Genomic DNA, 45,396 nt, shown 5'->3' with positions numbered 1-45,396 from the left:
GGCAGGAGCCCAGCCCCAGCATCTAGTGAGGTGACCATGGAAGCCCAAAAGTCCCCCCTCGAGCCCCAGGCGGTGATGGAGGCCGCCGCGAAGCTGCGCACCCTAATTTTGGAGGTCAAGAAGGTCATTGTAGGGCAGGACCTGATGCTGGAGAGGATGCTGGTGGCCCTCCTGGCCCGGGGGCATATCCTCATTGAAGGGGTGCCTGGTCTGGCCAAGACCCTGGCCATCAAGACCCTGGCCGAGGCCATTGGGGCCAGCTTCAAGCGCATCCAGTTCACCCCTGACCTGGTGCCCGCCGACCTGGTGGGCACCCGCATCTACAACCCCAAGGAGGCCAGCTTTGAGGTGGAGTTGGGGCCCATCTTCGCCAACCTGATTCTGGCCGACGAGATTAACCGCGCCCCGGCCAAAATTCAGTCTGCCCTACTGGAGGCCATGCAGGAGCGCCAGGTGACCATCGGCCACCAGACCTATAAGCTGCCCGACCCTTTCTTGGTGCTGGCCACGCAGAACCCCATTGAGTCGGAAGGCACCTACTTCCTGCCTGAGGCCCAGGTGGACCGCTTCATGTTCAAGGTCTGGCTGGACTACCCAGCCTTCTACGAGGAGATGACCGTGGTGGAGCGGGTCTCCTCCAAGTTTGAGCCGGTTGAGGTGGTGCTGAGCGGCGACGAGCTGCGGGCGCTTCAGGCCATGGCCGACCGGGTGCACGTTCATCCGGCGGTTACGGAGTACGCCGTGCGCCTGACCCGGGCCACCCGGGACCCTGGAGAGGTGGGGCTGGCCCAGCTCAAGAAGTACATCAGCTACGGAGGCAGCCCCAGGGCCAGCGTCAACCTGATTCTGGGGGCCAAGGCCCTGGCCATCGTGCGGGGCCGGGAGTACGCCCTGCCCGAGGATGTGCGCGACCTGGCCCCGGAGGTGCTGCGCCACCGGGTCATCCTCTCCTACGAGGCCCTGGCCGACGAGGTGCGGCTGGAGGAGGTGGTGCAGAAAATCATCGCCGCTACCCCTCTTCCCAAGGTGCACCTGGGCGACCCCTACCGCGATGCCCGCCCGTCCGCAGAGAACCCCTCGGCTTGAGCCTGGAACACCATGCTTTGGCGCCGCAAGAGCAAGATTGAGGTTGCCCTGCCCCCGGAGCCCGCGGGGCTGAGGCCGAAGGAGCTGCCCGCGGAGCTGCTCAGGCGGCTCGAGTTTCGTGTGCTCAAGCGGCTGGATGGTTTCCTGTTTGGCGATTATACGGGCTTCTTCTACGGCCCCAGCCTGGATTTGGCCGAGGTGCGGGAGTACCAGCCGGGCGATGAGGTGCGGCGGATTGACTGGAATGTGACCGCCCGCACCGGCCGGATTCACATCCGCCAGTACCGCGAGGAGAAAGAGGTTACGGTTTGGTTGCTCCTTGACCTATCGGCCTCCATGCGCTTTGGGACGCGGCGGGTGCTCAAGGTGGAGGAGGCCTTGGAGTTCGCCGGGGTTGCCGCGGCCATCGCGGCCCGGCACGGCGATAAGGTGGGGGCCATCGGTTTTTCGGAGGCCGGGCTGAGGGTGGTGCCGCCCGGAACCGGGCGCAAGCAGGCCTTGCGGGTGTTGCACGAGATGCAGCGGCACCTGGAGCGGCCAGGCCGGGGAGGAGGGGGGCTCGAGCCGGCCCTGGAGTACGCGGCGCGGACCCTGAAGCGCCGGGGGCTTTTGTTCGTGGTCTCGGATTTTCCCTTGGCCTCGGAGGAGCCGGCGTGGGTGCCTTTGCTGAGGCGGCTTTCCTACCGGCATGACGTGGTGGCGGTGCGGGTCTTGGACCCAGCCGAGCTCGAGCTGCCCAACGCGGGGGAGCTGCGCTTGCGCGACCCTGAGACTGGGGAGGAGGTCTGGGTGGATACCAGCGACCCCAGGGTGCGCCGGGCCCACGCTGCTTTCGTAAAGGCTCGGGAGGCCCGGCTCGAGCGGGCCCTGCGGGCGTCCCGGGTGGATGCCCTCACCCTTCTGACCGCCCAGGAGATCGTAGAACCCCTGCTTAAGTTCACCCTGCGCCGAAGGGGGCAAAGATGAGCTTCACCTGGCCCGGATTCCTTTGGTTTCTCCTCTTGATACCGCTGTTCTTGGGCTTCTTGCTCTGGACACGCCAGAGGCGCCAGCGCACCGCCGAGACCTTTGCCGAGGCGCGCCTGCGGGCTTTGGTGGTGCAAAAGCCGCCCCGGGCCCACGTGCGCTGGCCCTTGGGGCTGCAGCTTCTGGCCCTGTTGCTCCTGCTCCTCGCTGCGGCCCGTCCGGTGGCCAGCCCTCCTTTACCCACCAACAAGGCCGCGGTGGTGCTGGCCATAGACGTTTCCCGCTCCATGCTGGCCTCTGACCTGAACCCGAGCCGCCTCGAGGCGGCCAAGGCTACCGCCCGGAAGTTCGTGGAGCTGGCCCCGCCCACCACCCAGATTGGCCTAGTGAGCTTCTCCGATGCTACGGCGGCCCTGGTGCCCCCCACCACCGACCGGCAGCGGCTCTTGGAGGCCATTGACCGGCTCAAGCCGGCCCAGAACACCTCGCTGGAAAACGCCATTGTGACCAGCGTGAGGCTGCTTCCTGGAAGGCGCGACCTTAAGCCTCCGGCCGAGCTGGCCCCTTCGGGGCCGAATTCTCCCGACCCGCTGCAGGGGGTTCCGGAGCTGCCGGCCTCCCCGTCCTCCTCCCCCCAGGACCTTCCCCCGGGCAGCGTGGTGATCCTCTCCGATGGGGTTTCCAACGTGCGCAGCGACTTCAGCCTGTCTACCCGGGCCAGCCTGGAGGCCGCGGCCCGTTTTGCCAAGGAGAGCAATGTTCGGCTTTACACCTTCCCCATGGGCCAGCCGGGGGGGACGGTCATGCAGCTCGAGGGGCGGAACTACTACGTGCCCTTTGAGCCGCGCAACCTCGAGCTGTTGGCCCAGCTTAGTGGGGGTAAGAACACCTACCCGCCCACCGAGGAGGCCTTGCGCCAGGTGGTCCAGGAGCTGGGTGTCCTTATCCGCTGGGAGGCTACTAGGACCGAGGTTGGCTTCTTGTTCTCGGGGCTGGCGGCTCTGCTGATGGTGCTGGGGGCGGGGTTAAGCCTGCGCTGGCAGCGGCGCGTTCCATAGGGGGTAGGGATGGCGTTTTTGTGGCCCTGGGCCCTGGGGTTGTTGCTGCTGCTGCCGCTGTTGGTGGCCCTGTACCGGTGGGCTCGGCGTTTTCCGGGAGGGGCGGCGGTGCTCTACCCCGATGCGACCCGCGCCCTTCGGGGGCCTGCCGAGCAGCCCAACCTGGGGCAGCGCCTGCCCCCTTTGCTGTACCTTTTGGCCCTGGCCCTGGCTCTTTTGGCCCTGGCCCGGCCTGTCCTGCCCGCGCCACGGGCTGACCCCAAGGCGGCGGTGGTGCTGGCGGTGGACGTGAGCCTCTCTATGGGGGCCACCGATGTGGCGCCCAACCGGTTTGAAGCCGCTCGGGAGGCCTTGCGGGCCTTTATAAGGGGACTGCCCGAGGGGCTGCGGGTGGGGTTGGTGGCCTTTGCCCGGGATGCCCACCTGCTGGTTCCGCCCACCGTTCGCCGAGAGCAGCTTTTAGAGGCGGTGGACCACCTGCAGCTCACCTTTGGCACCGCCATAGGGGAGGCGATTCTGGAGAGCCTCTCGGCCTTGCCCCCTCTTTCCGAGCGGGCCTCGGCCAAGGACCCTTGGAGCCTGGCCACCATCGTTCTCCTCACCGATGGCCGCAGCCTGAGCGGGGTAGACCCTGTTGAGGCCGCCTTGGAGGCGGCCCGCCAGAAGGTGCGGGTGCACACCATCGGGATTGGTCGGCCTAGCAAGGGGCCGGTGCCGGGGCTGCCCGACGAGTACGCGCTGGCTGCCCGTTTTGACGAGGAAACCTTGCGTGAGGTGGCCCGCCTGACCGGTGGGGAGTACCGTTTTGTGGACTCGGCAAAGGAACTCGAGGAGGCCTACCGCGCTTTGGAGCTGGGGGTGGAGGTTCGGCTGGAACGGGCGGAGGCGACCGGCTGGTTGGCCCTGCTGGCAGGAGTTTTTCTGCTCTTGAGCCTGGCCTTGGCAGAGTTCAGGCGGCGTGTGGTCTAGGCCTCAGCGGGGTGGCCAGCGAACGAGCCTTGGCGCATGAGGGCCTGGGCCAGCTCGAGCCGCGCCAGCAGGGAAGGCGCTTCCAGCAGGGCCTGCTTGTCCAGCGCAGGGACCCGCAGGTTGACGCACAGGAAGGAGGCTTGGTAGAGGGGGTCATCGGGCAGGTTGGCGATGGCCTCCTCCAACGCCTTAGGGTCGGCCACCCCGGCCATATAGCTGCGGAAGGTCTCCAGAGCGTCCCAGGCCGCCACAATCTCCTCGCTGCGGGTGGCGCGCTCGAGCGGATAGGGGAGGTCTAGGGTGGTCTGGTAGAGGGTGTTCTCCAGCGTCCCCACCCCCCCTACCCGGCAGCGCTCTCCCCCGCGGCAGACGATGTTGAAAGTACCGTCGGGATTCTCCGAGGCGGCCAGCAGGTCTACGTAGCCCCCCACCTCCCGGAGGCCTGCGGGGGTGGTCAGGGCGATTACAAAGCGCCTGGGGCCCTCGCTTTGGGCCAGTAGATGGCGAACCATCTGCTTGTAGCGCTCCTCAAAGATGTAAAGCGGGATGAGCAGCCCTGGGAAGACCACCGTCTCGGGCAGCGGGAAGAGGGGCAGTCGCCTCACGCCCTTAGGTTAAGGAGGCGGCCTCCGGTTTGCCAACCTTCTGAGGCCCCAAGCCCGTTTTGGGTTTCTAAACCAGCTTTTGCCAGGCTCTTATCTTTGTTCTCCAAGGCCTGCCTATACTGCTGGTATGAGACGCCTTTTGGGCCTAACCGTGCTGGTGGGGCTGGTCCTGGCCCAAAGCGGGGCCCAGCTTTACCAGCAGAACTGCGGCTTCTGCCACGGAGAGGCCGGGCAAGGGCGGGCGGGGGCCTACCCTCCTTTGGCCCAGCACACCCCGGAGCTGGTCAAGACCCCAGAGGGCCGGGCCCACCTCCTGAGGGTCATGCTCTACGGGATGCAAGGTCCGGTGCGGGTGCGGGGCCAGGTCTACGATGGGGTGATGCCGGCCTTTCCCCAGCTCAGCGATGAGCAGATTGCCTCAGTGCTCAACTATATTCTCACGGCCTGGGGCAACGACCGGCTGCTCCCCCGTGACCACCGTCCCTTCACCGCAGCCGAAGTGGCCGCCTTGCGGGCCTCGGGGAACCGGCTGTCCCCCCAGCAGGTAGGGGAGGCCCGGGCGCGCCTCCAGGTGCCCTAGGTTCTTCAGCCTCGAGGGGTCCGTGGCCTACCGGCTTTCCACTACCGACTGGGCGGTGTTGGTGGCCCTTTTAGAAGGGGTTTCTCACGGCTTCCGGCTTGCGGCTTTGTTCTCCCCAGCCGGGGAACTCGGGGATATATGGCGCATTCAGCGGCCCCAGGTCTATCGGGCCCTGGAGCACCTGCGCGCGCGGGGGCTGGTGCGGCAGGTGGGGCAGGAAGAGGGGGAAGCGGGGCCGCCCAGGACGCTCTTTGACCTCACCGAGGAGGGGCGGCGGGCGGCTTTGAAGTGGCTTTACACCCCAGTGGAGCGGCTGCGCTACGGCCGCTCCGACCTTCGGCTGAAGCTCGCTTTTCTCCTACGGCTCTCCTTGGACCCCGGGCCCCTTTTGCAAGCCCAGCGGGAGGTTTTCGCCCAGATTCTGACCGGGCTCGAGGTCCGCCTTCCAAAGGCCCAGGGCCTCGAGCGGGTCTCCACCCTTTGGCGCCTGCAGATGGCTCGAGCCAGCCTGGAATTCATCCAGCAGATGATGGCCGAGGAGACCCGCTCCCCCTTGCGGCAATAGCCCCTTGGGCCTATAATGCTCCCATGTAGTTACACTGTAACTAAATGGGAGGAAGCGATGGGGCGTTGGTGGATGGTGCTGGGCTGGGTGGGCCTCTTCTGGGCCCAGGCCCAAAGCGTGCGGGTGGTGGCGGCTTCCGACCTGCAGTATGCGCTGCCTGAGATTGTTCAGGCCTTTGAGCGGCAGAACCCTGGGGTGCGGGTGGAGCTCAGCTTCGGTTCCTCCGGCAAGTTCTACACCCAGATTATGCAGGGCTTACCGGCGGACATTTTCTTCTCCGCCGATGCGGCCTTCCCTAAGCGGCTCGAGGAGGCCGGGCGCACTACCCCAGGAGCCTTGCGGCTTTACGCGGTGGGGCGGGTGGTGGTCTGGGTGGCCAACGCCTGGGCGCAGCAGGGCCTTGACCCTCGCCGGATGGGGCCCCGGGTCCTGCTGGATGGCCGGGTGACCCGGGTGGCCATCGCCAATCCGGTGCACGCACCCTATGGCCGGGCCGCGGTCAGCCTGCTGGAGCGCTTTGGCCTCATCCGGCCAGTTCGCGAGGTGGCCTGGGAGGAGATGACCGAGGGCGTGGCGGCTTACTACAACCTCTCCGTGCTGCGACAGGGTAAGCCTGGCTTTGAGTTTGTCTACGGGGAGAATATCTCCCAGGCCGCCCAGCTTGCCCTCTCCAGCACCAATGTGGGCATCCTGGCCTTCTCCATCGCCCGCAGCGAAGCCATGCAGCGGGCCGGGGTTTACTGGCTGGCCCCCCTGAGCAGCCACCTGCGCCTCGAGCAGACCTACACCATCCTGCGGGGGCAGGACCGGCCCGAGGTGCGGCGCTTCTACGAGTACATCGCCACCCCCGAGGCCCACCGTGTGCTGCGCAAATACGGCTTCCTTTTGCCCGGGGAAAAGCCGGAGGAATGAGCGACCCAGTCTTCTGGGAAACCCTAGCCCTCACCCTGCGGGTGAGCCTGGTCAGCACCCTTATCCTTTTGCTGATGGGCCTTCCCTTGGCATGGGTGCTGGCCCACAAGCGCTTTTGGGGGAAGCGGGTGGTGGAGTCGGTGGTGCTGCTGCCCCTTACCCTGCCCCCTACGGTGCTGGGCTTTTACCTGCTTTTGCTCCTGGGCCAAAACGGGCCCATAGCCCAGACGCTGGGCTTTAGCTGGGCCTTTCGCTTTGAGGGCCTGGTGGTGGGTTCGGTGCTGTTCAGCCTGCCCCTTGCCCTAAACGGCTACCGCGAGGCCTTCCGTGGCCTGGATTTGGACCTCATCCAGACTGCCCGCACCCTAGGGGCGGGCTGGCGGCGGGTGTGGCTCGAGGTCATCCTTCCCCTTACCTGGCCTGGCATTCTTTCTGGCTCCATCCTGGCCTTTGCCCATACCCTTGGGGAGTTTGGGGTGGTGCTGATGGTGGGGGGCAGCATTCCTGGCAAGACCCAGATGGTGAGCATCTACATCTACGATCAGGTGCAGGCCCTGCGCTTTGATCGGGCCAACCAGGCGGCCGGCGTGCTGCTTTTGGTGAGCTTTGCCCTGGTCTATCTGGTGCGCAGCTTGGAGGAGAGGTGGAGATCGCGTACGCCCTCAAGCGTCCGGTGAGGCTTAGCCTTCGGCTTTACATCCGGGGGTTCACGGTGCTGTTGGGGGAGAGCGGGGTGGGGAAGACCAGCCTGCTCAAGGCGGTGGCCGGGCTGCTGCCGGCCGAAGGGGAGCCCTTTGGCGGCTTGCCCGCGGAGCGGCGGCCGGTGGGCTACCTGCCCCAGCACTTCGCGCTCTTTCCCCATCTGAGGGCCTGGCAGAACGTGGCCTTTCCGCTGGTCCACTGGCCCCGGGCCCAGCGGAAGGAGCGGGCCTTGGGGTACCTGGCCCAGATGGGCATTGCTGAGCTGGCGGAGCGCTTTCCCCGCGAGCTGTCCGGCGGACAGCAGCAACGGGTGGCCCTGGCCCGGGCGCTGGCCCGTGAGCCGGTTCTGCTTTTGCTGGACGAGCCCACCAGCGCCTTGGATATAGGCACCCGGGAGGAGGTTTTCTCAGGGGTGTTGGAGCGCTTGAGGGCCTTGGGCATCCCAACCCTGGCCGCTTCGCACGACCCCTGGCTGGCCCAGCGGGCCGACTGGGTGGGGGTGCTGACCCGAGAGGGGCTGGCCCAGCAGGGCCCCCCGGAGGAGGTCTTCGCCCGTCCGGCCAGCCTTGAGGTGGCCCGGCTGGTGGGGTTCCGCAACCTTTTCCAGGCCAGCGTGGGGGCCGTGGAGGAGGGATGGGTTTGGGTGGAATCCCCCTTGGGCCGGTTGAAAGCGCTGCGCCCAGCTTGGGCCCGGCTGGGCCAGCGGGTCTGGCTGGGGATGCGCTCCGAGGAGGTTTTTACCCTAGAAGGAGAAGAAAACCGGCTGCGAGGAAGGTTGCTGGCCTTTTGGCCACAAGGGTTGCGGTGGCGGGGACGGCTTAGAGTAGGCCAAGCGGAGCTGGAATTCCTGCTCCCCCGCTACCGACTGGAAGAGCTGGGGCTAAAGGAGGGAGAAGAGGTAGGGGTGCGGCTCGAGCCTCGCTTCCTACACCTGATGCCACACTAGGACTGCTTCTGCTCGGGCTTGGCCTCCTCGGGTTTTTTCTCCTCCTCGCTGATGGCCCTGCGGAACTCGCGGGCCGATTGGCCCAGTCCCCGGGCCAGCTCGGGCAGCTTGCGCGCCCCAAAAAGGAGCACTACGATGAGCAGGATGATCAAGAGTTCAGTTGGGCCTAAAGGCATGGCTTCCTCCTTGGCTTAGAGTATACATTTTTCAAGCTAGCTTTTCTTTGGGCAAGGCTGCCTGGTTGATTGCTGGGGCGGGGTGAGGTTTTGTTGGCTCCTACTTCCAGACCCCAGACTGAAGTCGTCTTAGCTTAGGCAGGTTATAATCGGCCTGGCTCGAGGCGTTCCATGGCCCTGACCTTTTCCCAAGCCCATTCCCTGCCACGTAACCCTGGCATGCCCCTTGACCTAGGCATGGTGGAGGAGGCTCGGGTCAACCGCAGCGCGGTTGAGCGTCGGGCAGCCACTTTGCCCGCACGCCGGACGGTGAAAAAGGCATGGCAGGCAGCCTGGCTCTTGCACGCGGTGAAGACCCTGGATCTCACCACCCTCTCTGGTGATGATACCCCGGGTACGGTGCGCCGTCTTTGCGCCAAAGCCCGCCGACCGGTTCAGCCTGACCTCTTGGCGGCTTTGGGGGTAGAGGGGCTTCGGCTCACGGTTGGCGCGGTGTGCGTCTACCACGAGATGGTGCCCACGGCGGTAGAAGCCCTGGCCGGCACGGACATCCCGGTTGCTGCGGTTTCCGCGGGCTTTCCTGCCGGGCTCAACCCCCACCGGCTCAAGCTGCAGGAAATTGAAGCCTCGGTGGCGGCTGGGGCCCGCGAGATTGACGTGGTAATTTCGCGCCGCCACGTGCTGACCGGCAACTGGCCGGCCCTTTACCAGGAGGTGCGGGAGTTTCGCGAGGCCTGCGGGGAGGCCCACATGAAGGTCATCCTGGCGGTGGGCGAGCTGGGCACCCTCAAGAACGTTTACAAGGCCAGCGTGGTGGCTATGCAGGCCGGGGCCGACTTCATCAAGACCTCCACCGGCAAAGAGGCGCTCAACGCCACTTTGGAGAGCAGCCTGGTCATGCTGCGGGCCATCCGGGCCTACCACCAGGCTACCGGCTACCAGGTGGGCTTCAAGCCGGCCGGGGGTATCCGCAGCGCCAAGCAGGCCCTGGACTGGCTGATTCTGGTGAGGGAGGAGCTGGGGGTGGACTGGATGCAGCCGCGTCTTTTCCGCATAGGGGCCAGCGCCCTCCTGAACGATATTGAGCGGCAGCTGACCCACCTGGCCTACGGCCGTTACGCCTCCATGCAGTACCAGCCCCTGGGGTGAGAATGACCGTTGCTGAGATTATGCAGACCCTGGAGTACGGCCCCGCGCCCGAGGCCGCCGAGCCTGCTTTGGACTGGCTTAGGTCGCACCGCAACCGCTTTGGCCTCTTCATAGGGGGTAGGTGGCGTGCACCCAAGAGCGGCACCTGGTTTGCCACCCTGAACCCTGCCGATGGTCGGGAGCTGGCCCAGGTAGCCCAAGCAGGCCGCGAGGATGTGGAGCTGGCTGTACGGGCGGCCCGCCGGGCCTTTGCAGCTTGGGGAAAGACCCCTGGGCACTTGCGGGCCCGCTACCTTTACGCGTTGGCGCGGCAGATACAAAAGCACGCCCGGCTCTTCGCGGTTTTGGAGACCCTGGACAACGGCAAGCCCATCCGTGAGACCCGCGACATTGACATCCCTTTGGTGGTGCGGCACTTCTACTACCACGCGGGCTGGGCCCAGCTCATGGACTCGGAGCTTTCAGGGTATGAACCCCTGGGCGTGGTGGGGCAGATCATTCCGTGGAACTTTCCCCTGCTCATGCTGGCCTGGAAGGTCGCCCCGGCTTTGGCCATGGGCAACACGGTGGTCCTAAAGCCCGCCGAGTTTACGCCGCTTACTGCCCTGCTGTTCGCGGAAATCTGTGTTCGGGTGGGGCTGCCGGCTGGGGTGGTGAACATCCTCACCGGGGATGGCCGCACCGGGGCGGCCCTGGTTGAGCACCCCGGCGTAGACAAAATCGCCTTTACTGGCTCCACCGAGGTGGGCCGTCTCATCCGCCGGGCCACCGCGGGAAGCGGGAAGCGGCTTTCCCTGGAGCTGGGGGGTAAATCCCCGTTCATTGTTTTTGAAGATGCCGACCTGGACAGCGCGGTAGAGGGGGTGGTGGACGCCATCTGGTTCAACCAAGGCCAGGTCTGCTGCGCCGGCTCGAGGCTCCTGGTCCAGGAGGGGATCGCCGATGGGTTCTACCAGAAGCTCAAGGCCCGCATGGAGAAGCTGCGCGTGGGCAATCCCCTGGACAAGGCGGTGGACATCGGGGCCATCATTGCCCCGGTGCAGCTAGAAAAGATAAAGCGACTGGTTCAGAGAGGCTTGGAGGAAGGCGCTGAGCTCTGGCAACCTTCCTGGGCGGTGCCCAAGGAGGGGTGTTTCTATCCCCCCACGCTTTTTACCAACGTGGCTCCCAGCGCCACCATCGCCCAGGAGGAGATATTTGGTCCGGTGCTTGCCGCCCTTACCTTCCGCACCCCCGAGGAGGCGGTGCGCCTGGCCAACAACACCCGCTATGGCCTTGCGGCCAGCGTCTGGAGCGAGGACATCAACCTGGCCCTGGATGTGGCCACCCAGATTAAGGCCGGCACCGTCTGGATAAACAGCACCAACCTGTTTGATGCGGCCAGCGGTTTTGGGGGGTACCGGGAGAGCGGCTTTGGCCGAGAGGGAGGGAAGGAGGGGCTTTGGGAGTACGTGAGGAGGGTGCGGCCTAGAACGCCTTTGGCCAGGAAAAAGGCCTCGCCGGCCCGGCCTCAGCGCCCAGAGGCCCTCCCCCCGATAGACCGCACCGCCAAGCTCTTTATTGGGGGCAGACAGGTTCGCCCCGACTCCGGCTATAGCCGGTTGGTCTATGGGCCGGACGGCGGCCTTCTGGGCGAGGTGGCCCTGGGCAACCGCAAGGACATCCGCAACGCGGTGGAGGCAGCCCGCGGGGGCTTTGAAGCTTGGCGTAGGGCTTCTGCTCATCATCGCGCCCAAATCCTCTACTTTTTGGCCGAGAACCTTTCCGAGAGGGCCGCCGAGTTCGCCTATCGCATCGCTCAGCAAACCGGCCAGGAGGGGCGTGAGGAGGTTGAAGCGGCCATAGAAGCTCTCTTTTCTGCCGCTGCTTGGGCCGACAAGTACGAAGGGGTGGTGCACCCCACCCCGTACCGGAACGTGACCCTGGCCATCCCTGAGCCGGTGGGCGTGCTGGGTATCCTCTGCCCCGACGACTGGCCCCTTTTGGCCCTAGCCCGGCTGGCGGGGACGGCCCTTGCCCTGGGCAATGCCTTGGTGGTAGTGCCCTCCCCGCAGGCCCCCCTCACCGCCACCGACTTCTATCAGGTCCTGGAGACCTCCGATGTGCCCGCGGGGGTGTTCAACCTCATCACCGGGGAGCGCGATGAGCTGGCCCAGACCCTGGCTGAACACGACGATGTGGATGCGGTCTGGTATGCCGGGCCCCAGGAGGGTCAGGCCATGGTGGAGCGGTCCAGCGCCGGGAACATGAAGCGCACCTGGACCCTGCCCCAGACTGGCCCGCTGCCCGAGGTGGAGGAGGTGCTGCGCCAGGCCACCCAGGTCAAGAACATCTGGGTGCCCTATGGGGCCTGAGCTTTAGGCGTATACTTGAGGGGTGCGTCTACTCGCTGTTTTCTCCCATCCAGACGACGAAATCGGGGTAGCCGGTACCTTGGCGAAGCACGTGCGGCGGGGAGATGCGGCCATGCTCCTGTGGCTCACCCGGGGCGAGCTGGCCAGCCAGTTTGGCGATACCCCTCCTGAGGAAGTGGGCCGCGTTCGGGAGGGACACGGACGGCAGGTTGCGGAGATGATCGGAGCCGAGTATGGCTTTCTCGGCTTTCCCGACAGCGGGCTCACCGGTGGAAGGGAGGAGGCGTTGGCCATTGCCCGGGTGGTAGCGGATTGGAAGCCTGATGTGGTCATCACCTGGAACCCCCACGACGTTCACCCGGACCACCGCGCGACCTACTGGGCCACCCTTTCGGCTCTTAAGTTCTGCCGCATCCCCAAGCTGGTGGGCCGACCCCACCGCGAGCCCGTTCGGCTGCTGCACTACTACCGCAGCGACATTCCCCGGCCCGCGGTATACGTGGACATCGGCGAGGAGGGCCAGGCCGTGGCCGAGCAGGTGTTCGGCTTTTACCAAGGCTTCTACCGCTGGGACTACAGCCTGGAGGCCTTCAGGGCGAGCCGCTTGAGGTGGGGGGCGGAGGCTTCTGTAAAGTTTGCCGAGCGCTTTCAGGCAGAGGCTCCGCTGCCCCATTCCTATCTGGGTTAGCGCCTTCTAGCTCGAGGCTGCCCTTGGGGCTGGTGAAGGTGTAGGCGGCGAAGGCCGCTGTAAGGCTCAGGGGCAAGAGGCCGTACCCCCCTATCTCCCCAGCCAGTACGACCGCGGCGAAGGGGGCTCGAGCCAACCCGGCCAGCAGCGCGGTGATGCCCACTAGGGCCGCGGTGGGGGAGGAGGGAACGATGGAGGGAGCGGCCTGCCCCAAAAGCTCGGCCAGCACCAGCCCGCTCAGCCCCCCCAGGGCCAAGGCTGGGGTGAGCTGGCCGCCGTAGGCCCGCACCCCTCCGGCCAGGATGAGGAGGGCAAGCTGGACCAGAAGGAGCGCCCCCAGGAAGGGGAGGGTCAGGATGGGCGAGGTGCCGAGCTGAACCCAGGGCAGCCCGTTGCCTAGAGCCTCGGGCAGCAGCAGCAGGGCCAGGGCCAGCATGGCCCCAAAGAGGGCGTGCCGCATCCCGAAGCTCAGCCGCCTTAGAAGGCGCTGCAGTAGACGCTCGCTTTCCAGCCACAGGGTGCCCACCCCGGCGCAGACCAAGCCGGTGATGAGGCCGAAGAGTAGCTGGGGCCAGGTGAAGGGGCCTGGGGTCAGCTCCAGCAGGGGGCTGTAGCCGTGGAAGAGGCCGTATAGGGTGAACCCGGATAGGGCCCCGATGAGGGCCGGGGCCAGTGCGCCTACCTCGAGGGCCAGCCCGCGGTAGACGATTTCGCTGGCCAGCAGGGCCCCGGCCATCGGGGCGTGGAAGGCCGAGGCGAAGCCTGCGGCCATCCCAGCGAAGGGGAGAAAGCGGCTTGACTCTCCCAAAGGGATGCGTCGGCCCAGGGCACTCCCTACCCAAAGACCCAGCGCGGCCATGGGTCCCTCTCGCCCCATAGGGGAGCCTGCCCCGAGCTGCACCAGGGCCCCCAGGATGCCCCGCAGGTATTCCATCGCCCGCACCGGCTGGCTCGAGCGGTAGGCGGCCAAGAGCCAGCCCAGCCCCCGGCCCGAGCCTAGGTAGCTCGAGGCGGCGAAAACCAGCGGGAGGAGCAGGGCCAGCCAGGCGGGGCTGGGCCCCCGGAAAACCTGGGTCAGCCCCCCTTCCCCGGGCAGGCCTGGGGGCAGGTACCCTAGGGTTTCGCCCAGCAGATAGCGCTCTATGAGCCTCAGCAAGAATACAAACCCCGCAGCGAAAGCTCCGGTGAGGGCACCCACAAAAGCGCTGTACAGGATGAGCGCGCCAATCTGCATAAAGGGGCCGGAGGTCTTCCGGCTACCAGGATTGTACCTGGGAGACTGGGGTGCCGCGCGTGATGCGAGGGGTTTCCAGGCCCAGCACCCGGTAGCCGCCGCGGGTGGCGGCCCGCACCAGCGCCCTGGGGTCCACCCGGCCCCAAAGCCACAGGGCCTCGTTGCGCACGTCCAGGTCGGGGCTGCTGGCCAGGGAGTCGGTGCCCAGGGCCACCTCTAGGCCGTGTTTCAGGTAAAGCCCCCAGGGAAACACACCGCAGCCCAGGTTGGCGTTGCTGCGCGGGCAGGATACCACGCGGCTGCCGCTTTGGGCGAGGATGCGCACCTCTTCCTCGTCCACCTGCACCCCGTGCACCAGGGTCAGGTGGGGCCCCAGCACCCCCAGCTCCGCCAGGTAGCGCACCGGGGTAAGCCCAGGGAGGTCCTGGTAGGGGGGAAGGCCCAGGCTTTGGGGAATGGCCTGGAGGGCCCCTGTACCCTGGGTCATCAGCTCGGTTTCCTCGGGGCTCTCCGCCACGTGCATCTGAAGGGGGAACCCCTCCTTTTGGGCCAGCTCGGATAGCCTTTTGAGCAGGGGGGGGCTCACGTTGAAGGGGGTATGGGGCGAGAGGCCCACCCGCAGCCTGGGGCTCCTCTCCTGGAGTTGGGCGACCAGGCGGGCCAGGCGGCTGGCCATCGCTTCGGCCTCCTGGGGGTTGCGGTGGATTACCTCCAGGTAGACCACCCCCGGCAAGGGGCTGTGTTCCACAAGCCAGGCGGCTCCCTCGAGGCTGTGGGCGATGTCGCCAAAAGCTCCCACCCCATGCCTTTGGAGCTCAGCGAGGCCTTTTTGCACCGCCTCTGGGGTGCGCCTGGAGCGATGCGCAATGACATGGCGGATGAAGCCGGGGTAGGGGCCTTGGAAGCGGGGGGTACTGGAGAGGTCCAGGTGGGTGTGAGCGTTGACCACCGGGGGGGTGAGGGCCTTTCCCTTGTGGACCACCTCGGCTTGGGGGTAACCCTGCCGTAGCTCATCCAGCGGCCCTGTCGCCACCACGTAGTCCCCTTGGACTAGAAGCCCTCCACGGCGCATGGGGGTTCCAAACCCGGTGTAGACCACTTCGGCGGTCCATATCTGCGGCGGGCTCAAGGTACTCTTCTCCTTGCTTAGGGGGTGGGCCGGCGCTCCAGGACGTAACGGTTGGGCCCCCTCGCGAACCCTACGGCCCGGTAGCCCCGGCCCAGGTAGTGCCCGAAGACCAGCCGGCTGTGCTCCCGCCAGGCCAGGGCCAGTCCGGGGTCGGTTCGCAGGATGGCCCCCCAGTCCTCGGGAATCTGGACCAGAATGCGGGGCTCGGAAAGGTCCAGCCGGGCCCCTATAGGCACCTCCCCCTCCACCCGGTTGGCCAGGGGCAACCCGGCGGTCTCCGGGGGAGGCGGGGGAGCGTACAGCCGCTGCAACACCTGAGGGCTTCTCAGCTCCCAGGTGGCGTAGACCCGGTCCGAAGGTGCCCCGGCGTTGATGCCCCCCATAGGGCCATAGCAGTTGGGGATGTAGCGGTCAAAGGTGGCCCCCAGTTTCTGTAGGTTGAAGTGGGCGTTTGCCCCCCGCAGCGGGTCAAAGGTCCAGACCACCCGCTCGTAGCCCCGGGCCAGCGCCCAGTCGCGCTGGTAGCGCTTGAGCAAAAACCCGACGCCCTTGTCTTGGTAAGCGGGCAGGACCCCGGCCATGTGCGAGTGGTGGTCGGTGGGTCGGTTGGTGGGGAAGCTGAAGATGAAGCCCACCAGCTTTTCTCCGCTTCCCTCTTCCCGGGCATAGGCCCCGGCCAGCAGGGCCCCTTCGTGCACCAGGGCGATGAGGGTGCCTGGGCGGATGCCCTCGTCGGGGTCGTTCCAGATGGCCCGCTCGAGCCTGGGGATTTCCAAAGCCTCCTCGGGCAGTCTTACCTCGCGGATAAGAATCTCTAGCATGGCGGTTTTCGCCTCAGCGGGCGGTGAGGTAGGCGGTTTTCTCGGTGATTTTCTCCACGAAGTCCCGCTTCAGGGTGATGCCCAGACCGGGCCCTTGGGGCACCGGCATCATCCCTTCGCGGGCCTCTAGGGCCTCCTCAATGATGTCCTCCTGCCAGTAGCGGCTGGCGCTGGAGGTATCCCCCGGCTTGACGAACATGGGCAGGGTGGCCACGTGGATGTTCGCCGCGCGGCCGATGCCCGCTTCCAGCATCCCCCCCATCCAGACCGGCAAGCCGTAGCTTTGGACGATGTCGTGGACCTTCCGGCTTTGCAGGATGCCGCCTACCCGGGCGGGCTTCAGGTTGATGACCCGTCCCGCCCCGATTTCCAGGGCTTTGCGGGCGTCCTCAGGGGAGGTGATGGACTCGTCCAGGCAGATGGAGGTGGCGATGGCCGACTGCAGCTTGGCGTGGTCCAGGAGGTCGTCGTAGGCCAGGGGCTGCTCAATGTAGTCAAGCCGTGCGGCGTCTAAAGCCCGGAAGGTGGCGATGTCGTTTAGGCTGTAGGCCGAATTGGCGTCCACCGTAAGGTTGGCCTCGGGGAATGCCTCGCGAACCGCCAAGGCTAATTTTACATCCCAGCCCGGTTTAATCTTGAGCTTGATTCGCTTGTACCCATCGGAAAGCCCTTTGGCCACCTTATCCAAGGTGGCCTCGAGGCTGGGCTCTATTCCCAGGCTTATGCCCACCGGTATCTCCTGGCGCACCCCACCCAGCACCTTCCAAAGGGGCTGCCCCAGGCCTTTGCACCACAGGTCCCAGAAGGCCATCTCCAGGGCCGCTTTGGTCATCCTGTTGCCGCGGTAGCCGGCTATCTCGCTCCAGAGCAGCTCGGGGTTGGCGAACTCCCTGCCCAGCACCCTAGGCAGCAGGAGCCCTTCCAGAAGGGCCCAAGCCCCCGGAAGGGTCTCCTCGCGGTAGTGCGGGGTGTACTCCATCACCGTTTCGGCGTAGCCCTCTAAGCCCTCGCCGTAGAGGGTGAGCACGATGATGTGCCGCTCGGTCTGCACCCCAAACGAGGTCTCAAAGCGGAACTTAAGGGGCAAGGAGATGAGCCGGAGCTCGGCGGCTTCTATTCTCATGCCCGTATGCTAAGCGACCCCCAGGACGGCTTGTCAAACCGGCCTTGGGGTATACTCCTGGCCATGGTGCGGATTCTTTTGGTAATTTCGCTGGTTTTTGGCTTTGGCCTGGCCTCTGCTCAGGAGGTCTACAAGCTGCGGGTCAGGAGCTGGAGCTGCACCTACGCCGGGGGGGCCATGGTCGCCCAGGGGGTGGTGGAGAACATCTCCAAAAGCCGCATTCAGGGGCTCCGGGTCCATTTCCGGCTGGTGGAGAAGGGGCTTCAGGGGGTGGAAGGGGTTCCCAGCAGCCGGACGCACGGCACCAATTCGGCCCCCGTCGCCAGGTCCAGCCTGGCCCCGGGGGAGACCAGCCCCTTCTCGGTCCGGGTACCCACCAGCCGCCGTGACCTAGCCTGTCAGCTCTGGTTCCGCAACCCGAGCGTGGTACAGATTCCCACCCAGGTGCCCAGGCTCTAGATGCTGCGGATTTTAGGCGGTACTGCCCGGGGGGTACCCCTCAAGGTGCCGGCCTCGGCTCGGCCCAGCCCGGTCCGTCTCCGCAAGGCCCTTTTTGACTACCTGCGCTACCGCTACCCGAACCGAGGCCGCTTTTTGGACCTCTACGCAGGCAGCGGGGCGGTGGGGCTCGAGGCGGCCTCGGAGGGCTTTGAGGTGGTGCTGGTGGAGAAGGACCCCGAGGCCATCCGTTGTCTGCGGGAGAATGCGCGTAGGGCTAGGCTTTCCGTGCGCATAGAGGGCAAGCCGGTGGAGCGCTACCTGCTAGAAGCCCAGCAGAGGGGCTTACGCTTCACGGTGGCCTTTATGGCCCCCCCTTACCCCCACGACCTGGTGCAGGACTTTGAGCGCCTGCGCCAGGCCTCGGTGGTTGAGCCTGGGGGGCTTTGCATCCTTCAGCACCCTGCCGAGCTTGCGCTGCTGTTGGGTGAGCGCCGGGTGTACGGCCACAACGCTCTAACCATCGTGGAGGTCGGTGAGTGAGACGCCCGGTGTTTTGGCGTGGTAAGCTACTGGCAAGATGGGGGAAAAAACCTTTGAAGAGCGGGAACTGATTCTGGAGCTGTTCCCTGGAACCTCCCCGGAGCTTCTGCCTCCGGGGGAGGTGCTTTACTACCGCGATGGGGAAGGGCGGGTGCACATCCAGGAAAACCCGCTCCACCTGGTGCTGGAGCCTTTGGACGCTGCCCCAAGCATTACCCCCTTGGTTTGTGAGGCCTGCTTGCGGCATATTTCCCGCTCTTCGGGGCAGTTTTTCCGCTTTGGGGTAGGGAGCAGCGGCCGCCACTTCCGCTACGTGGCCCTCTGCCGGGATACCGAGCGCTGCTCGGGCTCGGCCCGGCCTGGACGTTTGAGGGAAATCCTTCTCAGGGGTATACTACCCTGAGCGCGCTGTGAACCGGGCTCGGCGGGGGAAGGCCGGGCCTCTTCGTTGGGCCAAGGGGGCTCTCATGCAATTTTCAGCCGATTGACGCAGCATCGTGAGCGTCTTACCAGGAGGCCGGATGGCACGTGAAGTAAAACTCACCAAGTCGGGGTATGAGCGGTTGGTGGCCGAGCTCGAGCAGGAGCGGGCTCGTTTGCAAGAGGCCACCCGGATACTGCAGGAGCTAATGGAGTCCTCCGATGACTACGACGACTCGGGCTTGGAGGACGCCAAGCGGGAAAAGGCCCGCATAGAGGCCCGGATAGAGTCCCTTACCGACACCCTTTCCCGTGCCCAAATTATTGAGGAGGAGGGGCATGAGGTAAGCGTGGTGACCCTGGGGGCGGTGGTCCAGCTCAAGTCCAAGGAGGGGGACCTGATGGAGGTGCAGGTAGTTTCTCCGGCCGAGGCCAGCGTTTTGGAGCGCCCCATGAAAATCTCCGATGAAAGCCCCTTGGGCAAGGCCCTCTTGGGCCAGAAGGTGGGGGCTAAGGTGATGCTGGAGACCCCTAAGGGGAAGAGGGAGTTCCGGATAGAGTCCATCCAGCACTGAGGCATTACCGGGCCGGGCACCGAAAGGGGGGTGGTTCCGGCAGGGTGGCGGCCACCTCGAGCCGGTAATGGTCGGGCGCCGCCAGGGGGCGCAGGAGCAGCCCCACCCCCTCGCCGCCCCGGGCCATGCGGAGTACCCAGTAGGCCTCGCCCAGCAAGGAGAGGCTCTCCCGGGCACAGCGGAAGGTGAAACCCTGGGCCTGAAGCTGGCCTTGGAGCAGCTCGCCTATCTGCTGCAGCTCGTCCAGGGTCCTGGGCCGGTATCCGTTTTGGGGCTCGTAGTAGAACTCGGTAATTTCCACCGGTCCTTCCTGAATTCGGGCCAAAAGACGGGCGTCCGGCACCACCAGGCCGTAGCGCTCGGAGACCGATAGGGTCTGGCTGCCCGGGAAAAGGGGAGCGCACCCTGCCAAAAAAGCGCCAGAAACCCCCGGTGCACAGTCAAATTATATTGGCCTCTGGGGTGGCATAGGCCGGGCTGCACTATAATCAAGCAGCTTTGGAGGGGTATGCCAGAGTACAGCGAACAGACCCAGCAGCGTTTGGCCAACCTCGAGGCCCTGGTAGAGGCGGGCTTTGAGCGCTTCCCCTACCGCTTCCCAAAGACCCACGACGCCGCCCAGATTCTTTCCGCCCACGCGGGGGCTGGTCCCCAGGAGGAGTGGCCCGAGGAAGAGGTGCGCCTGGCCGGTCGCCTGATGACCTTTCGCCACATGGGCAAGGCCAGCTTTGCCCACCTGCAAGACCAAAGCGGCCGGATTCAGATCTACCTGGCCCGCGATGTTACAGAGCGCTACGACCTTATCAAGAAGCTTGATATTGGCGACATCATCGGTGTGGAAGGAACGGTCTTCACCACCAAGACCGGTGAGATTACCGTAAAAGTGCGCAGGTTCACCCCCTTGGTGAAGTCGCTCCACCCTTTGCCCGATAAGTGGCACGGCATCCGCGATTTGGAAACCCGCTATCGGCAGCGCTATTTGGACCTTATCCAGAACCCAGAGGTGCGGGAGGTCTTCCGGATTCGCAGCCGGATGGTGCGCTACATCCGTAATTTCTTTGAAGAGCGGGGCTTCTTGGAGGTGGAGGGCCCCACCCTGCAGGCCATCGCCGGAGGCACCGAGGCCAGGCCCTTCAAGACCTTCCACAACGCGCTGGGGCACGAGTTCAACCTGCGGATTGCCCTGGAACTGCACCTCAAGCGCCTGCTGGTAGGGGGGTTTGAGAAGGTTTTTGAGATTGGCCGCAACTACCGCAACGAGGGCATCTCTCCCAAGCACAACCCCGAGTTCACCATGCTCGAGGCCTACTGGGCCTATGCGGACTACCAGGACATGATGGGCCTGGTGGAAGACCTGCTTTCGGGCCTGGTGCAGCACCTTTTTGGCACCACCCAGATTCACTACGGCGGGCACCAGATTGACTTTGCTAAGCCCTTCCGGCGCCTTGACTTTGTGTCCACTCTCAAAGAAAAATCCGGCCTGGACTTTGACCCTACCGACCTGGAGCGCCTGCGTGCTTGGACCGACCAGAAGCACCCTGAGCTGAGGGGTGTGCCAAGCTACAAGCTTTTGGACAAGCTCTTCAGCCACTACGTGGAGCCCAGCCTCATACAGCCTACCTTCGTGGTGGACGTTCCTCTGGCCATCAGCCCCCTGGTCAAGCGGCACCGCGACCCTGCCAAGCCCAACCTCACCGAGCGGGCCGACCTGTTCGTGGCGGGCTTTGAGATTGCTCCTATCTACTCTGAGCTCAACGATGCCTTGGACCAGCGGGCCCGTTTTGAGGAGCAGGCCCGGCGGCGCGAGGCCGGTGACGACGAGGAGCCTGAGATTGACGAGGACTTTCTCCTGGCTCTGGAGTACGGGATGCCGCCCGCGGCGGGGATGGGGTTGGGCATTGACCGCCTGGCGATGGTCCTCACGGGCCAGGAGAGCATCCGGGACGTGATTCTCTTTCCCCTGCTCAAGCCCCGTAAGGAAGGACAGCCGGAGGAAAGCTAGGCCTAGGTCTCAGGTGAGCCGGCCGCCGTCGGGCGGCTTTTTTGTTGAGGAGCGCCGAAGTTGCGCGTAGGAGACTAAAGTTTATGAATATGTCCGTTTGGAATGTGCAGATTTGGATGACCTGTAGACCTGGGACTGCTAAAGTAAACACGAACGATTATGCGAAGGGAGCTTCCAAACTATGTGGTTCATGCGCGGCTGCGCTTTGCTCCCGAGGTGGCAAGGCACCGTCTGGAAAACGCCTATCCCAACCTGCGCCTGTTGGAGCAGCTCGAGGGTGGCCACACTCTCGTTGAAATTGAACTAGACCCCGGCAACCATCCCTTCGGATTCCCCCTCGAGCTGCTCTCCTGGATACTGAGCTGGGGCGCGCGGGTGGAGGTGCTGGAGCCTTTGGCTTTGCGGCGGGCCTGGTTGGAAGAGGCCAGGACGATAGTTGAGCGCTACGCCTCAACGTCCGTGATACCCAGCCCCTTTACATTCTGGGGCCACTCTCACCCCGACCCTTCCCGCTGGCAGCCTTTGAGGGCGCACCTGGCCCAGGTGGCCGCCCTTGCCGCGGCCAAGGCCCAGCCCTTCGGCGAGGAGGGAAGCGCCCACCTGGCCGGTCTGCTGCATGATCTGGGTAAGTACGGCGACCGGTTCCAGCTCCGGCTGCAGGGTAAGCTTTCCGGCCTGGACCACTGGTCGGCAGGGGCGCATGTGGCGCTCTTTGAGTATCGCGCCCCGGCGGTGGCTTTGGCCGTGCAGGGCCACCACCTGGGGTTGCAAAGCGGGGCTAAGGAGAGCCTCAAGGGCATGTGGCTGCGTTCGGATGGACGGGGTTTTCCAGAGGAGCTGCGGCTTAGCGAACTAGACTTAGACCTGCTCAAGCGCCGCCTTCAGGAAGACGGCCTCGAGCTGCCCCCCCCCAGCGAGGCCCCTATAGAGGCCCCCAGCAGTGCCGCAGCCATGCTGGATACCCGGATGCTCTTCTCAGCCCTGGTGGATGCCGACTTTTTGGACACCGAGGCCCACCTGCGGGGTCAGGACCACCGCCCCACCCCACCTTTGCTGCAGGTGGGCCAGGCTTTGGCCCGCCTGGAGGCGTACCTGGAGGCCTTGGGCCAGGACGAGCGGATTCCCGCCAAGACCCGGGCCCTGCGCAAGGCCCTGTCCGACGCAGCCGCAGAGGCCTCCAAGCACTCCGGACGACTCTTTACCCTCACCGCCCCTACGGGCCTGGGCAAGACCCTGGCCATGCTCCGCTTCGCCCTGCGCCGGGCCCTGCGCGACCCCCGCATTCGGCGCATCGTGGTGGTGCTCCCGTACCTTTCCATCCTTGACCAGACCGCTAAAATCTACCGCTCGCTGTTCTCAGACTTTGGCCCCCACTACATCCTGGAGGACCACAGCCTGGCCTACCGACCCCTGGGTCAGGAGCCCTCCGACGAGCAAGACCTGCAAGAGCGTGAGCGCCGCCTCCTAAGCGAGAACTGGGAGGCCCCCATCGTTCTCACCACCCATGTGCAGCTTCTGGAAAGCCTGCACGCGAGCCGCCCCGGGGCCTGCCGCAAGCTGCACAACCTGGCCGGGAGCGTGCTTTTGTTCGATGAGGTGCAGACCCTGCCCACCCACCTGGCCGTGCCCACCCTCAAGACCCTCTCTCACCTGGCCAGCGAGAAGTACGGCGCGGTGGTGGTCTTCGCCACCGCCACCCAGCCCGCCTTTGAGGTGCTGGACGAGAAGGTGCGTCAGGGTGAGCCTCAGGGTTGGCGGCCGGTGGAGATGGCCCCCGAGCCCGAGGTGCTCTTCCAGCAGAGCCGGCGGGTGGGGGTGGACTGGTGGCTCAAAAGCCCGTTGCCCTGGTCGCACCTGGCGGCCCTGTTGGCAGCCGACCCCCAGGCCCTGGTGGTGCTCAACCTCAAGCGGCAGGCCCACACCCTCTTCCGCCTGGCCGAGGCGCGGAGCTTAGAGGGGCTTTACCACCTCTCCACCGCGCTGTGCCCGGCCCACCGGCTACAGGTGCTGGGGGAGGTGCAGGCCCGGCTTGACGCGGGGGCACCCTGCCGCCTGATTGCCACCCAGGTGGTGGAGGCCGGGGTGGAGCTGGACTTTCCCCTGGGCTACCGGGCCTTGGGGCCCCTGGAGGCCATCGCCCAGACCGCAGGCCGGGTCAACCGGCATGGCCTGCACAAGGAGGGGCGGCTGGTGGTCTTCCTGCCCGAAGACGAGGGGTACCCCGATAAAGCCTACGAAAAGGCCGCCAAGCTCACCCGGGCCTTGCAGGCCGAGGGGCCGCTCGAGCTCACCCCCGCCACCTTCCGCCGCTACTACCAAAGCCTCTACAGCCTGCAGGCCGTGAGCGACCCGGAGATTGAACGCTGCATCCTGACCCAAAACTACGCCGAGCTCGCCCGCCGCTACCGCATCATCGAGTCGCCCGCGGTGAACGTGGTGGTGCCCTACAACGACGAGGCCAAAGCGCTCATGCAGGAGGCGCGCGACCGGGGCATCGCCGCCGACTGGGTTCACCGCGCTAGGCCCTACACCGTGCCCTTCTTCCTGCCCAAAGGAGGACCCCCTGCTTTCCTCGAGAGCGTCTTTCTGCGCTACGGGCGGGGTGAGGCCCCGGACTGGTACCTGTGTCCGGACGAGGCTCTCTACGATTCAAGACTGGGCTTCACGCCGGAGGAAGGGGGTGGCTCAGGACTGGTCCTATAAGCCAGCGGTTCTTCGGCGATTGGATTTGCTGAGGCCAGAAAAGGAGGTGCCATGCGACGTTTTCGCCTGGAAGTTTGGGGCGAGCTGGCCTGCTTTACCCGGCCCGAGTTCAAGGTGGAGCGCTTCAGCTACCCCATCATCACCCCCAGCGCCGCCCGGGGCATCTTCGACGCCATCTACCTAGACTTTGACCCCCAAAGCAAAAAACCCCTCATGTACTGGCAGATTGAGCGCATTGAGGTGCTGCGTCCGGTGCGCTACATCGCCCTGATGCGCAACGAGGTGAAGGAAAAGGTGAGTGTGCGCAGCGTCCAGAGCTGGATGAGGGACCCCAGCACCTTTGAGCCCCTTTTTGCCGATGCCACCAAGGACGACACCGGCCAGGACACTAAGGGCCGCACCCAACGCCAGACCATGGCCCTCAAGGACGTGCGCTACCGCCTGACCGCCCACGCGGTGCTCTACCGCGAAGATTATGCCCTGCGCCAGAAGATCGAACACAGCTTTGAGCGCCGGGCTCGATCCGGGCAGTGCATCTACCAGCCCTATTTGGGCTGCCGCGAGTTTAGCGGGTATTTCCGGCTGGTGGAGCCGGGCGAGGAGGCCAAGCCCGTGCCCTACAGCGAAAAAATCGGCTGGATGCTCTACGACGTCTTTGACCTTTCTAGGCCGGGGGCCCCGTTGCGCCCCGACAAGGGCGAGAAGCCCAGCGTGAGCCTCTTTGAGGCCGAGGTGGTGGAGGGGGTGCTCGAGGTGCCCCCCTACGAAAGCGAGCGGGTGCGGAAGGGGGTGGGCTGATGCTTACGCCGCTGGTGGAGTACGCCCGGCAGAAGGGCCTGGGCACGGAGCCCGGCTTTACCCAAAAGGAAATTCGCTGGCTGGTGGGGGTGAGCGCGGGCGGGCAGTTTACCGAGTTGATTCCCCTAGGTCAGGCCAGACCGGCCCCCGACCTCTCCCAGCCCGAGATGATCGCCATGCCCGGCTACCTACGGGCCCAGGGGTACCCCGCCGAGCAGGCCGCCCACTTCCTGGCCGATACCTGTGCAGTGGTGTTTGGGATGGCCGAGCGGGATAGGGAAGGAAACATCAAAAACCCCAAGGAGCATGCCAAGAACCTGCAAAAGCAGCAGACCTTCCGGTTGCTGGTTGAGCTTGCCGCAAAAGAGGTGCCTTTGCTCTCGCCCATCGCCCAGGCCCTCTCCGACCCGGCGCAGATGGCAGGGTTTGCCAAGAAGCTCGAGGCCCAGACTCAGCAAAAGGGCTCGGACAAACTCAAGCCCACCGACAAAATCTCCTTTTTCGTGCAGGAGAAGTGCGTGCTGGACTTCCCCGACTGGCACGACTGGTGGCGGCAGTTTCGCGCCCAAGCTTTCCCGACCTCGAGCGCCAGCGGCAGGATGCGCTCGTTTGCCACCGGGAAGCTGGTTTCCCCCGCTTCCACCCACCCCAAGGTGACCAAGCTGGGCGGCGGTGCCTTCGGGCACGCCCTGGTCACCTACGACAAGGAAGCCTTTGAGTCTTATGGCCTTTCCCAGGGTGAAAACGCCGCGGTGGAGGAGGAAGCCGCCACCGCCTACCGGGCCGGGCTAGACGCCCTTTTGGAAGGGGCCCAGACCCTGGGCGAGATGAAGGTGGTGGTCTGGTACGACCGGGCCATCCCCGAGGAGGACGACTTCTTCCGCGACCTCTTCGCCCCCAGCAGCGGTGAGGTTGAGGAACTGCAGGCCTTGGAGCGCGCCCGCAAGGTGCTCCAGGCCCTCAAAACCGGCGAGGCCCCCCCCAGCCTGCAGGGCGCCCGCTTTTTCGCCGCAGCCCTGAGCCCGGCCTCAGGGCGGGTGATGGTGCGCGACTGGCAGACGGGTTCGCTGGAAGAGTTCATTAACGCCGTGAAGACCTGGTTTGAGCACCTGGCCATCGTGCGCAAAAGCGGCGACCGGGCCGCTGGCCTGCCGGGCCTGAACCGCCTTTTCCTGAGCCTTCAACGCCCCAAGACCCCCGAGCAAAACTTCGACGACTACCTCAAACCCATCAAGACCCTGCAAGTCCCCCTCTGGCGCGCGGCCTTGAACCCCAGCCTACCCATTCCCTATGGGGCCCTTGCCCGCATCATGGAGTCCCACATCGCCGAGGTGATGACCGGGGCCTTTAGCGAGGCCCTCAGCGCACAAAAAGCCGACGCCGCCGCCCTGGGGCGCATCTACGCCCGCATGGGGCTTCTGAAGGCTTACCACATCCGCAAAGGAGGAACGATAGGGATGGCGCTAGACCCCAACCACCCCAGCCCGGCCTACCACTGTGGCCGCTTGATGTGCCTGCTGGCCCAGATTCAGGAGGCCTCCGCCGAATCCGATATCAACGCCGGCGTGGTGCAGCGCTACTACGGCGCGGCCAGCAGCACCCCGGCCATGGTGCTGAGCCGCCTCACGCGGCTCTCTCAGCACCACCTGAGCAAGCTGGTCAAGGACTCCCCCGGCCTGGCCTACTGGTTCCACACCCAGCTCGCTGAGGTCTGGAAGGTCCTGGGCCCCACCCTGCCCCGCACCCTGAGCCTGGAGGAGCAGAGCCTTTTTGCCCTGGGCTACTACCAGCAGCTCGCGGCCAGCCGCGTTAAGAAGGACGACAAACCATCCGGCCCCGAAACCGCCTAAGGCCCGAAAGGAGATACCCCATGTCCCAGCCCATCCAAAACCGCTACGAGTTCCTGCTTTTCTTTGATGTTCAAGATGGCAACCCCAACGGCGACCCCGACTCGGGCAACGCCCCGCGCATTGACCCCGAGGACGGCCACGGCCTGGTGAGCGATGTGGCCTTAAAGCGCCGTATTCGCAACTATGTTCAGGCGGCCCGCCAGGGGGTGCCTGGCTTCGCCATCTTTGTGCAGCACGGCATCAACCTCAACCGGCCCATCTTCGAGGCCCACGAGCGCACCGGGGGCTTTACCGGCACCAAGACCAAGGACAAGGTGGAAGCCGCCCGCCGTTGGATGTGCCAGAACTTCTTCGATGTGCGCACCTTTGGCGCGGTGATGAGCACCGGGGCCAACGCCGGCCAGGTGCGGGGGCCGGTGCAGCTTACCTTTGCCAGAAGCCTAGACCCCATCTTCCCCGCCGAGTTCAGCATCACCCGGGGGGCGGTGGCCGAGGACGTCAAGAACGCCAAGACCCTGGAAGACTACCTGAAGTGGGAAAAAGAACAGCCCGAGGACAAGCTCCGCACCATGGGCCGCAAGAGCCAGGTGCCCTACGGCCTCTACTTAGCCAAGGGCTTCATCAGCGCCCACCTGGCCCAGGGCACCGGCTTCAGCGAGGCCGACCTGAAGCTATTGGTGGAGGCCCTTTTGAACATGTTTGAGCACGACCGCAGCGCCAGCAAGGGGCATATGGCCACCCGAAGGCTCTACCTCTTCCAGCACGTGGGCACCGACCCCAATAACGCTGAACAGAACAAGCGCCAGGCCATGCTGGGCTGCGCCCCCGCGCACCGCCTGCTGGACCTTGGCGAGGTGGTCTCGGCGCGGCTCCTGGACGAGAGGAAGCCCCCCCGCCGCTTTGCCGACTACGAGGTAAAGGCCGACCCGGCCCGGCTACCCAAAGGGGTGCGGATGCTGGAAATGGACACCTGGGACGAGGCCCGGTTTGACGCCTGGATGGGAGGGGCCCATGCCTAGGACGGTTCCTCACCCGCCGCCGGAGCTAAAAAAGCCCGAGCTGACCACCTGGACGCTGAAGCTCAAAACCATTACCCCCATGTTCGGCGGCAGCGCCACCCCCCGCGAGGTAGACCCCGCCAACCCGGTGCGGGCGGCGAGCGTGCGGGGGCATCTGCGGTTTTGGTGGCGGGCTACGGCGGGGGCGCAGTACACATCTGCGGAAGAGCTTTTCAAGGCGGAGGAGGCGATTTGGGGGAGCGATAACGTGCCTGGCAAGGTTTGCATAAGGATACTGGAAGTAGCTGCTTCAGACCCAATCCCGTGCTGCACTTACTACCACCGACGCAAAGATGGAGGAACAGAACTAAAGACGTACCCATATTTCAGTGATTACCCCGGGTATGCGTTGTTCCCATTTCAAGGAAAGGCGAAAAGGGATAAGAAAACTCGCCAGGTTGCGGGAAAGCTGAGAAAGGGCCAAGACAGATTTCAAGGAAAGGCGAAAAGGGATAAGAAAACTCGGGAGATCACCATTATTGAACCGCCATCCAACTGTTTCAAGGAAGGGAGCGTAAGGTTTACCCTCTGCCTCTTATTTCCGAACGAGGTTAAGCACGATGTTGAACTAGCTGTAGCGATGTGGGTGCGATTTGGAGGAATAGGTGCGCGCACCAGGAGGGGCTGCGGGAGCCTCGAGCTAATAGAAGGGTCTTTGCATATTGAGGATGTAGTGGCCCAGCGTGAAAATAGCCTTCTTACAAAGGCACCAATAGTGTGCCTTGTAGGCAAACCAAAAGGTAAGGCCGTCAAGGCGTGGAAAGATGCGGTGGAAACGTATAAGGAGTTCCGACAAGGCAAGGCTTTTGCTAGAAACCCGGGCTCGGATCCAAAGAACCCTGCAAAACTCGGTCGGTCGAGGTGGCCAGAGCCGGATACTATTCGCGAATGGTTTCCGGATATGGGCTGGAAGCATAAGCCAGAGCACCCAGCAAGGGGCTTTCCTAGGGCCGATCTGGGACTGCCCATTGTTTTTCACTTTCAGGAAGAGGGCCCTGAAGATGAGAACTTTGTTCTGGAGTCCAACTACACACCTTCCTCAGAGTCAGAACATGAGTTGGGTTCTCGGTTTGCCTCTCCAGTTATCACAAAAGCAATAAAAACCGAGGAAGGCTATCTGCCTGCAATAGTTCTTCTTGATTCTCCTCATGTTTGGCAAGCGGGCAAGCTGACGCTGAGGTTTGAAGAGCATGGGCAGCGGGTAACAGAGGAACTCGTCAATCTTTCTCCTCAAGAGAGGGAGAAGGTACTCCCACTCAAACAGTTTGGCTCTAAGTCCATCCGAGAAGCTTTAGTGGAGTTTGTGAAATCAAAAGGTTACAGGCAGGTGTAACCATGACCCACCTCCTCTCCATCTCCATCGGCCCGGTGCAGGACTTCATCGCCGCCGCCCGCCGCACCGCCGACCTGTATGCGGGTTCGCAGATTTTGCAGGAGCTTAGCAAGGAAGCCGCGCGGTATCTGCACTCTAATGACGCCAAGCTCATTTTTCCCGCAGACCAGGACGCCGACGGGGCCAACAAGATTCTGGCCCAGGTAGAGGGCGACCCCAAGGGGTTGGCCGAAGGCGCGAAAAAGGCGGTTCAAAAGAAGCTCGAGCAGCTCTGGAAAGACACCATCGGCAAGCTTCCCCAGGCGTACCAGAACCAGATAGACCAAGACCGGGCCAAAGAGCAGCTAGACCACTTTCTCGAGTTCTATGCCGCCTGGGTTCCCCTAAGGGGCAGCTACCCCGAGGCCCGCCTGGCGGTGGAGCGCCTGTTGGCCGGGCGCAAGGCGCTACGCGACTTTGGCCCCACAAATCAGGGGGACGAGGGCGTGCCCAAGTCGCCCCTAGACCCCGCTCGAGCTGCCGTCATAGACCCGCGCGACTGGGGCGAGGCCAACATCCGGCTGGAGGATGGTACGTATCGGCCCTTGCGCATCAAGCCCACCGAATACCTGGACGCCATCTCGCTGCTCAAGCGCTGCTACGGCGCGCTGAAGTCGGCCAAGGTGGTGGACACCCGTACCATGGCCAGGCGCTCCTGGAAACCGGAAGCGGAGCCTGATGAGCGCTATGAGGAAGAAGACCGCATCCCAGAGCCCCAGCCCTACTTGGCCATCCTGGTAGCCGATGGCGACCGCATGGGTGAGCTAATCAGCCGCCAGGACGACCCCGAGGCCCACCGCCGGCTTTCCAAAAGCCTAGACGAGTTTGCCCAAGAGGCCCGGAAAATTGTCCCCAAGTACCGCGGCTTTATGGTCTACTCCGGCGGCGATGATGTATTGGCCTTTTTGCCGGTGAACCAGGCGGTGGCGTGCGCCAAAGAGCTTTCCGAAGCGTTCCGGCACCAGGTGAAGGGAACCCTCTCTGCGGGAATAGCCATTGTGCACTATCGGGAACCGCTTTCTATCTCCTTGGAAAATGCGCGGGAAGCTGAAAAAGCCGCCAAGAACGGGGGCCGGAATGCCCTGGCCGTAGCCCTGCATACCCGGGGCGGCGCACCTATCGTCACCGTGCAGCGCTGGGACAAGCTATCTTGGAACGAACTCCTCGAGGCCTACCAAAACCGCAAGATTACCCGCGGCCTAGCCCACGAGCTACACAAGCTGGTGCAGGAGTGGCAAGACGACATGCGGGCCGACTACCTCTACAAGGAGGCCCAACGGGTCTTGGCCCGCAAGGAAGCCCGCGACCTGAAAATCCCCGCCCCCACCAGCGACACGCCTACCTACCGCAAACAACTGCTGACCTTTGTGGAGCAGCTCATCATCGCCCGCTTCCTGAGCGGCATAAAGGAGGAAGCCCATGCCGGAACGGGTGCTTGAAATCCACGCCCTGAGCCCCCTGCTCTTCCGCGATGGCCGGCCCTTCAGCGCCGCCGACGGCAGCGAGACCGCTGCCCGCAGCCTGCCCTTGCCCCTGCCCAGCACCCTGGCCGGCTTTGTGCGTACCCAGATTGGCCTGGCCACGGGCAAGGGTTTTGGCCACGAGCAGCTTAAGAACCTTCATGGGCTACAGATTTGTGGGCCTCTTTTAGCCAGAGGAAACGAGGTTCTGCTGCCGGCCCCGCGGGACGCGGTGATTTACAAGGATGGCGATAAGCTACGGGTGATGAAGCTCCAGCCCTGCACCCCGCCCGAGGGCGCGGGCTGCGACCTACCGGAAGGAATATTGCCCCTCGAGGTCACCCAAGACATCAAGCCTGAGAGCGGCTACAACTTTTGGACGACGCGGGACATGGAGCGCTGGCTTTTGGGAGAGACCCTCGAGCCCGAAAAAATCCAGGGCCTCCCCACCGAGACCCGGGTGCACGTGGCCATGGACCCGCAAAAGGGCAAGGCCCGGGAAGGGCAACTCTTTAGCGTGGCCTATCGGCCCTTGGAGATGGGCAAAAGCCCCGAGGACTACCGGCCTGCCAGCCTGCGGGTGCGCCTTTCGTTGCCCAACGGTGAAACACCGGCCCCCATTGGCCACCTGGGGGGCGAGCGGCGTCCGGTGGCGGTGGAGGTGAAGGAGAGCCTATCGGATTACTGGTTCGACTGCCCAGAATCCATCAAGAAGCGATTTGCCAGTTTAGGCAAGGGCGCCAGGGTGCGGCTGGTGCTGGCTACTCCGGCCCTGTTCGAAGGCGGCTGGAAACCCGGCTGGATTGAGAAGTCGGGCTCGGGCGAGCTTCACCTGCCCCGCGGCCTGAGCAAGGTGAAGCTAAAGCTGGTGTCCGCAGCCGTGGGGCGGCGCGAGCCGGTGAGCGGCTGGAATCTGCGGGAAAACCGGCCCAAGGCGGTGCGCTGGATGGTGCCGGCGGGCAGCGTGTACTTTTTCGAGGTAGAGGACGGCAACCCCGCCGACCTTTTGAAAAGCTGGCTTAGGCCCGTAAGCGACAACGAACAAGACCGCAAGGACGGCTTTGGCCTTGCACTGTGGGGGGTGTGGCAACCATGCAAGCAAAACTGATTTTCTGGCAGGCCCTTACACCCGTGCACCCGGGCACGGGGCAGGACTCTAGCAGCGTGATTGACCTTCCGGTAGCCCGCGAGGCGGCTACGGGCTTCCCGGTGATTCCGGCCAGCAGCCTGAAGGGGGTGCTACGCGATGGGCGCGAGGATCAAGAAGCCAACAAGGTCTTTGGCTCGCTGGAAAACGCTGCCGAGCTTACCCTCACCGATGCCCGGGTGCTCTTCCTGCCGGTGCGCTCGTATGCGGGCACCTTTGCCTTTATTACGTGTCCGCTGGTGCTGGAACGCCTTAATCGCGACCTAAAGGCCCTGGGGCTCTTTGGCTTGCAATCGCCCTTTCCCACGCCAGAGCAGAACACTGCCCTACTTCCGCAGAACTCCCAGATTGTCCACAACAATCAGGTCATCCTCGAGGATATCGACCTCACCGCCAAGCCGGATGCGGCCAACAACCTGGCCGAAGAGCTGGGCCGCCTGGTCTTTGGGGACGAGGTCAGCTACTTCCAGTCCCGCTTCGCTCTGGTTTCCAACGATGTGTTCAGCTATTTCTGCGAGATGGGCATGGAGATTATTGCCCGGGTCAAGCTGGATTCGGATTCCAAAACCGTGGTTAGGGGCGGGCTTTGGTACGAGGAGGCCATCCCGGCGGAGACCGTGTTCTCGAGCTTCGCCATCGGCACAAGCGGCTTTGAGGAACTCAACCGGCCCTACCTCCAGCTCGGCGGGCAGGCCAGCGTGGGGCGGGGCTTGTTGCGGCGGCTGGGGGGTGGAGCATGAGCCTTGTGACCCGTGCTCAGCAGGATATGAAAAAGGCCCTCGAGCTCGTGCGGAGCCTCGAGAACGAAGATGCCGAGGTCAAGAACATCTACGGCGGCCTCTGCCACAACTTCCCCATCCTGGTGCGGCAGAGCGGGCTGTGCCAGGCGTTGGCGTTTAGCGCTGACAAGGCCTCGGGAGAGGGCCACCGGGCTAGGGCGCATCAGAAGCTGCTCGAGCACGTGGCGGCAATCCTGGGAGCTAAAAATGCCCTTGAGACCGTGCAAGGGGCCGACGCCATCGGCTACATGCACCATACCCGCCGCGTGCTTTCGGCCTGGGTCTACTTCAAGCGCTTCGCCGCCAGCGTGCTAGGCGTACACACGGGGGGCCGCGATGCGGGCCAGTAGACTTGATCTTCCCCCACCCGCCCACGCCGGGCTGGCCTTGCAGCGCTACCTGAGGCAGCATGACGACGACCATTCTGCGGCCAAGGAGTTGCTGAATCACATCGCCCAGAGCCAGGTGCCCGAGATGTACCAGAAGGCCTTTGAGCGCTGGCGGGAGAGCCTGAAAGACGCGGTTTGGCTCGAGGCCACCACCAAAACCCCCCTGGCCATTGGCCTAGGGAATGCCAGCCCCATCGAAAACGGCCTGGCCATCCACCACACCTACGGGGTGCCCTACCTGCCGGGCAGCGCCCTCAAGGGGCTACTGCGCCGGGCCGCCGAGCACTTTGGCCTGTCCGAAAAGGAAAAAGCCGTATTGCTGGGCGAGGGGCCAGACCCCAAAGGCAAAACCCCGGGCAACGCGGCCTACCTGGTCTACTGGGACGGCTGGTTGGATCCAAACAGCGCCCAGCCCTTCCAACTGGATGTGATTACCGTACACCACCCCGAGTACTACGGCAAAAAGGGCGCGGTCTGGCCCACCGACTTCGACGACCCCAACCCAGTGGCCTTCCTTTCGGTGCGGCCTGGGGTGAAGTTCTATCTTCCCATCACCTGCCCCGCCCAAGACGCCCAGGGCTGGCCCTACAAGGCTGCCGAGGTGCTGGCCTGGGCGCTGGAGCACCTGGGCTTGGGAGGAAAGACCAATGCGGGGTATGGGTATTTTGCATGCGAGTTTGGGAAGTCGGCGGAGGAGGAAGCACGAGAAAGAGAAGAATCAGCAAAACTACTGGAAAGCCTAACCTCAGAGATTGAAAAAATTCAAAACTCAGGCTCTGCAAATAAAGCTATTCAGATTGCCAGGCAGCTCGGGGATGTGCCTCCAGGCATACGGAAACCTACACTCGAGCGTCTAAAGCAACAACTCGTGTCAAAAAATTTGTGGAAAGAGGACAAGGAGTACACAAAACTAATCGATAAGCTGCTGAAAGATATAAAAGGTGGGTGCAAATGAAGGTAGTTGTGTCTATCCTTGGATTAGGCCGGTGGGACAAGGACGAGAGAAAATACATCTACGAAGAGACCCAGTATGGCTGGGGCGATAAGGATCAGGTAAAAACCACCCTGATACAAGAAGCGTTTGCAAAATGGTTTCCCGATGCAAAGTTTTTGCTTCTTGCTACAGAAAAAGCCCAACAAGAACGCAGTGATGGAATTAGAAATGTACTAAGCGGAAGAGACCAGGAGTTGGTTTCCATACCGGATGGAAAGAGCGCCGATGAGTTTTGGGATATTTACAACGCTCTTACGAATAACCTGCAACCTGACTCGGAAGTAATTTTGGACATAACACACGGTTTTCGCTCGCTAGGCATGTTGGCTTTTCTGGCGATAATTTTTTTGCAGGCTGCGAAGCGAGTGAAACTGCTGCATGTGCTATACGGTGCTCAGGAGGCAAAGGGTGCAGACGGTACCACGCCGATATTCGACCTTACTCCATTCGTAACTATGCTGGACTGGGCAAGTGCTACCAATCGCTTTCTGGAAACAGGTTATCCGCAAAAGCTGGCGGAACTTGCACGGTTAGATTCAAGCTACGGAACTTTTTTCCAACCGCTGAGTAACTTCTCGCTCTCTATGCAACTCCACGATCCTGTTAGAGCTGGTAATGAGGCCAAAAATGCTATAGAAGCATTGGAAGCATTACGCTTGCGTCTCAACGGGCCAATGGAAATTCTTGGTGACCAAATCGTTAATCAGCTTACCCCCCTGGCCTTCACAAAGGGAGACCCTGATAAAAAACAGCTTCAAGCAATCTATGCCCAAATAGACTGGTACATTCAGCATCAGCATTACGAAAAGGCAGTTGGGCTTGCAAAAGAGTGGATATATCTTTTCGCTCGATGGAAGTCTAACATGAAAATCTGGCCCGATTCTGTAGAATGCAAGTTCTCACTAAATAGCTTCTTGAAGCAACAAGAAAACGAGCCACTGAAAATTAGCTATGACCAACTGAAGTCACTGCGTGACCAGATGATGCACTGGCGTGGTTTCCCTTCAGAGGAAGGCGAATTCACCCCAGATAACAGCAGCTTTGAAACCGTAACTGCAAAGGTTCGAGATGCACTAAAACAGCTTAGTACTACCGTGGCTCAGATGGGCCTCGAGCTTCCGGAGGTCTTATAAGCACCGTCATCCTCACTACCGTAGGCACCAGCCTGCTTTTGAACGCCCGCCGCGATGGCCTGGTGCAGGACGGGGAGATTTTAGAGTACCTGAAGCACGACCCCAAAAAGGCCAGCGCCGAGACCAACTCGCTTTTGTGCGTTTTGCAAGCGGGCGACGAAATCGTGTTGCTGCACAGCGATACCTTCGAGGGAGCGCGGGCGGCGGAGCTTCTGGAGCAGTACTGGCAGCAGCAGGGGGTGCCTTGCCGCCGGGTTCGCATTCCTGGGCTGGCCTACGAGGCCCAGGGCTTTGTGGACTACGGCCTGAAAAACTTTGTGCGCACCCTGGCTGGCGAGATACGCAAGGCCGCGCGGGCGCAAAAAGAGGTGATCATCAATGCCACCGGGGGCTTCAAGGCCGAGATTGCCTACGCCACCGCCCTGGGCTTGGTGTTCAAGGTGCCGGTCTGCTACATCCACGAGAAGTTTGGCGAGATCGTGACCTTGCCGCCTTCGCCTTTTGGTTGGGATAGTAGCCTGTTTGTCTGGTACGCCGACTTTTTTGACTGGCTGACCGAGGGCGAGGGTGTTCGCCCCAAGGCCGAGGTAGCCCCCCGGGCCGCGCTGCTGCCGGAAGATGCCCAGGTTTTACTCGAGGACTTCGAGCTAGACGGGCAGGTGTATGTGGGGCTATCCCCTCTGGGAGACGCCTACCTCGAGGCTTTCCGGGGCGAGCTCGAGCAAGCCCAAAGCGTGCCCATTTACCTGGCCCCAAAGGCCTTAGAAACCTGGCAGAAGCTGGAGCCCACCGCCCAGGAGCGCTACCGCAAACTCTTGCAGCGCCTGCGCCTGCCCAACCGCGCCGCCAACAGCGAGCTCAAAAGCGGCGGGGGCGATGCGCTGGGCTTTCCCAAGGGCAAGACCGACGAGCGGGTTTTTTACGCCGAAAAGGACGGGGGGCTCTACGTCTTCGCCCTCACCCGCCACGGCCCGGTGTACGACCGGCTGTGCCGGGAAGGCTTTTATTGGCGTGATTACAACGAAAAAGACTTCACCCCCTGGGAGGGTTAGATGGACGACCTGGACGGCCTTCTGCCCCAAACAGCCCTCACGGCCCCCGCCGAGGGCGAGCCCCTGCCCATCAGCGCCCTGGCCCAGTACACCTACTGCCCCCGCCGGGCCGCGCTGATTCTGCTGGAAGGCGAGTGGGAGGACAACGAGTACACCCTGCGCGGCGCGCGCGCCCACGAGCAGGCCGACATCCCCGAAGGGCTGTTGCGCGAGGGGGTTCGGATTGAGCGGGCTTTGCCCCTGTGGTCGGAGCGGCTGGGGCTAGTGGGCCGAGCCGACGTGGTGGAGTTTGTGGAGGGGGTGGCCGTAGGCCATACCGGCTTTGCCGGTAACCTAGAGGGGGTGCCCTATCCGGTGGAGTACAAGGTGGGCAGGCGCTGGCCCAAGGAGCTGGCCCGCCAGGCCGCCGAGGTGCAGCTTTGCGCCCAGGCTTTGTGTCTGGAGGAGATGTTTGGCCTGAGCGTGCCGGAGGGGGCCCTTTTCAGCAGAACCAGCCAGCGCCGCCGCGAGGTGCGCTTTACCCTCGAGCTGCGCGCCGCTACGCTGGCCACCATCAGCGCGCTGCGCAAGCTGTTGCAGCAAGACCGCCTGCCCCCACCTGCCGCCGATGAGCGCTGCCGGCACTGCTCGCTCATCTCTGTTTGCATGCCCCACGTGCCCCAAGCGCTGCTAGAGTGGCAGGCCCAGCAACCATGACCACCGAGCTTCTGAACACCCTCTACGTGCAGACCCAAGGGGTGTATCTGCGCCTCGAGGGCGACACCCTGCGCATCCAGCACGAGGAGGTAACGCTCAGGAACGTGCCCCTGCATCACTTGGGCGGATTGGTGATGTTTGGCAACGTGCTCATCTCGCCTTTTTTGCTTCACCGCTGTGCCGAGGAGGGCCTCGAGGTTGCCTGGTTCACGGAGTCGGGCCGCTTTCAGGGGCGGCTTTCGGGGCCGGTTTCGGGCAATGTGTTGCTGCGGCGGGCGCAGTACCGTGCGCTTGACCACCCCTCGAGCGCTTTGTACCTGGCCCTGCGCTTTGTAGAGAGCAAGCTCAAAAACAGCCGCCTGGTGCTCCAGCGGGCGGTACGCGAGCGGGGCGAAACCGAGGCCCTGAGCGCCGCGCTGGCCGAGCACGAGGCTGCTTTGCGAATGCTGCCCCAGGCCCGCACGGTAGACGAGGTACGGGGCTTGGAAGGCCAGGCCGCCAGCGCCTACTTTGCCGCCTTTGGCGACCTTTTGCTTTCGGGTGAGTTCCGCTTTGATGGGCGCAACAAACGCCCCCCGCGCGACCCTGTAAACGCGCTGCTGGGTTTCATATACGCCCTACTCACCACCCAGTGCACCGCTGCTTTGGAAGGGGTGGGCCTCGACCCTCAGGCGGGTTTCCTGCACGCCCTGCGGCCTGGGCGTAATGCCCTGGCGCTGGACTTGCTCGAGGAGTTCCGGGCCTGGTGGGCCGACCGCCTAGCGCTTTCGCTGCTGAACCGCAAACAGCTCTCCCCCAAGCACTTTGAGGAGCGCCCCGGCGGCGCGGTGCTGCTGAACGAGGAAGGCCGCAAGGTGGTGATCACGGCCTTCCAGGGCCGCCGCCAGGAAACGGTGCAGCACCCCCTGTTCAAGGAACCCGTACCGGTGGGGCTTTTACCACACATCCAGGCTAGGCTTTTGGCACGGTATCTGCGGGGCGACCTGCCCGAGTACTCGCCCTTTGTGGGGAGGTAGGCATGGAGCGGATGGATATTCTAGTCACCTACGACGTAAACGTCACCTCGGAAGACGGCCAGGCCCGGCTGGCCCGGGTGGCCAAGGTGTGCAAGAACTACGGCCAGCGGGTACAGATGTCGGTGTTTGAGTGTCGGGTGACGCGGGCCCAGCTCGAGGAAATGGAGGCCAAGCTGCTCAGAATTATGGAACCCGACAAGGACAGCCTGCGCATCTACACCCTTGTGGGTGGCCGCGAAAAGTGCCTGCGCGTCCACGGCCAGGACAAGTACACGGACTTCGACGACCCCTTGGTGGTCTAGGCCACGAGGGGGTGGCCGTAGGCCATACCGGCGATGCCGGTAACCTGCTGGCGCTTGCTTAGCTGCGCGAACCCCAAGCAAGCGCCAAAACCTAGGGGGGTTCGCGCAAGCCGAGAAATCGGCTAGGGGACATTGAAAACTCGTTTTTCCCTCACCTTCCCCCACCCTGCGTCGGAAGCCTTTTTTGGGGGGTTCGCGCAAAGGCTCCCTTGAACCCTGTCCAGCACGCGCGCTAAAATGGGGCCGTTGCACTCGGGCGAAAGCTCGAGTGAGGATTGAAACCTGCCATACCTACGAGCTGCGCGTGGGGCACCACCGGTTGCACTCGGGCGAAAGCTCGAGTGAGGATTGAAACGGGGGATTCCCCCCCTTCCACCGTTTCCCTCAGCAGGTTGCACTCGGGCGAAAGCTCGAGTGAGGATTGAAACGCTTTGGAAGAGCTACGGGCCAGTGCCGCCCAAAGTTGCACTCGGGCGAAAGCTCGAGTGAGGATTGAAACTGCCAGGAGCTGCAGGGCTTCGGCTTTCCGGTGGATCGTTGCACTCGGGCGAAAGCTCGAGTGAGGATTGAAACTAGGTGTTGTGATTGGACGCGCGCGCCTATTTGCGGGTTGCACTCGGGCGAAAGCTCGAGTGAGGATTGAAACCGCTACAACTTCTACACCACTCTGGAGCGCACCCCCGTTGCACTCGGGCGAAAGCTCGAGTGAGGATTGAAACCTGGCCACCTCGAGCAACTCTCCCAGCTCAACCTCGTTGCACTCGGGCGAAAGCTCGAGTGAGGATTGAAACTGGCCGACTCTAGAGCTGGACAGGGAGGTTGGCGAGTTGCACTCGGGCGAAAGCTCGAGTGAGGATTGAAACTTGGGATGCTTCGCCACCGCCTTGCGCACCTCCCGGTTGCACTCGGGCGAAAGCTCGAGTGAGGATTGAAACGGCGACGCTGACAAAAATCGTTCAGGCGTTGGATATGTTGCACTCGGGCGAAAGCTCGAGTGAGGATTGAAACTAGGCCTCCTCCAGGAGCTTTGTGGCCACCTCTGGGTTGCACTCGGGCGAAAGCTCGAGTGAGGATTGAAACTTGCCAACACTTGTTGGCCCTCGACCTGCAAGTAGGTTGCACTCGGGCGAAAGCTCGAGTGAGGATTGAAACGAACCAGTCCCGGCCCCCCTCGGCTCGCCGGATATGTTGCACTCGGGCGAAAGCTCGAGTGAGGATTGAAACGGTAAAGTCGGAGACGCTGCCGTCAATCCGCTCGTGTTGCACTCGGGCGAAAGCTCGAGTGAGGATTGAAACAGGGTGCCCCGCCCCCGCAGGCGGGCCAGCCCCCGCGTTGCACTCGGGCGAAAGCTCGAGTGAGGATTAAAACCTCCCACTCCGGCGGAAGGAGATACTGCTCGTCGCCAATGGCCACGGGGGATATTTGCTAGTGTTTCTTACGACCATTACAACCCCCTGTAGAGATTATCCAGCTCTGAAAGCGGGGCCTCCTCAACCTGGCGGCTCTGGGGACGGGTGAGCTGGGGTAGCACCCGCTCCACATCCTCTACCGTTTTGAGATGACCCAGATTCCACTGACCTAGGGCCTCCGGGAAGTAGCTGGGGTCCTCCAGGTATTCTTTGGCCTCCTCCGGGGAGGCCCCCGTCAATCGGGCTACAAAGTATCCGCTAAGATTTATCTCACCCATACCGTCCATCATAACACCGTTATCAGCAAACGAGCGGCCCTCATCCCAGCGCCCCAATATCTCACCCCAGTTAGACGGTAGAACAACCGGGTGAGATACACCCCCGAACCGGTCGGTCACCTGTTTGGGGGCCGGGTTTTGGGTGATGGCCGTGTAATAGCCCCCGTTACCGGCCGCCGTCCACTGGTGGGACTCGCAGGGGGTTTGTTGCACTCGGGCGAAAGCTCGAGTGAGGATTGAAACACATTACTCTGGGATTTATGCTGAGGCTGCCCTTGGGGCGGGGCTTGAACTGAGGCCTAGGGGGTTTGAATTTGCCGGGGTGGCGGAATGGTAGACGCTACGGACTTAAAATCCGTTGCCCGCAAGGGCGTGTGGGTTCGAGTCCCATCCCCGGCACCAATCTTTTGAATAAAACCCACTTCTGTGCTAACGTAATAGCTATGTTTAGCGCCCTTCTAACGGGCCGGTAGGGGAGTTTTACGAGGCTCCCCCCTTCAGTCTTTGAAGGGGGGTTGGCTCTGGTAGCCGATACAACGAGCCCTACCAATCGCGAGGCGAGCCATGGTTACGACCGACAAATACAACCCACACGAGATTGAGCCCAAATGGCAGAGGTACTGGGAGGAGATAGGCCTTCTTAGAGCAAGGGAGAACAAGGGGAAGAAAAAGGCCTATGTTTTGGTAATGTTTCCCTATCCTTCCGGCGACCTGCACATGGGCCATTTAAAGAACTACACCATGGGTGATGCCTTGGCCCGGTTCCGTACTCAGCAGGGCTATAGTGTTCTTCACCCTTTTGGTTGGGACGCTTTTGGTTTGCCTGCCGAGAACGCTGCCCTCAAGTTTGGCGTAAGCCCTGCTGAGTGGACCTTTGGCAACATCCAGCAGTCCAAAGAGTCTTTGGCATTAATGGGCATTCAGTACGACTGGAGCCGTGAGGTAACCACCTGCTTGCCCGAGTATTACAAGTGGAATCAGTGGATTTTCCTCAAGATGTACGAAAGAGGCTTGGTTTACCGGAAGAAGAGCCTGGTCAACTGGGACCCGGTAGAGCAGAGCGTGCTTGCCAATGAGCAGGTGATTGACGGGCGGGGTTGGCGCAGTGGGGCTTTGGTGGAAAAGCGGGAGCTCGAGCAGTGGTACCTCAAGATCACCGACTACGCCGAGCGGCTTTTGAACGATTTGGATAAGCTGCCCCGTTGGCCCGAAAAGGTCAAGGCCATGCAGCGGGCCTGGATTGGTAAGAGCGTGGGGGCTGAATTTGACTTTCCGGTGAAGGGGCACGACCTCAAAATCCGGGTTTTTTCCACTCGGCCTGACACCATATTCGGGGCTACCTTTATGGTTTTGGCCCCTGAGCATGAGCTGGTGGGAAGGATCACTACCCCAGAGCAAAGGGCCCAGGTGGATGCCTACGTGGCTGCTGCCAGGATGAAAAGCGAGGTGGAACGCCAGCGGGAAGACCGGGAGAAGACCGGGGTTTTCACCGGGGCCTATGCCATCAACCCCGCAAACGGCAAGGAGATTCCCATTTGGGTTGCTGACTACGTTCTTGCCGGTTACGGCACGGGCGCCATTATGGCCGTACCAGGCCAGGATGAGCGCGATTGGGAGTTCGCCGAGCGGTTTGGTCTGGAAATCGTTCGCACGGTAGAGCCACCCCCAGGATGGCAGGGCAAGGCCTACACTGGGGATGGCCCGGCCATCAACTCTGGTTTCCTGAACGGCCTCTATGTGGAGGAGGCCAAAAAGAAGATCATCGCCTGGATGGAGGAAAAGGGAATTGGGCAGGCCAAGGTTAACTACCGCCTGCGGGACTGGCTCATCAGCCGCCAGCGCTACTGGGGTACCCCTATCCCCATGATTCACTGCGACAGGTGCGGTATTGTTCCGGTCCCCTACGAGGACCTACCGGTGGTGCTGCCTACCCTGAAGGATGTGGAGGATATTCGCCCCAAGGGGAAGAGCCCCCTGGCGGCCCATCCTGAGTTCTACGAGTGTACCTGTCCGCGCTGTAAAGGGCCTGCCCGGCGCGACACTGATACCATGGACACCTTTTTTGACTCGTCCTGGTACTTCTTGCGCTATACCGATGCCCACAACACCGAGCAGCCCTTCAGCCCGGAGAAGGCCAACTTTTGGATGCCGGTGGACCAGTACATCGGTGGGATAGAGCACGCCATCTTGCACCTTTTGTACGCCCGCTTTTTCACCAAGTTTCTGCACGACTTGGGGATGGTAGAAGCGGGGGAGCCTTTTGAGGGGCTCTTTACCCAGGGGATGGTGATGGGCTGGACCAATGTGGGGGAGGTGGAACTGCGGGAAGGGCGCATCTACTTCAAGGACGATGCTCGGCGGAGCAAGCTCGAGATTCCCCAGGGCATCTTCCTGGAAGAGGCCCAGAAGAGCGGGGCTGAGCTGCGGCAGGAGGGGGGAAAGACTTACTTCTGGAAGCCTGCCGTGATGAGCAAAAGTCTGGGCAATGGGGTGATGGTGGGGCCTTTCGTGAAAGAACAGGGTGCCGACATCGCTCGGATAACCATCCTTTTCGCCGCTCCCCCTGAGAACGAGATGGTTTGGACAGAGGAGGGGGTGCAGGGGGCTTGGCGCTACTTGAACCGGGTCTACCGGTTGGTGGCTGAAAACCGGGTAGAGCTGAAGGCCCAGGGGGCCCTTGAAGCGACTGCCCTGGAGGGCCCTCACAAGGCCCTTTACCAGAAGCTGCACCAGACCATCCAAAAGGTCACTGAAGACCTGGAGAGCCTTCGCTTCAATACCGCCATTGCTGCGCTGATGGAGCTTTTGAACGCCCTCTCCGACTACCGGAAGCAAGAGGGGGTAACCCCGGTTTTCCGAGAAGCCGTGCTGCGCTACATCCAAATGCTGGCCCCCTTTGCCCCACACCTGGCGGAGGAGCTTTGGCATGAGTTTTACCAGGGTTCTGTCTTCAGCTACCCCTGGCCGGTGGCCGACCCCGCGGCGCTGGTGGCCGATACCTTTGAGCTGGTGGTGCAGGTCAACGGTAAGCTGCGGGGCAAGGCCCAAGTAGCGGTGGGCGCCAGCGAGGAAGAGGTCAAAGCCATTGCCCGCCAGATACCCAACGTGGCCCAGCACCTTTTGGGTAAAGAGGTGGTTCGGGAAATCTATGTGCCGGGGAAGCTGCTGAACATCGTGGTCAAGGGTTGAGCCGGACCCTGGAAACCCAAAGCGCCGTGGCGTACCATCAAGGTATGCTTACACTGCATAAAATCAATGCCCTGGCCGAAGGGCAGGTGTTGGAGTGCGTGGGGGAGGACTCGGGCGATACCTTCCGCATCCTGGTGCAGCACACCTCCCCCAGCCATTACGAGGCCCTGGGGAAGGTTACCCTGAGGGAGGGGAGCGTACACTACCAGTCCTCGGGGCCCATGACCCCAGACCTGCTGCTCCAGTGGCTGGAGACCCTGTTTGACCGCTGGCCCACAGCCAAGGCCACGCCTTGGGTGGTGCGCGAGCAAAACGAGAAGACCCGGGCCTTTGCCCAGGAGGTACGCAAGGCGGCAGAGGCGGTTTAGACCTCGAGCTGCTCCAGGGTTTTCACCAGCTTTTCCAGGCTGGTGATGTTGTGTACGGGTAGAAAATCGTCCACGTAGGGCAGCGCCGCCACCAGGCCTCTGGTGAGGGGTTGATAGCTGGGCGTGCCCAGCAGGGGGTTGAGCCAGATTAGGCGGTGGCAGGATTTTTGTAGCCGTTCCATCTCAAAAGCCAGCAACTCGGGTTCTCCTTGGTCCCAGCCGTCGGAAATGATGAGGACGACGGCCCCTTGCCCCAGCACCCGCTTGGCCCAGGTGTGGTTGAAGCTGTGAAGGCAGGCCCCGATGCGGGTGCCGCCGGACCAGTCCTTAACCTCCCGGCCCACCTCGGCCAGGGCGGCGTCTACGCTTTTTTTCTGGAACGTGCGGGTGATTCGGGTCAGGCGGGTGCCGAAGGTGAAGGTTTCTACCCGCCGGGCCCCTCGGCGGGCCTGGGCCAGGGAGAAGGCGTAGAGGAAGTGCAGGAGCATCCGGGCGTAGCGCTCCATGGAGCCCGATACATCGGCCAGGGCCACGATGGGCCGGGGCTTCCTCTTACGGGCCTGCCAGGCCAGCCGAACCATTTCGCCCTGGTACCGAAGAGCCTGGCGCAGGCTTTTGCGCAAGTCTATTTTTTCCCGCCCGTGCGCCCCAAGCCGGCGGGTGCGTCGGAGGGGAGGGCTCCAGGCCATGTGGTAGAGGAGCTTGCGGGCGGCCTCGAGCTCAGCCTCGCTCATCTGGTCAAAGCGCTTTTGCCGGAGCACCTCGGTAGGCGCGTAGGTTAGGGCCCGATCCACAAGGGGCTGGGGAGGAGCTTCGCCTGGGCCCTTGGGTTGGGGTTCCCGCCCTACCTCTCCTGGCTTGGCTCGAGGATCTTTTTTGGGGGGCGCGGGGGCTTGCTGCAGCAGCTCGCCGGGAAAGCGCTCCATGCCTAGCTCCTTCCAGTAACGCTGGAACACCAGGGAGAACCGGGGTAGGTCCTCGTGGCGGTTGACCAGAGTGGTTTGGGCGGCGTAGTAGAAGCTCGCTGGGTCAAAGATAGAAATTTCTCCCAGTGCCCTAGCAAAAGCGGCAGTCTGGCCTGGGGTGACCCGGATGCCTTCCCGGCGAAGGACCCGGGCAAAGCCGACCACATGACTGAGCAGGTTTTCGGTCATAGGGGGGTGGGCGCTTGGGCGCGGGCCAGGAGGTCGCGCGCCTGATTCCTGGCCTTAAGCACGTCGTCCTGGTACTTGAGCAACGCCCCCAGGGTTTCCTCCACCGCCTCTAGGGTGAGCTCGGTCTGGCCCAGGGCCAGCAGCGAGGCTGCCCAGTCTAGCGTTTCCGCCACTCCGGGGGCCTTGTAAAGGTCTTGTTTGCGAAGCTCCTGGACAAAGGCTACGGTTTGCTGGGCCAGCTTTTCCGGTACGCCCGGAACCTTTTCCCGCACAATTCGGTACTCCTTTTCAAAGCTGGGGTAGTCAATCCAGTAGTACATGCATCGGCGCTTGAGGGCGTCGTGGATTTCACGGGTGCGGTTGCTGGTGATGACCACCACCGGGGGGTGTTCGGCCTTGAGGGTGCCCACCTCGGGCACGGTGATCTGCCAGTCAGAGAGAAACTCCAGCAGGAAAGCCTCAAACTCCTCGTCGGCCCGGTCCAGCTCGTCAATGAGCAGCACCGGAGGTTTTCCATTCTGGCTCTCCAGGGCCTGCAGCAGGGGGCGCTTTAGCAGGAAATCTGGGCCGAAGACTTCCTGGCGTATCCTCTCCTGGGCCCGCTCTCCGACGGCCTCGAGCAGGCGAATCTGGAGCATCTGCCGGGCGTAGTCCCACTCATAGACCGCGCTGTTGATGTCCAACCCCTCGTAGCACTGCAGCCGGATGAGCCGGGTGGAGAGCACCTGGGCCAGCACCTTGACGATCTCGGTCTTGCCCACCCCAGGCTCGCCCTCCAGCAGGAGAGGGCGGCCCAGCCTGAGGGCCAGAAAGACCGCTACCGAAAGGCCCCTGTCGGCGATGTAGTGGTACCGCTCGAGGGCCTTTTGGGTTTCCTCTACCGACGACGGAAGCATGGCTCTATCTTCACATAGAGAAGAGGGGCCCTGGGGTTGCGGCCCCTCACAATTTCAGGGTTCCTTCAAGAGAGGCCCAGGGCCTGCAGGAGGGCCCGTTTGGCCATCACATCCACCAGGTGGGCCCGATACTCGCGGGAGGCCACCAAGTCGTGGTTGAGGCCTTCAGGGGAGAGAAGGTTTTGGCAGGCCGCGGAGATGTTCTCGGCGGTTAAGGGTTTTCCGGAGAGGGCCTGCTCGAGCTTGCTGAGACGCATAGCGTGCTCGCCCGCCCCGGTGACGGCCGCCCGCACCTGGTCCCCCTCCACCAC

General features: G+C 63.3%; 44 protein-coding genes, 1 tRNA gene, 1 pseudogene and 1 CRISPR repeat array. Of the genes and pseudogenes, 35 read left to right on the top strand and 11 right to left on the bottom strand.

Features of this window, described 5'->3' with window-relative positions:
- The first annotated feature begins 36 nt into the window (after window positions 1–36).
- From Mlute_RS01855 to Mlute_RS01840, 4 genes are read left to right on the top strand one after another with little or no spacing between them, the layout of a single operon-like run.
- Complete coding sequence (locus tag Mlute_RS01855; RefSeq protein WP_119359066.1) at window positions 37–1,086, top strand: AAA family ATPase; 1,050 nt, start codon at window positions 37–39, stop codon at window positions 1,084–1,086.
- Window positions 1,087–1,098: 12 nt separating this feature from the next.
- On the top strand, window positions 1,099–2,052 hold the full coding sequence (locus Mlute_RS01850; RefSeq protein ID WP_119359065.1) for a DUF58 domain-containing protein: 954 nt from the start codon (window positions 1,099–1,101) through the stop codon (window positions 2,050–2,052).
- Window positions 2,049–3,110: a VWA domain-containing protein gene (locus tag Mlute_RS01845; RefSeq protein ID WP_119359064.1), complete on the top strand. Its 1,062-nt coding sequence runs from the start codon at window positions 2,049–2,051 to the stop codon at window positions 3,108–3,110. The genes Mlute_RS01850 and Mlute_RS01845 overlap by 4 nt, the downstream gene beginning before the upstream one ends.
- Window positions 3,111–3,119: 9 nt before the next feature.
- The gene (locus tag Mlute_RS01840) at window positions 3,120–4,079 is read left to right on the top strand and encodes a VWA domain-containing protein (RefSeq protein ID WP_119359063.1); all 960 of its coding nucleotides are present in this window, start codon (window positions 3,120–3,122) and stop codon (window positions 4,077–4,079) included.
- Here Mlute_RS01840 and Mlute_RS01835 read toward each other — a convergent pair.
- Window positions 4,076–4,684, bottom strand: coding sequence for an LON peptidase substrate-binding domain-containing protein (locus tag Mlute_RS01835; RefSeq protein ID WP_119359062.1), 609 nt, complete (start codon window positions 4,682–4,684; stop codon window positions 4,076–4,078). The two genes, Mlute_RS01840 and Mlute_RS01835, sit on opposite strands and share 4 nt — an antisense overlap.
- A 127-nt stretch (window positions 4,685–4,811) precedes the next feature.
- On the opposite strand from Mlute_RS01835, the gene Mlute_RS01830 reads away from it, so the two are divergent.
- From Mlute_RS01830 to Mlute_RS01810, 5 genes are read left to right on the top strand one after another with little or no spacing between them, the layout of a single operon-like run.
- Window positions 4,812–5,264 (top strand): c-type cytochrome, encoded by a 453-nt coding sequence (locus Mlute_RS01830; RefSeq protein ID WP_119359061.1) that lies wholly within the window; start codon window positions 4,812–4,814, stop codon window positions 5,262–5,264.
- Window positions 5,265–5,286: 22 nt separating this feature from the next.
- Window positions 5,287–5,829, top strand: coding sequence for a PadR family transcriptional regulator (locus tag Mlute_RS01825; RefSeq protein WP_245958809.1), 543 nt, complete (start codon window positions 5,287–5,289; stop codon window positions 5,827–5,829).
- A 57-nt stretch (window positions 5,830–5,886) separates the two neighbouring features.
- Window positions 5,887–6,741 (top strand): molybdate ABC transporter substrate-binding protein, encoded by an 855-nt coding sequence (modA, locus tag Mlute_RS01820; protein WP_119359060.1) that lies wholly within the window; start codon window positions 5,887–5,889, stop codon window positions 6,739–6,741.
- Window positions 6,738–7,418, top strand: coding sequence for a molybdate ABC transporter permease subunit (gene modB / locus Mlute_RS01815; RefSeq protein ID WP_119359059.1), 681 nt, complete (start codon window positions 6,738–6,740; stop codon window positions 7,416–7,418). Before modA ends, modB begins: the two co-directional genes overlap by 4 nt.
- Complete coding sequence (locus Mlute_RS01810; protein WP_119359058.1) at window positions 7,385–8,389, top strand: ABC transporter ATP-binding protein; 1,005 nt, start codon at window positions 7,385–7,387, stop codon at window positions 8,387–8,389. The genes modB and Mlute_RS01810 overlap by 34 nt, the downstream gene beginning before the upstream one ends.
- Here the strand turns inward: Mlute_RS01810 and tatA are convergent.
- The gene (tatA, locus tag Mlute_RS01805; RefSeq protein ID WP_119359057.1) at window positions 8,386–8,565 is read right to left on the bottom strand and encodes a twin-arginine translocase TatA/TatE family subunit; all 180 of its coding nucleotides are present in this window, start codon (window positions 8,563–8,565) and stop codon (window positions 8,386–8,388) included. The two genes, Mlute_RS01810 and tatA, sit on opposite strands and share 4 nt — an antisense overlap.
- 171 nt (window positions 8,566–8,736) lie before the next feature.
- Between tatA and deoC the strand changes: the two genes are divergently transcribed.
- From deoC to Mlute_RS01790, 3 genes are read left to right on the top strand one after another with little or no spacing between them, the layout of a single operon-like run.
- Entirely contained in the window at window positions 8,737–9,714 is a 978-nt protein-coding gene (gene deoC, locus Mlute_RS01800) for a deoxyribose-phosphate aldolase (protein ID WP_119359056.1), read from the top strand.
- Window positions 9,715–9,716: 2 nt separating this feature from the next.
- Window positions 9,717–12,068, top strand: a complete 2,352-nt coding sequence (locus Mlute_RS01795; RefSeq protein WP_119359055.1) for an aldehyde dehydrogenase family protein — start codon at window positions 9,717–9,719, stop codon at window positions 12,066–12,068.
- Between the two features lie 22 nt (window positions 12,069–12,090).
- Window positions 12,091–12,756, top strand: a complete 666-nt coding sequence (locus Mlute_RS01790; RefSeq protein ID WP_119359054.1) for a PIG-L deacetylase family protein — start codon at window positions 12,091–12,093, stop codon at window positions 12,754–12,756.
- Here Mlute_RS01790 and Mlute_RS01785 read toward each other — a convergent pair.
- The 4 genes from Mlute_RS01785 to menC form a co-directional block, all read right to left on the bottom strand.
- The gene (locus Mlute_RS01785; protein ID WP_119359053.1) at window positions 12,659–13,990 is read right to left on the bottom strand and encodes a chloride channel protein; all 1,332 of its coding nucleotides are present in this window, start codon (window positions 13,988–13,990) and stop codon (window positions 12,659–12,661) included. The two genes, Mlute_RS01790 and Mlute_RS01785, sit on opposite strands and share 98 nt — an antisense overlap.
- Before the next feature lie 22 nt (window positions 13,991–14,012).
- Entirely contained in the window at window positions 14,013–15,062 is a 1,050-nt protein-coding gene (locus Mlute_RS01780) for an amidohydrolase family protein (protein ID WP_119359069.1), read from the bottom strand.
- A 74-nt stretch (window positions 15,063–15,136) separates the two neighbouring features.
- Window positions 15,137–15,940 (bottom strand): GNAT family N-acetyltransferase, encoded by an 804-nt coding sequence (locus tag Mlute_RS01775; RefSeq protein WP_119359052.1) that lies wholly within the window; start codon window positions 15,938–15,940, stop codon window positions 15,137–15,139.
- 13 nt (window positions 15,941–15,953) lie between these two features.
- Window positions 15,954–17,063, bottom strand: a complete 1,110-nt coding sequence (gene menC, locus Mlute_RS01770) for an o-succinylbenzoate synthase (protein WP_119359051.1) — start codon at window positions 17,061–17,063, stop codon at window positions 15,954–15,956.
- Window positions 17,064–17,126: 63 nt separating this feature from the next.
- Here menC and Mlute_RS01765 point away from each other — a divergent pair, with 63 nt between their 5' ends.
- The 4 genes from Mlute_RS01765 (at window position 17,127) to Mlute_RS01750 (ending at window position 19,039) form a co-directional block, all read left to right on the top strand.
- Window positions 17,127–17,522, top strand: coding sequence for a hypothetical protein (locus Mlute_RS01765; protein ID WP_245958808.1), 396 nt, complete (start codon window positions 17,127–17,129; stop codon window positions 17,520–17,522).
- Complete coding sequence (locus Mlute_RS01760; RefSeq protein ID WP_119359050.1) at window positions 17,523–18,044, top strand: RsmD family RNA methyltransferase; 522 nt, start codon at window positions 17,523–17,525, stop codon at window positions 18,042–18,044. It abuts the gene before it with no gap.
- A 37-nt stretch (window positions 18,045–18,081) separates the two neighbouring features.
- Window positions 18,082–18,447, top strand: a complete 366-nt coding sequence (locus Mlute_RS01755; protein WP_119359049.1) for a hypothetical protein — start codon at window positions 18,082–18,084, stop codon at window positions 18,445–18,447.
- 118 nt (window positions 18,448–18,565) lie between these two features.
- Window positions 18,566–19,039 (top strand): GreA/GreB family elongation factor, encoded by a 474-nt coding sequence (locus Mlute_RS01750; RefSeq protein ID WP_119359048.1) that lies wholly within the window; start codon window positions 18,566–18,568, stop codon window positions 19,037–19,039.
- Between the two features lie 4 nt (window positions 19,040–19,043).
- On the opposite strand, the gene Mlute_RS01745 is transcribed toward Mlute_RS01750, so the two are convergent.
- Complete coding sequence (locus Mlute_RS01745; protein ID WP_119359047.1) at window positions 19,044–19,451, bottom strand: hypothetical protein; 408 nt, start codon at window positions 19,449–19,451, stop codon at window positions 19,044–19,046.
- A 96-nt stretch (window positions 19,452–19,547) separates the two neighbouring features.
- Between Mlute_RS01745 and lysS the strand changes: the two genes are divergently transcribed.
- The 16 genes from lysS to cas2 all read left to right on the top strand — a co-directional run bounded on the left by lysS (window position 19,548) and on the right by cas2 (window position 37,790).
- Window positions 19,548–21,041, top strand: a complete 1,494-nt coding sequence (lysS, locus tag Mlute_RS01740) for a lysine--tRNA ligase (RefSeq protein ID WP_119359046.1) — start codon at window positions 19,548–19,550, stop codon at window positions 21,039–21,041.
- Window positions 21,042–21,200: 159 nt separating this feature from the next.
- Window positions 21,201–23,744: a CRISPR-associated endonuclease Cas3'' gene (locus Mlute_RS01735; protein WP_119359045.1), complete on the top strand. Its 2,544-nt coding sequence runs from the start codon at window positions 21,201–21,203 to the stop codon at window positions 23,742–23,744.
- A gap of 51 nt (window positions 23,745–23,795) precedes the next feature.
- A complete protein-coding gene (gene cas5c / locus Mlute_RS01730) occupies window positions 23,796–24,542 on the top strand; it encodes a type I-C CRISPR-associated protein Cas5c (protein WP_119359044.1) in 747 nt (248 codons plus the stop codon).
- Complete coding sequence (gene cas8c / locus Mlute_RS01725; protein WP_119359043.1) at window positions 24,542–26,392, top strand: type I-C CRISPR-associated protein Cas8c/Csd1; 1,851 nt, start codon at window positions 24,542–24,544, stop codon at window positions 26,390–26,392. Before cas5c ends, cas8c begins: the two co-directional genes overlap by 1 nt.
- Before the next feature lie 20 nt (window positions 26,393–26,412).
- Complete coding sequence (gene cas7c, locus Mlute_RS01720; RefSeq protein WP_119359042.1) at window positions 26,413–27,411, top strand: type I-C CRISPR-associated protein Cas7/Csd2; 999 nt, start codon at window positions 26,413–26,415, stop codon at window positions 27,409–27,411.
- Window positions 27,404–28,783, top strand: a complete 1,380-nt coding sequence (gene cmr1, locus Mlute_RS15925) for a type III-B CRISPR module RAMP protein Cmr1 (protein WP_245958807.1) — start codon at window positions 27,404–27,406, stop codon at window positions 28,781–28,783. Before cas7c ends, cmr1 begins: the two co-directional genes overlap by 8 nt.
- 2 nt (window positions 28,784–28,785) lie before the next feature.
- Window positions 28,786–30,261 (top strand): type III-B CRISPR-associated protein Cas10/Cmr2, encoded by a 1,476-nt coding sequence (gene cas10, locus Mlute_RS01710; RefSeq protein WP_119359041.1) that lies wholly within the window; start codon window positions 28,786–28,788, stop codon window positions 30,259–30,261.
- Complete coding sequence (gene cmr3 / locus Mlute_RS01705; protein WP_119359040.1) at window positions 30,242–31,390, top strand: type III-B CRISPR module-associated protein Cmr3; 1,149 nt, start codon at window positions 30,242–30,244, stop codon at window positions 31,388–31,390. The genes cas10 and cmr3 overlap by 20 nt, the downstream gene beginning before the upstream one ends.
- The gene (gene cmr4 / locus Mlute_RS01700; RefSeq protein WP_119359039.1) at window positions 31,375–32,169 is read left to right on the top strand and encodes a type III-B CRISPR module RAMP protein Cmr4; all 795 of its coding nucleotides are present in this window, start codon (window positions 31,375–31,377) and stop codon (window positions 32,167–32,169) included. Before cmr3 ends, cmr4 begins: the two co-directional genes overlap by 16 nt.
- Window positions 32,166–32,558, top strand: coding sequence for a type III-B CRISPR module-associated protein Cmr5 (gene cmr5 / locus Mlute_RS01695; RefSeq protein WP_119359038.1), 393 nt, complete (start codon window positions 32,166–32,168; stop codon window positions 32,556–32,558). The genes cmr4 and cmr5 overlap by 4 nt, the downstream gene beginning before the upstream one ends.
- Window positions 32,545–33,552, top strand: coding sequence for a type III-B CRISPR module RAMP protein Cmr6 (gene cmr6, locus Mlute_RS01690; RefSeq protein ID WP_245958806.1), 1,008 nt, complete (start codon window positions 32,545–32,547; stop codon window positions 33,550–33,552). The genes cmr5 and cmr6 overlap by 14 nt, the downstream gene beginning before the upstream one ends.
- Window positions 33,549–34,724: a TIGR02221 family CRISPR-associated protein gene (gene csx2, locus Mlute_RS01685; RefSeq protein ID WP_119359037.1), complete on the top strand. Its 1,176-nt coding sequence runs from the start codon at window positions 33,549–33,551 to the stop codon at window positions 34,722–34,724. Before cmr6 ends, csx2 begins: the two co-directional genes overlap by 4 nt.
- Window positions 34,725–34,762: 38 nt before the next feature.
- Window positions 34,763–35,776 carry a putative CRISPR-associated protein gene (locus tag Mlute_RS01680; protein WP_245958805.1) on the top strand — a complete coding sequence of 338 codons (1,014 nt, stop codon included), beginning with the start codon at window positions 34,763–34,765 and terminating at the stop codon, window positions 35,774–35,776.
- Window positions 35,777–36,472 (top strand): CRISPR-associated protein Cas4, encoded by a 696-nt coding sequence (gene cas4, locus Mlute_RS01675; RefSeq protein WP_119359035.1) that lies wholly within the window; start codon window positions 35,777–35,779, stop codon window positions 36,470–36,472. It begins immediately after the preceding gene.
- Window positions 36,469–37,488, top strand: coding sequence for a type I-C CRISPR-associated endonuclease Cas1c (gene cas1c / locus Mlute_RS01670; RefSeq protein ID WP_119359034.1), 1,020 nt, complete (start codon window positions 36,469–36,471; stop codon window positions 37,486–37,488). Before cas4 ends, cas1c begins: the two co-directional genes overlap by 4 nt.
- A gap of 2 nt (window positions 37,489–37,490) precedes the next feature.
- Window positions 37,491–37,790, top strand: a complete 300-nt coding sequence (cas2, locus tag Mlute_RS01665) for a CRISPR-associated endonuclease Cas2 (RefSeq protein WP_119359033.1) — start codon at window positions 37,491–37,493, stop codon at window positions 37,788–37,790.
- A 245-nt stretch (window positions 37,791–38,035) separates the two neighbouring features.
- Window positions 38,036–39,159: a CRISPR direct-repeat array (repeat unit 37 nt; unit sequence GTTGCACTCGGGCGAAAGCTCGAGTGAGGATTGAAAC).
- 76 nt (window positions 39,160–39,235) lie between these two features.
- On the opposite strand, the gene Mlute_RS01660 is transcribed toward cas2, so the two are convergent.
- The gene (locus tag Mlute_RS01660; protein WP_119359032.1) at window positions 39,236–39,478 is read right to left on the bottom strand and encodes a hypothetical protein; all 243 of its coding nucleotides are present in this window, start codon (window positions 39,476–39,478) and stop codon (window positions 39,236–39,238) included.
- 316 nt (window positions 39,479–39,794) lie between these two features.
- On the opposite strand from Mlute_RS01660, the gene Mlute_RS01655 reads away from it, so the two are divergent.
- The 3 genes from Mlute_RS01655 to Mlute_RS01645 all read left to right on the top strand — a co-directional run bounded on the left by Mlute_RS01655 (window position 39,795) and on the right by Mlute_RS01645 (window position 43,035).
- Window positions 39,795–39,880, top strand: a tRNA-Leu gene (locus Mlute_RS01655).
- Between the two features lie 162 nt (window positions 39,881–40,042).
- Window positions 40,043–42,667, top strand: coding sequence for a leucine--tRNA ligase (gene leuS, locus Mlute_RS01650; protein ID WP_119359031.1), 2,625 nt, complete (start codon window positions 40,043–40,045; stop codon window positions 42,665–42,667).
- A 44-nt stretch (window positions 42,668–42,711) separates the two neighbouring features.
- Window positions 42,712–43,035, top strand: a complete 324-nt coding sequence (locus Mlute_RS01645) for a hypothetical protein (RefSeq protein ID WP_119359030.1) — start codon at window positions 42,712–42,714, stop codon at window positions 43,033–43,035.
- On the opposite strand, the gene Mlute_RS01640 is transcribed toward Mlute_RS01645, so the two are convergent.
- The 3 genes and pseudogenes from Mlute_RS01640 to Mlute_RS01630 form a co-directional block, all read right to left on the bottom strand.
- Complete coding sequence (locus tag Mlute_RS01640; RefSeq protein WP_119359029.1) at window positions 43,032–44,189, bottom strand: vWA domain-containing protein; 1,158 nt, start codon at window positions 44,187–44,189, stop codon at window positions 43,032–43,034. The two genes, Mlute_RS01645 and Mlute_RS01640, sit on opposite strands and share 4 nt — an antisense overlap.
- Entirely contained in the window at window positions 44,186–45,085 is a 900-nt protein-coding gene (locus Mlute_RS01635; RefSeq protein WP_119359028.1) for an AAA family ATPase, read from the bottom strand. The genes Mlute_RS01640 and Mlute_RS01635 overlap by 4 nt, the downstream gene beginning before the upstream one ends.
- A gap of 65 nt (window positions 45,086–45,150) precedes the next feature.
- Window positions 45,151–45,396 (bottom strand): annotated as a pseudogene (locus tag Mlute_RS01630) (xanthine dehydrogenase family protein subunit M); the annotation flags it as partial.

The sequence above is a fragment of the Meiothermus luteus genome (genome assembly GCF_003574085.1).
In the GTDB taxonomy this organism is placed as follows: domain Bacteria; phylum Deinococcota; class Deinococci; order Deinococcales; family Thermaceae; genus Meiothermus; species Meiothermus luteus.
This window is presented reverse-complemented; position numbering and strand designations above follow the sequence as displayed.

Coding starts and splice junctions, on each gene's coding strand:
- Mlute_RS01855 (WP_119359066.1), top strand. CDS start 37: ATGGAAGCCCAAAAGTCCCCCCTCGAGCCCCAGGCGGTGATGGAGGCC.
- Mlute_RS01850 (WP_119359065.1), top strand. CDS start 1,099: ATGCTTTGGCGCCGCAAGAGCAAGATTGAGGTTGCCCTGCCCCCGGAG.
- Mlute_RS01845 (WP_119359064.1), top strand. CDS start 2,049: ATGAGCTTCACCTGGCCCGGATTCCTTTGGTTTCTCCTCTTGATACCG.
- Mlute_RS01840 (WP_119359063.1), top strand. CDS start 3,120: ATGGCGTTTTTGTGGCCCTGGGCCCTGGGGTTGTTGCTGCTGCTGCCG.
- Mlute_RS01830 (WP_119359061.1), top strand. CDS start 4,812: ATGAGACGCCTTTTGGGCCTAACCGTGCTGGTGGGGCTGGTCCTGGCC.
- modA (WP_119359060.1), top strand. CDS start 5,887: ATGGGGCGTTGGTGGATGGTGCTGGGCTGGGTGGGCCTCTTCTGGGCC.
- modB (WP_119359059.1), top strand. CDS start 6,738: ATGAGCGACCCAGTCTTCTGGGAAACCCTAGCCCTCACCCTGCGGGTG.
- tatA (WP_119359057.1), bottom strand. CDS start 8,565: ATGCCTTTAGGCCCAACTGAACTCTTGATCATCCTGCTCATCGTAGTG.
- deoC (WP_119359056.1), top strand. CDS start 8,737: ATGGCCCTGACCTTTTCCCAAGCCCATTCCCTGCCACGTAACCCTGGC.
- Mlute_RS01795 (WP_119359055.1), top strand. CDS start 9,717: ATGACCGTTGCTGAGATTATGCAGACCCTGGAGTACGGCCCCGCGCCC.
- Mlute_RS01785 (WP_119359053.1), bottom strand. CDS start 13,990: ATGCAGATTGGCGCGCTCATCCTGTACAGCGCTTTTGTGGGTGCCCTC.
- Mlute_RS01780 (WP_119359069.1), bottom strand. CDS start 15,062: ATGCGCCGTGGAGGGCTTCTAGTCCAAGGGGACTACGTGGTGGCGACA.
- Mlute_RS01775 (WP_119359052.1), bottom strand. CDS start 15,940: ATGCTAGAGATTCTTATCCGCGAGGTAAGACTGCCCGAGGAGGCTTTG.
- menC (WP_119359051.1), bottom strand. CDS start 17,063: ATGAGAATAGAAGCCGCCGAGCTCCGGCTCATCTCCTTGCCCCTTAAG.
- Mlute_RS01765 (WP_245958808.1), top strand. CDS start 17,127: ATGGTGCGGATTCTTTTGGTAATTTCGCTGGTTTTTGGCTTTGGCCTG.
- Mlute_RS01760 (WP_119359050.1), top strand. CDS start 17,523: ATGCTGCGGATTTTAGGCGGTACTGCCCGGGGGGTACCCCTCAAGGTG.
- Mlute_RS01755 (WP_119359049.1), top strand. CDS start 18,082: ATGGGGGAAAAAACCTTTGAAGAGCGGGAACTGATTCTGGAGCTGTTC.
- Mlute_RS01750 (WP_119359048.1), top strand. CDS start 18,566: ATGGCACGTGAAGTAAAACTCACCAAGTCGGGGTATGAGCGGTTGGTG.
- lysS (WP_119359046.1), top strand. CDS start 19,548: ATGCCAGAGTACAGCGAACAGACCCAGCAGCGTTTGGCCAACCTCGAG.
- Mlute_RS01735 (WP_119359045.1), top strand. CDS start 21,201: ATGCGAAGGGAGCTTCCAAACTATGTGGTTCATGCGCGGCTGCGCTTT.
- cas5c (WP_119359044.1), top strand. CDS start 23,796: ATGCGACGTTTTCGCCTGGAAGTTTGGGGCGAGCTGGCCTGCTTTACC.
- cas8c (WP_119359043.1), top strand. CDS start 24,542: ATGCTTACGCCGCTGGTGGAGTACGCCCGGCAGAAGGGCCTGGGCACG.
- cas7c (WP_119359042.1), top strand. CDS start 26,413: ATGTCCCAGCCCATCCAAAACCGCTACGAGTTCCTGCTTTTCTTTGAT.
- cmr1 (WP_245958807.1), top strand. CDS start 27,404: ATGCCTAGGACGGTTCCTCACCCGCCGCCGGAGCTAAAAAAGCCCGAG.
- cas10 (WP_119359041.1), top strand. CDS start 28,786: ATGACCCACCTCCTCTCCATCTCCATCGGCCCGGTGCAGGACTTCATC.
- cmr3 (WP_119359040.1), top strand. CDS start 30,242: ATGCCGGAACGGGTGCTTGAAATCCACGCCCTGAGCCCCCTGCTCTTC.
- cmr4 (WP_119359039.1), top strand. CDS start 31,375: ATGCAAGCAAAACTGATTTTCTGGCAGGCCCTTACACCCGTGCACCCG.
- cmr5 (WP_119359038.1), top strand. CDS start 32,166: ATGAGCCTTGTGACCCGTGCTCAGCAGGATATGAAAAAGGCCCTCGAG.
- cmr6 (WP_245958806.1), top strand. CDS start 32,545: ATGCGGGCCAGTAGACTTGATCTTCCCCCACCCGCCCACGCCGGGCTG.
- csx2 (WP_119359037.1), top strand. CDS start 33,549: ATGAAGGTAGTTGTGTCTATCCTTGGATTAGGCCGGTGGGACAAGGAC.
- cas4 (WP_119359035.1), top strand. CDS start 35,777: ATGGACGACCTGGACGGCCTTCTGCCCCAAACAGCCCTCACGGCCCCC.
- cas1c (WP_119359034.1), top strand. CDS start 36,469: ATGACCACCGAGCTTCTGAACACCCTCTACGTGCAGACCCAAGGGGTG.
- cas2 (WP_119359033.1), top strand. CDS start 37,491: ATGGAGCGGATGGATATTCTAGTCACCTACGACGTAAACGTCACCTCG.
- Mlute_RS01660 (WP_119359032.1), bottom strand. CDS start 39,478: ATGGGTGAGATAAATCTTAGCGGATACTTTGTAGCCCGATTGACGGGG.
- leuS (WP_119359031.1), top strand. CDS start 40,043: ATGGTTACGACCGACAAATACAACCCACACGAGATTGAGCCCAAATGG.
- Mlute_RS01645 (WP_119359030.1), top strand. CDS start 42,712: ATGCTTACACTGCATAAAATCAATGCCCTGGCCGAAGGGCAGGTGTTG.
- Mlute_RS01640 (WP_119359029.1), bottom strand. CDS start 44,189: ATGACCGAAAACCTGCTCAGTCATGTGGTCGGCTTTGCCCGGGTCCTT.
- Mlute_RS01635 (WP_119359028.1), bottom strand. CDS start 45,085: ATGCTTCCGTCGTCGGTAGAGGAAACCCAAAAGGCCCTCGAGCGGTAC.